Origin of the sequence: Heyndrickxia camelliae (genome assembly GCF_002844575.1) — a bacterium.
Lineage (GTDB): Bacteria > Bacillota > Bacilli > Bacillales > Bacillaceae_C > Margalitia > Margalitia camelliae.
In genome coordinates this window covers 288357-346027 of sequence record NZ_PIQO01000001.1, presented here as the reverse complement: position 1 = coordinate 346027, position 57671 = coordinate 288357, and the positions used below count along the sequence as shown (strand labels likewise).

The 57671-nt window shown below is 35.0% G+C and carries 62 protein-coding genes and 1 pseudogene (1 of these 63 only partly in view); 23 read left to right on the top strand and 40 right to left on the bottom strand.

The features are described 5' to 3' along the window. Nucleotides 1-50: pseudogene (locus tag CWO92_RS01715) on the bottom strand (NTTRR-F1 domain); its annotated part reaches 1026 nt to the left of the window's first position; the annotation flags it as partial. Nucleotides 51-310: 260 nt separating this feature from the next. Here CWO92_RS01715 and CWO92_RS01710 point away from each other — a divergent pair. Next, a complete protein-coding gene (locus CWO92_RS01710) occupies nucleotides 311-1720 on the top strand; it encodes a glycosyltransferase (RefSeq protein ID WP_101352453.1) in 1410 nt (469 codons plus the stop codon). A gap of 72 nt (nucleotides 1721-1792) precedes the next feature. On the opposite strand, the gene CWO92_RS01705 is transcribed toward CWO92_RS01710, so the two are convergent. Next, complete coding sequence (locus CWO92_RS01705) at nucleotides 1793-2485, bottom strand: N-acetyltransferase (RefSeq protein ID WP_101352452.1); 693 nt, start codon at nucleotides 2483-2485, stop codon at nucleotides 1793-1795. Between the two features lie 63 nt (nucleotides 2486-2548). Beyond that, entirely contained in the window at nucleotides 2549-3532 is a 984-nt protein-coding gene (locus CWO92_RS01700; protein WP_101352451.1) for a glycosyltransferase family 4 protein, read from the bottom strand. Between the two features lie 137 nt (nucleotides 3533-3669). Here CWO92_RS01700 and CWO92_RS01695 point away from each other — a divergent pair, with 137 nt between their 5' ends. Next, on the top strand, nucleotides 3670-4671 hold the full coding sequence (locus CWO92_RS01695; protein ID WP_101352450.1) for a DUF4855 domain-containing protein: 1002 nt from the start codon (nucleotides 3670-3672) through the stop codon (nucleotides 4669-4671). Between the two features lie 86 nt (nucleotides 4672-4757). On the opposite strand, the gene CWO92_RS01690 is transcribed toward CWO92_RS01695, so the two are convergent. Genes CWO92_RS01690 through CWO92_RS01675 form a run of 4 tightly spaced genes read right to left on the bottom strand, consistent with a single transcriptional unit; the run spans nucleotide 4758 to nucleotide 8872 of the window. After that, on the bottom strand, nucleotides 4758-5741 hold the full coding sequence (locus CWO92_RS01690) for a glycosyltransferase family 4 protein (protein ID WP_101352449.1): 984 nt from the start codon (nucleotides 5739-5741) through the stop codon (nucleotides 4758-4760). Nucleotide 5742: 1 nt separating this feature from the next. After that, on the bottom strand, nucleotides 5743-6687 hold the full coding sequence (locus CWO92_RS01685; protein ID WP_101352448.1) for an NAD-dependent epimerase/dehydratase family protein: 945 nt from the start codon (nucleotides 6685-6687) through the stop codon (nucleotides 5743-5745). A gap of 1 nt (nucleotide 6688) precedes the next feature. Continuing rightward, the gene (locus CWO92_RS01680; protein ID WP_101352447.1) at nucleotides 6689-7768 is read right to left on the bottom strand and encodes a Gfo/Idh/MocA family protein; all 1080 of its coding nucleotides are present in this window, start codon (nucleotides 7766-7768) and stop codon (nucleotides 6689-6691) included. After that, nucleotides 7769-8872, bottom strand: coding sequence for a DegT/DnrJ/EryC1/StrS family aminotransferase (locus CWO92_RS01675; RefSeq protein WP_101352446.1), 1104 nt, complete (start codon nucleotides 8870-8872; stop codon nucleotides 7769-7771). Nucleotides 8873-9229: 357 nt separating this feature from the next. On the opposite strand from CWO92_RS01675, the gene CWO92_RS01670 reads away from it, so the two are divergent. The 8 genes from CWO92_RS01670 to CWO92_RS01635 all read left to right on the top strand — a co-directional run bounded on the left by CWO92_RS01670 (nucleotide 9230) and on the right by CWO92_RS01635 (nucleotide 15842). Continuing rightward, complete coding sequence (locus CWO92_RS01670; protein WP_101352445.1) at nucleotides 9230-10516, top strand: nucleotide sugar dehydrogenase; 1287 nt, start codon at nucleotides 9230-9232, stop codon at nucleotides 10514-10516. A 607-nt stretch (nucleotides 10517-11123) separates the two neighbouring features. Further along, nucleotides 11124-12095, top strand: coding sequence for a Gfo/Idh/MocA family protein (locus CWO92_RS01665; protein WP_101352444.1), 972 nt, complete (start codon nucleotides 11124-11126; stop codon nucleotides 12093-12095). A gap of 532 nt (nucleotides 12096-12627) precedes the next feature. After that, a complete protein-coding gene (locus CWO92_RS01660; RefSeq protein WP_101352443.1) occupies nucleotides 12628-13050 on the top strand; it encodes a hypothetical protein in 423 nt (140 codons plus the stop codon). A 56-nt stretch (nucleotides 13051-13106) separates the two neighbouring features. Beyond that, on the top strand, nucleotides 13107-13523 hold the full coding sequence (locus CWO92_RS01655) for a hypothetical protein (protein WP_101352442.1): 417 nt from the start codon (nucleotides 13107-13109) through the stop codon (nucleotides 13521-13523). 36 nt (nucleotides 13524-13559) lie between these two features. Then, a complete protein-coding gene (locus CWO92_RS01650; protein WP_101352441.1) occupies nucleotides 13560-13910 on the top strand; it encodes a hypothetical protein in 351 nt (116 codons plus the stop codon). A gap of 178 nt (nucleotides 13911-14088) precedes the next feature. After that, the gene (locus tag CWO92_RS01645) at nucleotides 14089-14811 is read left to right on the top strand and encodes an alpha/beta hydrolase (protein ID WP_101352440.1); all 723 of its coding nucleotides are present in this window, start codon (nucleotides 14089-14091) and stop codon (nucleotides 14809-14811) included. Nucleotides 14812-14900: 89 nt separating this feature from the next. Further along, nucleotides 14901-15413, top strand: a complete 513-nt coding sequence (locus CWO92_RS01640) for a YjcG family protein (RefSeq protein ID WP_101352439.1) — start codon at nucleotides 14901-14903, stop codon at nucleotides 15411-15413. Between the two features lie 6 nt (nucleotides 15414-15419). Then, nucleotides 15420-15842: a GNAT family N-acetyltransferase gene (locus CWO92_RS01635; RefSeq protein WP_101352438.1), complete on the top strand. Its 423-nt coding sequence runs from the start codon at nucleotides 15420-15422 to the stop codon at nucleotides 15840-15842. Between the two features lie 32 nt (nucleotides 15843-15874). Here the strand turns inward: CWO92_RS01635 and CWO92_RS01630 are convergent, their stop codons facing one another. From CWO92_RS01630 to CWO92_RS01595, 8 genes are all read right to left on the bottom strand, one after another. After that, on the bottom strand, nucleotides 15875-16090 hold the full coding sequence (locus tag CWO92_RS01630; RefSeq protein ID WP_101352437.1) for a hypothetical protein: 216 nt from the start codon (nucleotides 16088-16090) through the stop codon (nucleotides 15875-15877). Between the two features lie 88 nt (nucleotides 16091-16178). Further along, nucleotides 16179-16442, bottom strand: coding sequence for a sporulation-specific transcription regulator SpoVIF (spoVIF, locus tag CWO92_RS01625; RefSeq protein ID WP_101352436.1), 264 nt, complete (start codon nucleotides 16440-16442; stop codon nucleotides 16179-16181). A gap of 467 nt (nucleotides 16443-16909) precedes the next feature. Next, entirely contained in the window at nucleotides 16910-17041 is a 132-nt protein-coding gene (locus tag CWO92_RS01620; protein ID WP_101352435.1) for a YjcZ family sporulation protein, read from the bottom strand. 99 nt (nucleotides 17042-17140) lie between these two features. Then, entirely contained in the window at nucleotides 17141-17497 is a 357-nt protein-coding gene (gene spoVAE, locus CWO92_RS01615) for a stage V sporulation protein AE (RefSeq protein WP_101352434.1), read from the bottom strand. Between the two features lie 25 nt (nucleotides 17498-17522). Then, nucleotides 17523-18545: a stage V sporulation protein AD gene (gene spoVAD / locus CWO92_RS01610; RefSeq protein ID WP_101352433.1), complete on the bottom strand. Its 1023-nt coding sequence runs from the start codon at nucleotides 18543-18545 to the stop codon at nucleotides 17523-17525. Continuing rightward, a complete protein-coding gene (gene spoVAC / locus CWO92_RS01605) occupies nucleotides 18545-19021 on the bottom strand; it encodes a stage V sporulation protein AC (protein ID WP_101352432.1) in 477 nt (158 codons plus the stop codon). Before spoVAC ends, spoVAD begins: the two co-directional genes overlap by 1 nt. Before the next feature lie 15 nt (nucleotides 19022-19036). After that, entirely contained in the window at nucleotides 19037-19510 is a 474-nt protein-coding gene (locus tag CWO92_RS01600) for a YhcN/YlaJ family sporulation lipoprotein (protein WP_101352431.1), read from the bottom strand. 315 nt (nucleotides 19511-19825) lie between these two features. Continuing rightward, entirely contained in the window at nucleotides 19826-20176 is a 351-nt protein-coding gene (locus tag CWO92_RS01595; RefSeq protein WP_302466777.1) for a DUF1360 domain-containing protein, read from the bottom strand. A 287-nt stretch (nucleotides 20177-20463) separates the two neighbouring features. On the opposite strand from CWO92_RS01595, the gene CWO92_RS01590 reads away from it, so the two are divergent. Both CWO92_RS01590 and CWO92_RS01585 read left to right on the top strand, forming a co-directional pair. Beyond that, complete coding sequence (locus tag CWO92_RS01590; protein WP_101352429.1) at nucleotides 20464-20892, top strand: helical membrane plugin domain-containing protein; 429 nt, start codon at nucleotides 20464-20466, stop codon at nucleotides 20890-20892. Nucleotides 20893-20928: 36 nt separating this feature from the next. After that, nucleotides 20929-22110: an NAD(P)/FAD-dependent oxidoreductase gene (locus CWO92_RS01585; protein ID WP_101352428.1), complete on the top strand. Its 1182-nt coding sequence runs from the start codon at nucleotides 20929-20931 to the stop codon at nucleotides 22108-22110. A 40-nt stretch (nucleotides 22111-22150) separates the two neighbouring features. Here CWO92_RS01585 and fabI read toward each other — a convergent pair whose 3' ends face one another. Next, nucleotides 22151-22930, bottom strand: coding sequence for an enoyl-ACP reductase FabI (fabI, locus tag CWO92_RS01580; RefSeq protein WP_101352427.1), 780 nt, complete (start codon nucleotides 22928-22930; stop codon nucleotides 22151-22153). A gap of 148 nt (nucleotides 22931-23078) precedes the next feature. Continuing rightward, nucleotides 23079-24944 carry a monovalent cation:proton antiporter family protein gene (locus tag CWO92_RS01575; protein ID WP_101352426.1) on the bottom strand — a complete coding sequence of 622 codons (1866 nt, stop codon included), beginning with the start codon at nucleotides 24942-24944 and terminating at the stop codon, nucleotides 23079-23081. A gap of 133 nt (nucleotides 24945-25077) precedes the next feature. Between CWO92_RS01575 and prpE the strand changes: the two genes are divergently transcribed. After that, the gene (gene prpE, locus CWO92_RS01570; protein ID WP_101352425.1) at nucleotides 25078-25815 is read left to right on the top strand and encodes a bis(5'-nucleosyl)-tetraphosphatase PrpE; all 738 of its coding nucleotides are present in this window, start codon (nucleotides 25078-25080) and stop codon (nucleotides 25813-25815) included. A 42-nt stretch (nucleotides 25816-25857) separates the two neighbouring features. Here prpE and CWO92_RS01565 read toward each other — a convergent pair whose 3' ends face one another. The 3 genes from CWO92_RS01565 to yjbM all read right to left on the bottom strand — a co-directional run bounded on the left by CWO92_RS01565 (nucleotide 25858) and on the right by yjbM (nucleotide 28312). Further along, entirely contained in the window at nucleotides 25858-26736 is an 879-nt protein-coding gene (locus CWO92_RS01565; RefSeq protein ID WP_101352424.1) for an RluA family pseudouridine synthase, read from the bottom strand. Nucleotides 26737-26835: 99 nt separating this feature from the next. After that, nucleotides 26836-27630 (bottom strand): NAD kinase, encoded by a 795-nt coding sequence (locus tag CWO92_RS01560; protein ID WP_101352423.1) that lies wholly within the window; start codon nucleotides 27628-27630, stop codon nucleotides 26836-26838. 34 nt (nucleotides 27631-27664) lie between these two features. Next, the gene (gene yjbM, locus CWO92_RS01555; protein ID WP_101352422.1) at nucleotides 27665-28312 is read right to left on the bottom strand and encodes a GTP diphosphokinase; all 648 of its coding nucleotides are present in this window, start codon (nucleotides 28310-28312) and stop codon (nucleotides 27665-27667) included. A 231-nt stretch (nucleotides 28313-28543) separates the two neighbouring features. Between yjbM and CWO92_RS01550 the strand changes: the two genes are divergently transcribed. The 5 genes from CWO92_RS01550 to CWO92_RS26730 all read left to right on the top strand — a co-directional run bounded on the left by CWO92_RS01550 (nucleotide 28544) and on the right by CWO92_RS26730 (nucleotide 32047). Further along, a complete protein-coding gene (locus CWO92_RS01550) occupies nucleotides 28544-29155 on the top strand; it encodes a CYTH domain-containing protein (RefSeq protein ID WP_101352421.1) in 612 nt (203 codons plus the stop codon). Nucleotides 29156-29334: 179 nt separating this feature from the next. Then, nucleotides 29335-29955 carry a lytic transglycosylase domain-containing protein gene (locus tag CWO92_RS01545; RefSeq protein WP_101352420.1) on the top strand — a complete coding sequence of 207 codons (621 nt, stop codon included), beginning with the start codon at nucleotides 29335-29337 and terminating at the stop codon, nucleotides 29953-29955. A 317-nt stretch (nucleotides 29956-30272) separates the two neighbouring features. Then, nucleotides 30273-30674, top strand: a complete 402-nt coding sequence (locus tag CWO92_RS01540; RefSeq protein WP_101352419.1) for a globin domain-containing protein — start codon at nucleotides 30273-30275, stop codon at nucleotides 30672-30674. After that, nucleotides 30671-31534 carry a ClpXP adapter SpxH family protein gene (locus CWO92_RS01535; RefSeq protein ID WP_233269905.1) on the top strand — a complete coding sequence of 288 codons (864 nt, stop codon included), beginning with the start codon at nucleotides 30671-30673 and terminating at the stop codon, nucleotides 31532-31534. The genes CWO92_RS01540 and CWO92_RS01535 overlap by 4 nt, the downstream gene beginning before the upstream one ends. Nucleotides 31535-31822: 288 nt before the next feature. Then, entirely contained in the window at nucleotides 31823-32047 is a 225-nt protein-coding gene (locus CWO92_RS26730) for a hypothetical protein (RefSeq protein ID WP_496197106.1), read from the top strand. A 68-nt stretch (nucleotides 32048-32115) separates the two neighbouring features. On the opposite strand, the gene pepF is transcribed toward CWO92_RS26730, so the two are convergent. The 9 genes from pepF to CWO92_RS01485 all read right to left on the bottom strand — a co-directional run bounded on the left by pepF (nucleotide 32116) and on the right by CWO92_RS01485 (nucleotide 43070). Then, nucleotides 32116-33933: an oligoendopeptidase F gene (gene pepF / locus CWO92_RS01525; protein ID WP_101352417.1), complete on the bottom strand. Its 1818-nt coding sequence runs from the start codon at nucleotides 33931-33933 to the stop codon at nucleotides 32116-32118. Between the two features lie 87 nt (nucleotides 33934-34020). Further along, nucleotides 34021-35208 carry a competence protein CoiA gene (locus tag CWO92_RS01520; RefSeq protein WP_158176189.1) on the bottom strand — a complete coding sequence of 396 codons (1188 nt, stop codon included), beginning with the start codon at nucleotides 35206-35208 and terminating at the stop codon, nucleotides 34021-34023. Nucleotides 35209-35302: 94 nt separating this feature from the next. Next, nucleotides 35303-35962 (bottom strand): adaptor protein MecA, encoded by a 660-nt coding sequence (gene mecA, locus CWO92_RS01515; RefSeq protein WP_101352415.1) that lies wholly within the window; start codon nucleotides 35960-35962, stop codon nucleotides 35303-35305. A gap of 437 nt (nucleotides 35963-36399) precedes the next feature. Then, a complete protein-coding gene (gene spxA / locus CWO92_RS01510) occupies nucleotides 36400-36795 on the bottom strand; it encodes a transcriptional regulator SpxA (protein ID WP_055740776.1) in 396 nt (131 codons plus the stop codon). Nucleotides 36796-37288: 493 nt separating this feature from the next. Further along, nucleotides 37289-38227, bottom strand: a complete 939-nt coding sequence (locus CWO92_RS01505) for an ABC transporter ATP-binding protein (RefSeq protein ID WP_101352414.1) — start codon at nucleotides 38225-38227, stop codon at nucleotides 37289-37291. Next, entirely contained in the window at nucleotides 38220-39290 is a 1071-nt protein-coding gene (locus CWO92_RS01500) for an ABC transporter ATP-binding protein (RefSeq protein ID WP_101352413.1), read from the bottom strand. Before CWO92_RS01500 ends, CWO92_RS01505 begins: the two co-directional genes overlap by 8 nt. A 16-nt stretch (nucleotides 39291-39306) precedes the next feature. Continuing rightward, complete coding sequence (gene opp3C / locus CWO92_RS01495) at nucleotides 39307-40323, bottom strand: oligopeptide ABC transporter permease (protein ID WP_101352412.1); 1017 nt, start codon at nucleotides 40321-40323, stop codon at nucleotides 39307-39309. Next, entirely contained in the window at nucleotides 40323-41252 is a 930-nt protein-coding gene (gene opp3b, locus CWO92_RS01490; RefSeq protein WP_101352411.1) for an oligopeptide ABC transporter permease, read from the bottom strand. The genes opp3C and opp3b overlap by 1 nt, the downstream gene beginning before the upstream one ends. Before the next feature lie 129 nt (nucleotides 41253-41381). Continuing rightward, nucleotides 41382-43070 carry a peptide ABC transporter substrate-binding protein gene (locus CWO92_RS01485; protein WP_101352410.1) on the bottom strand — a complete coding sequence of 563 codons (1689 nt, stop codon included), beginning with the start codon at nucleotides 43068-43070 and terminating at the stop codon, nucleotides 41382-41384. Between the two features lie 317 nt (nucleotides 43071-43387). Between CWO92_RS01485 and CWO92_RS01480 the strand changes: the two genes are divergently transcribed. Both CWO92_RS01480 and trpS read left to right on the top strand, forming a co-directional pair. Next, nucleotides 43388-43738, top strand: coding sequence for a DUF3899 domain-containing protein (locus tag CWO92_RS01480; RefSeq protein WP_158176188.1), 351 nt, complete (start codon nucleotides 43388-43390; stop codon nucleotides 43736-43738). Nucleotides 43739-43783: 45 nt separating this feature from the next. Further along, nucleotides 43784-44770, top strand: coding sequence for a tryptophan--tRNA ligase (gene trpS / locus CWO92_RS01475; protein WP_101352408.1), 987 nt, complete (start codon nucleotides 43784-43786; stop codon nucleotides 44768-44770). Between the two features lie 190 nt (nucleotides 44771-44960). Here trpS and CWO92_RS01470 read toward each other — a convergent pair whose 3' ends face one another. From CWO92_RS01470 to CWO92_RS01455, 4 genes are all read right to left on the bottom strand, one after another. After that, nucleotides 44961-45713 (bottom strand): YjbA family protein, encoded by a 753-nt coding sequence (locus CWO92_RS01470; protein ID WP_101352407.1) that lies wholly within the window; start codon nucleotides 45711-45713, stop codon nucleotides 44961-44963. A gap of 317 nt (nucleotides 45714-46030) precedes the next feature. Further along, nucleotides 46031-46825, bottom strand: a complete 795-nt coding sequence (locus tag CWO92_RS01465) for a DUF2268 domain-containing putative Zn-dependent protease (protein ID WP_233269903.1) — start codon at nucleotides 46823-46825, stop codon at nucleotides 46031-46033. A 116-nt stretch (nucleotides 46826-46941) separates the two neighbouring features. Continuing rightward, nucleotides 46942-48183 carry a beta-ketoacyl-ACP synthase II gene (gene fabF / locus CWO92_RS01460; protein WP_101352406.1) on the bottom strand — a complete coding sequence of 414 codons (1242 nt, stop codon included), beginning with the start codon at nucleotides 48181-48183 and terminating at the stop codon, nucleotides 46942-46944. An 82-nt stretch (nucleotides 48184-48265) separates the two neighbouring features. Further along, the gene (locus CWO92_RS01455) at nucleotides 48266-49204 is read right to left on the bottom strand and encodes a beta-ketoacyl-ACP synthase III (protein WP_101352405.1); all 939 of its coding nucleotides are present in this window, start codon (nucleotides 49202-49204) and stop codon (nucleotides 48266-48268) included. A gap of 253 nt (nucleotides 49205-49457) precedes the next feature. Between CWO92_RS01455 and CWO92_RS01450 the strand changes: the two genes are divergently transcribed. Beyond that, nucleotides 49458-49832: a hypothetical protein gene (locus tag CWO92_RS01450; RefSeq protein ID WP_101352404.1), complete on the top strand. Its 375-nt coding sequence runs from the start codon at nucleotides 49458-49460 to the stop codon at nucleotides 49830-49832. A 52-nt stretch (nucleotides 49833-49884) separates the two neighbouring features. Here the strand turns inward: CWO92_RS01450 and CWO92_RS01445 are convergent, their stop codons facing one another. From CWO92_RS01445 to CWO92_RS01435, 3 genes are all read right to left on the bottom strand, one after another. Then, nucleotides 49885-50070 carry a ComZ family protein gene (locus tag CWO92_RS01445; protein WP_101352403.1) on the bottom strand — a complete coding sequence of 62 codons (186 nt, stop codon included), beginning with the start codon at nucleotides 50068-50070 and terminating at the stop codon, nucleotides 49885-49887. Between the two features lie 112 nt (nucleotides 50071-50182). Continuing rightward, nucleotides 50183-50980: a hypothetical protein gene (locus CWO92_RS01440; RefSeq protein ID WP_101352402.1), complete on the bottom strand. Its 798-nt coding sequence runs from the start codon at nucleotides 50978-50980 to the stop codon at nucleotides 50183-50185. Nucleotides 50981-51037: 57 nt separating this feature from the next. Next, a complete protein-coding gene (locus CWO92_RS01435) occupies nucleotides 51038-51775 on the bottom strand; it encodes a hydrolase (RefSeq protein ID WP_101352401.1) in 738 nt (245 codons plus the stop codon). Between the two features lie 261 nt (nucleotides 51776-52036). Between CWO92_RS01435 and CWO92_RS01430 the strand changes: the two genes are divergently transcribed. Then, complete coding sequence (locus CWO92_RS01430; RefSeq protein WP_101352400.1) at nucleotides 52037-52219, top strand: YjzD family protein; 183 nt, start codon at nucleotides 52037-52039, stop codon at nucleotides 52217-52219. 40 nt (nucleotides 52220-52259) lie between these two features. Here the strand turns inward: CWO92_RS01430 and clpB are convergent, their stop codons facing one another. From clpB to CWO92_RS01410, 4 genes are all read right to left on the bottom strand, one after another. Beyond that, nucleotides 52260-54860, bottom strand: a complete 2601-nt coding sequence (gene clpB / locus CWO92_RS01425; RefSeq protein ID WP_101352399.1) for an ATP-dependent chaperone ClpB — start codon at nucleotides 54858-54860, stop codon at nucleotides 52260-52262. Nucleotides 54861-55173: 313 nt separating this feature from the next. Further along, the gene (locus CWO92_RS01420) at nucleotides 55174-55353 is read right to left on the bottom strand and encodes a YjzC family protein (protein WP_101352398.1); all 180 of its coding nucleotides are present in this window, start codon (nucleotides 55351-55353) and stop codon (nucleotides 55174-55176) included. A 77-nt stretch (nucleotides 55354-55430) separates the two neighbouring features. Continuing rightward, on the bottom strand, nucleotides 55431-55739 hold the full coding sequence (locus CWO92_RS01415) for a metal-sulfur cluster assembly factor (RefSeq protein WP_101352397.1): 309 nt from the start codon (nucleotides 55737-55739) through the stop codon (nucleotides 55431-55433). Nucleotides 55740-55799: 60 nt separating this feature from the next. Next, the gene (locus CWO92_RS01410) at nucleotides 55800-56567 is read right to left on the bottom strand and encodes an alpha/beta fold hydrolase (RefSeq protein ID WP_101352396.1); all 768 of its coding nucleotides are present in this window, start codon (nucleotides 56565-56567) and stop codon (nucleotides 55800-55802) included. A 252-nt stretch (nucleotides 56568-56819) separates the two neighbouring features. Between CWO92_RS01410 and CWO92_RS01405 the strand changes: the two genes are divergently transcribed. After that, nucleotides 56820-57632 (top strand): Cof-type HAD-IIB family hydrolase, encoded by an 813-nt coding sequence (locus tag CWO92_RS01405; protein WP_101352395.1) that lies wholly within the window; start codon nucleotides 56820-56822, stop codon nucleotides 57630-57632. Nucleotides 57633-57671 lie beyond the last annotated feature (39 nt).

Here is a 57671-nt window from a genome sequence, read left to right as displayed (position 1 = left end):
AGGGTTCCAGTCTCAAATCCTCGATTCACAATGAAATTCTCGATAGACATGAATTCACCTCCATTTCATTATGAATTTATTCCAAGCATCTAATGTGTAGATTGTGTTGGAATATACGATATTCTATGCATTCTCTATTAGTATAGAAACGACAAATGCTATATGTCTTTCAACCATTTTTATAGAAGTAGGAAAAATCTAATTATCATTAGATAGGGCACTTCTCAGTTTCCCATTTCTCCTTTTTTCATATGATATCTATGTAAATAAATTATTCTGTTTCGATAAACTAATAAAAGGAGAAAATAAAATGGAAGAAGTTAAAAATCAGATTATTAGGTTAATAGAATTAGATGACTTAGATAAAGCAAGACGAATGATAAATCAATTGGAGCAAGATACTTATTTAAGTACCGATGTTTATTTTTTAAACGCGTTATATTACATTAAAATAAGAAATTTCGATAATGCGTGGCTGTGGTTGTGGAGAGGACTTTATGATTATCCTGAAGATCCTATACTGAATGAATGGATGGCAGAAATTCTAAACCTTCAGGGAAGGAAACAGGAATCCTATTCTTTCTTGGAGAACATAAGCAAGATTGGTAACACATTCAAGTATCCGACCGATTTAATACCTAACAATCGTTTTAATGCGGTCTATGATCAACACCATTTACCCCCACATACCCTAAAGAATAAGCTTAGAGTATTACAAGGAACTATGGAGATAGCAAATCAAATGAATACGCTATCAAATGCTCTATCAAAAATGGGAGTTTACTCCAAGACCTTTAATTATTACCCATTTTATTTGAATTATCAATCTGACTATACATGGCCTTTGATTGGATATAGGAGTTCTCCTTTATTAAATAATAAGCAAAGAAAACTAGCGGAAGATATTCTTCCAAATTTTGATCTCTTTCATTTTCACTTCGGAACAAGCATGACATTTGATTATTCAGATCTCCCATTATATAGACAAAATAATAAAACCGTAATAATGCACCATTGGGGAAGTGATATTCGATTACTTTCTAAAGCATTAGAACTTAATCCTTATAGCTTAGTTAAAAATCAAGATGAAATTCAAATACAAAACAGATTAAATATTTTAACAGAGAATATCTCTCATTGCATAGTTCCAGATATGGAATTATATCAGTATGTGAAGAATTACTATGAAAATGTTTATGTGATACCATCTATGATTAATGTAGATTCTTATGTGCCTTCGATTCAAAAACAATCAAGCCACAGTCCACTTTTAATCGTCCATGCTCCTACTTCTCCATTCATTAAAGGTACTCCATATATTCTGAAGGCTATCGAAACACTAAAGTGTGATTATCAATTTGATTTTCAATTAATACAGGGAATGTCTCATACAGATGCGAAAAAATTATATCAAAAAGCTGATTTAATTATTGACCAACTTCATATAGGAAGTTATGGACTTTTAGCAGTTGAGGCAATGGCTATGGGAAAGCCTGTTATATGCTGGATTAGTCCTTTCATGAGAGAGCATTATCCAAGTGATTTACCTATCATTTCAGCAAACCCAGACACTATTACAAATGTTTTGGAGAATATTTTAAAAAACCAAGATCTATTGCAAGAACTTGGTTTAAAAGGGCGAAAGTATATTGAAAAACACCATGACTACAAGAAAAATAGTTTGAAAGTACTGGAACTTTATTACTCTATTCATAATTAATATGAAACCCACATGAATTGGCATACCCCTTCAGATTTTTCGTTTTTTTATATAAAGTTTACCTTATTAGAACTATTTAATTACTCTTCCCGGATTTCCAACAACTGTTTTTCCGGCAGGCACATCTTTTGTAATAACAGCCCCTGCTCCAATAATAGCATTTTCGCCAATTGTTACTGCAGGCAGCAATGTAGCATTATTTCCGATTTTGGCACTCTTTTTAATGATGGGTCCTTGATGTTCAAAATTTCCCATCCCCATATACTTGTCATTCGAGCTCGAGCAACAAGGACCAATAAATACATCATCTTCAATTACCATGTCCGCAGTAATATAGCAGCCCGTTTGGATGGTCACTTTCTTTCCAACCTGTGTATTGGTCTCAACCATTACATTCCGGCCCACAATACTATCTTCCCCTATTGTCACCTTTTCACGGATGCTAGTTAAATCTCCCACGAATACACCTTTTTTCAATTGAACATTTCTGTATATGACACTATTGCAACCAATGGTTACATCATCCTCTATAACTAATGGAGTAAGATTTCTTTCTGGCTTTCTTGCCATTTTCTTGTTAGAAGAGGGTGATTTCCCCAATTGCGTCAAATCACCTATTTGGACACCGTTTCCTATAACGGTATCCCTTTTGATTACTACGTTATGTCCAATTACTACATTATCACCTATCGATACATTATCTTCGATTACTACATTTTCACCTATCTCGACATTCTTTCCCAGTTGTACAGTATTATTAACCATGAACATTCTCCTTTTTACTACCAATACAATTTTGTTCCTTATGAACTTATGAGCGTATTTTAATTATAAAAGTTCATAAATTTTGATAAGATCATCTACTACATTTTTAACAGAATGATATTTTTCAACATATTCCCTGCTTTTCATTCCGATTTCATGACGTAAAGAAGGGTTTTGAATTAGTTTCAGCAACACTTCATCAAGATTATCTGGAGTTGCCTGAACGATAGGAAGATCTGCAGGAAAATGTTCTCTAACGTCATCTCTTATATATGCAACAACCGGTTTGCCCATTGCCATTGCCTCAACACTTAACATTCCGTATGATCCGCATAAAAGTTGATCGATAATAATGTCGGATTTCAAATAGGTTTGCATGGCTTGTTCATGAGAAACCTTTTCAAGAATCTGATACGTAAACGGACTTTTCCCTTGAAGTTTCTCAATGGCTGCTTCTACATAATCAGAACCTTTAAACTCTCGATTAGTCGGTGCATGAATGATTAAAGGATTATCATTGTTTACTGATGGATAGACAGGTTGAATCTCATCGATATTACAAGCAAGCGGTAGAATGAATACTTTTTTATAATAGTCTTTTACATATTGGTATACCTCATGATCCTGTACAATGGCTACATCAATATATTGCGAAAGAAACTTAAGTTGCTTATCAATTTCCTCATCTGTATAGTAGGATGGCGGTAACGGGTATGGATTTAGTTCCCTTACGATTCCATCCTTTCGGACATCACTGCCCCAATGATGCATTACTAACTTTTTGCCTTTTTCTTTTAGCATAGGAATATCCGCGAAATCCGTTAAAAAAGTATTCGCGTTATAAAAATGAAAAATATCCACATTGTCTATGAGAAATTGAAAATCCTTCAATATCTCAAATGCATCTGTGTTCAGGATTCCACCTTTATAATTTAGAAAAGTGTGAAATCCATTGAATCCAGCAACTTTGTGACCTTCTTTTCTTAATTGACGGGTTAAAATACCCATTTGACCTGCTATTTCAGTAGGTGCATGAACTATTTTCATCTTGATCTCTCCTTCCTCTATATTGTATTCATGGCATAAATTTTTGTTTGGTTAATTTCACTAATAGAGTAGTGACTATACGAATTCTTTATTGCTTTCATATACTATATGGAACTTTAAATTTTGGAGGGATATAAGTGCAAAACGGATATATGACGGCCAAGGAGCTTGGAATCCAAAATCACATATGTGTTTTACCCTATGGAGAAAATTCGGATACTGGAAAACCTCTATGGTCAACTGTAGATTTAAAACCATATCAATCTTATTTAGTAAATGGTCGATCAGCAGATCGGTTATTTCGCGGATTCATTTTCAATCCAATCAACGGTAGAGAGGAGCATTATATTCATCCCATTTATGCTGATTTTGGGGAATTAGCAGATATAGAAGATTGGAAAATTGCTCTAGAAAGATTATTTACAAATGATTATAATTTAGATGCTCTCGCCATTAATACAAAACCCGGTTTCAAGACAGATGTTTGGGTAACAATCCCATATCCGAATCCATCACAAACCAATTTCGGGACAGTAAATGACAGAGAACTTAATTTCAATAATGATGCAGACCGCGAGGAGGCAGTTAAATGGTGGATTTTAAATTTCCAAAATAAATGGAACCTAGCCACATCTCTTCACGAAGCTCTTTCATTTAAAGGCTTTGTATGGCAGAGATCTTCTATTACTGCCAGTGATGAAAATCTTGTAAAAAGCACTAACCAATTTATTCGCAATAATGGTTTCCTATCCTTATGGCTTCAACAATATGGATCATGTGGATGTCCTGATTGGAAAGAATTTGGTTTCGATGCTTCATGCACAAATCCCAATTTCTACGGAAACACAGATCAAGATTTTTCATGGATAGCTAATTCAACTGTATTTGCCAACTATTATCGTTTAGGTATGCAAATCTTCTTTGGAAAAGGTGATTTGTTTAAAGACCGACATTTATACGATTATTTAAATTATGGCATTTACAATAATTATATGAATGATAGTCTACTTGTATATCAGTTTCCAAATCAGACGATGCGGGAGATTTATGAAAACAATCATGATCAATACATTGCCCTATACTCCTTTACGAGAAAAACTTATCAGCCAGTCTACCCAACTGCTGCCTTTCCAGCATAATTCATACAAAAAACAGTGCACAAAAGGACTATATCCCTATGTGCACTGTTTTTTTATCTGAAATTCACTTTAGAATTTCCTGTTAATTATAATTGCGAATAAATCTCAAGCAATTTCTCCGCAACCACATCATGTGAATGAACATTCTCCACATATTTTCTCCCTTTTATTCCCAGGTCTCTACGTAATTCAGGATGCTCAAGAAGTAATTTGACATTATCATATAATGTATTCGGATTACTATTTAAGATTGGTAAATCGGAAGGAAATCTTCCTACAAGGTCAGGACGAATATAAGCAAGAACAGGTTTTCCTAACGCCATTCCTTCTACACTGAAAAGCCCATAAGATCCACATAAAAATTGATCAATAATAATATCGGCATCTCTATAAAGCTTTATTGCTTCCTTATGATTCATCTTTTCCACTATTATATAATCAAAGTCATATTCTTCTTTTAATTTTTCAATCGTTTTTTCAACATGGATGGTACCTTTAAATTCCCGATTAGTCGGAGCATGTAACAATACTGGGCGTTTCTTCTCTAATGACGGATAACTCGGCTCAAAGAATCTTAAATCTATTGCAATAGGTAACACATGAACCTTTTCATAATAGTCTTTTACATAGTCGTACACTTCATGATCCTGAACAATTGCATCTTTAATATAGGGAGTAATTTTCATCAGCTTTTCATGGATTTCCTCATTAGGAGGTGAATCTCCTGTATAAACAAAGGGATTATTCACTCGGGCACGATCATGAAACCTTACATCATTACCCCAGTGATGCATAACCATTTTCTTGTTTCTTTTCTTGAGTTCCGGCAAATCGGAAAAATCAGTGAAAATCGTGCTGCCATAATGAAAATGGAAAAGATCAAAGGTTTCCATAATTTCTTCAAACTTTTCTTCAATTCCCGGCTGATCAGTATTAACTAAACAATCTTCATAACCGAGGTAGGAATGAAAGGTATTATAGCCGATGGAATAATGTCCCTTTTTATTTAATGCGCTGCTTAGAATCCCCATCTGACCTGCAATTTCAATTATTCCATGAAATATGTTCATCTTAATCCCCACCATGTAGCCAAATATAGGTTTTTACCAAACCGTCAATTAATGAATGACGATTATGCCAATGTAGTTCTTCTTTGATTTTATCTGCATGGATGCAACGACGCTGCACCACATCTACTTTCCTTTTAGGTTCAAATTTTAATGGAACATCTTCACAGTTAGTTACTTTCTGAATGGCCTTGGCAAGGTCCAGGACACTCGTTTCTATACCCGTACCTACATTATATACTTGATTGATGGATTTTTCTGAACTGGCGGCTAATAGTACTGCATCCATTGCATCCTCAACATACGTAAAATCTCGTGTTTGTGTACCATCTCCATATATAATCATAGGCTCATGACGATCTACTGCTTCAAAAAACTTTGCTACGACTCCACAATATGGATTAGATGAAAGCTGCCCAGGTCCGTATACATTTGAAAATCGTAAAATAGTGATTGGCATTTGGTACATTTCATAATATACATGGCAATAATGCTCAACCGAGAATTTACTTGCCGCATATGGGAGTTTAATATTGTAATAGGATTCAGGAGTTGGCATAATTGGAGATTGACTATAAATCGATGTGGTGGATGCATAAATAAATTTCTTTAAATCCGGGCAACATTCTCGAGCTTTTTGGAGTAACAAATACCCCCCATACAGATTCGTTTGAAAATCATCATCCATATTCTTTACAGACAGAACAAGATTTTTACAGGAAAAATGAAAAATGTATTCTACTTTTGGTAATACTTCCTCTAACAATTTACCATTCGTAACACTATCCTCATAAAAAGTGATTTTGTCAGAAGATGGAATGGCGGCTCTGTTTCCTGTTGAAAGGTCATCAATGATGTAAATATGGTTACTTAATGGCAACAACTTCTTAACAAGTTGAGAACCTAAAAATCCAGCTCCTCCAGTTACTAAAACATTTGAAAACCTCATCTTATATTTCCTCCTTCCTTTTCATGTTTACCGTTGAAAATGTTTTTATTGGTAAGTGGACTGTATTTTTAGTTAATGATGATTGATAAATACCAAAGATAATTTCAAGGGCTTTTTTTCCTTCAACTCCATCTAGAAGTAATTGTTTATCCGGCTCATTAATGGCTTCCATAAAATTCTTATACATGTACACCTGCTCGTTTGTGTCCTCGATAATCCTTGATATATCACTTAGATTCGTTTCCTCACCTTCGATATACCAACGTGAAATTTTATTTAATGAACGGCCTTCTATAGAAATGGTCCCTTTTTCTCCAAATATAGATAATGAATATCCAAGATTATTAGGTTGAGTTACAATATTTGCTTCAATCAATCCTTTGGCTTGATTTTGAAAATGAATGATACCTAGAGCTACATCTTCTGTTTCTTTAATATCACTATTACTGCTAATTTCACCATAAACTGTCTCTACATCTCCTAAAAACCATTGAAGCAAATCGACTAAATGTATTCCTTGATTAATTAACATCCCTCCATCAGTTTCCCAATTCCCCCTCCATGCTGCTGCTTTATAATAATCTAATGAACGATTAATTCTTATAGAGGCAACGCCAAGATATGGTTTCCCTATCTTGCCTTCTGAGATCACTGATTTTATTCTTTGCATCAACGGTCGAAAGCGAAGCTGATGACATATCATTAATTTTCTATTTTGCACCTTTGCTAGCTCGATTAATTGATTTGACTCTTCAAGGGACAGAGCTATTGGCTTTTCAAGAATTACATGTTTTCCCGCTAAAAGAGCATTTTTGCACATATCAAAATGAAATCCGGATAAAGTTGCGATTACCACGGCATCTATTTGTGGATTCATTAACAAATCTGTATAATCCTCAAAATATTTCACTTCTTTTGGTTCTCCACTTTCCCTATGATATATATTCACAGCTTCTTCCATCCGTGCTCTTTGAATATCACTTACTGCTATTAACTCTGCCTGCTCACATTTCGCTATTGCAAGCAAATGATTTTTCGATATAAACCCACACCCAATTAAACCAAAGTGTATTTGAGTCATTTAGTTTCCTCCGTTCTGCAAGAGAATGGATATAATGAAATCTTGTTCACTCTCCGTTAAATACGGATGCATCGGGATAGCAAATAGTTCTTTTGATAAAGATTCTGCAACCGGAAAATCTCCCTTTTGGTAGTTTAAGTTCTTATACACTTCCTGTAAATGAAGGCAACAAGGATAATAAACACCGGTTTGAATCTCAGCAGCTCTTAATGCTTCCATTAATTTCTCGCGTTGCTTAGAACGAATACAGAACAGATGATAAATATGCTTTCGATCATTTTCTTCCTTCGGTAATTGTATATGTGAAGCTCCGGAGAGATATTTCTTATAACGATCCGCCCAGTCTCTTCTTTTGGAATTCCATTCCTCTATTTTGTTTAAATTCACGAGTAAAATAGCTGCATGTAATTCATCTAATCTACTATTATATCCAATTCTGTCATGATAATATTTTTTAGTTGTTCCGTGTGCACGCAGTTTCCTAAGATTCTCTGCAAGTTTCCCATTAGAGGTTGTAATAATTCCTCCATCCCCCAACGTTCCTAAATTTTTCGTCGGAAAGAAGGAAAAACAAGCTGCATCACCTAGACTACCTACTGGTTTCCCCTTATAGATTGATCCGAATGCCTGACAAGCATCCTCAATAACCAGAAGATCATATTTCTTAGCAAGGCTATTTATTTCATCCATGTCTGCAGGTTGCCCGAACAGATGAACAGGAATAATTGCTTTTGTCGCTGAAGTGATTCTTTTTTCTACATCAGAAGGATCAAGGTTAAAAGTATGTGGATTCACATCTGCAAAAACAGGTGTTGCACCTACGCGCGATATACTTTCAGCACTTGCAAAAAATGTAAAAGGTGTTGTGATAACCTCATCACCTTTGCCAATTCCAAGCGCTTCTAATGTAAGCACAAGGGCATCTGTACCATTAGCGACCGAAACAGCCTCGGAAACATTCAGTTTCTTCGCTATTTTTTTTTCAAGCTCTTCCACCTTCGTTCCTAAGATATAATTGCCACTGTCGATTACCTGCTCAATTTCATGTAAGATATCATCTTTAACATGTTGAAATTGTCGCCCTAAGTCTACTAGATTAATCATAATTCATCTCCCTGACTCTACATAAAATAATTTCGCTCCAAATGAACACAGCCATTAGGAACAATTTTATTAGCAAAAGTTTATATTCTCCATAATTTATGAGCGGATATTATATAAAGACACGGCAAGAAACACTATAATTTTGTTTTTCTATACATTTTCCCCACAATGATTTAAAAACCTAGTTTTTATTGGTCACTCTAGCAAACGCCCTATTTGTCTCGCGCTTATTGATCATATGACACTTATATCAATGCATTTGCCTTTTTTCACATTTGGTGTTGTTTGTCTATCCCATTCTCTTATTCTTTGAATAGTGTAAAAGGAATTTATATTTAGAATCGAGGTGGTAGATTTATGAACCATAAAATTGCCGTGATTGGCCAAGGGTATGTAGGACTCCCATTGTCTATCATGCTTGTGGAAAAGGGATATAATGTTATAGGTATTGATGTAGATGAAGCAAAAATTAACTCTTTAAATAATTCGAAAAGCTATATAGGAGATGTCACTGATAATCAACTACAAAAAGCCAATCTGAGCAATCGATATAAAGCAACCACGAACTTTGATGTCCTATCAGAGGTCAATACAATTATAATTTGTGTTCCAACACCGCTTACTCCCGAGCATAATCCGGATTTACGTTTTATCATAAATGCTGGAGAGGCTATTCAAACAAGACTGAAAAAGGGGCAATTAGTAATCTTAGAAAGTTCTACTTATCCTGGTACTACAAAAGAAGTATTATTGCCAATCCTTGAAAAAAGTGGGTTAAAGGTTGGAAGTGATTTTTATTTAGCAAATTCACCAGAACGAATCGATCCAGGAAATAAAAAATTTAAAGTGGACGAAATCCCTAAAGTAGTAGGTGGAATAACAGATGAATGTAAAAATATGGCCGTTTCTTTATATGGAAACATATATAAGAAGGTTATACCAGTTTCTACTTCCGAAGCAGCGGAACTAACAAAATTATTAGAAAACACCTATCGTTTTATAAATATTTCCTTTATAAATGAAATGGCAATTCTAAGCGATAAGTTAAACACCAATATTTGGGAAGTTATAGAAGCGGCGGCAACCAAACCATATGGATTTACACCATACTATCCAGGCCCTGGTATTGGTGGTCATTGCATACCTGTTGATCCTCTCTATCTCCAATGGAAATTACAGCAATTAGAAACCGATAGTGAATTTATCCTATTATCTGATTCAACCAATCAAAGAATTATAGACTATATTATTAAGAGGACGGAAGAACTATTGGGGGAAAATAAACCATTTGATTCCTCCACTATTTTAATTTATGGCGTAACATACAAGAAAGACATAGCAGATACGCGTGATTCTCCTTCCCTAAAGATTATAGAAAAATTAAAACAAAAAGCTGCAAATGTCCTGTACCATGACCCATATATTCCTACTATAAAAATTGGAGAAGAGCTATTCGCATCAGTGGATTTAACAGATGATCTAATATCACAATCTGATTGTGTCCTCATTTTGGCTGACCATTCTAATATCCCTTTAGAAAGAATTCTAACCCATGCTTCATTAGTTTTTGATACAAGAAATGTTACAGGGAAAGTAGAAGGAAAGGCTAAAGTCATCAAACTCGGTGATGGAAGCAAATTGTGAAACATGTATTAAAAAAGGTGCTTCGTCAGAATGCATTCATTCTTTCGAAGCACTATTTTTATTAAAATTTATCTTCTCAAATAAATAGAAAGACTATTTTTCCTATGCTAAAAAATCAACTTATGTAGCTTAAAAATTAATCATTATTAAGTAATCCATTAATTTATATTTCCCCATAATTCAATACATTTTATGATATATACAGAAATGAAAGAATATAACAAAGTTTGAATACAAGGATTATTGCACTCTATATAGTTAAGATAAAATCAAATCACCTATTTTTCTACACAATTAGACTTACAGCGTTTCCACCCTTTAAACATTCGAATAAAATAGTTAAAGAAAGATTACCTACAAAAGGTTTCTGCTCTATAAATAAAAATGAGGCTCACAAATTTTCATCGATGGCTGCATATCTAAAACAAACGTAAATTTAGCTAACTGATCCTTAAAAATCTATATAAGATTTTTAATTCACAAAACCTAAAATAAGATTGAAAACCATGGAACACTATGGAGAATATTTTATTGAAAAAAAACGCAAAAATATGGACAATACTTGGACAAATATCATAAATAACAGGAACATGAGAGGTGAGAATCTTTGAGTTTAATTAAAATTGGAATCGCAGGACTAGGAACCATGGGAAAACAACATTGCAGGGTAACTAGTCTTCTAAAAGATACCGAATTTATTGGGGTGTACGATATTGATCCGATTAAATGTAAAGAAGTAGCCCTCTCATTCAATGTTATTCCTTTTAGCTCGTACGCCGAAATGCTCTCTGCAGTTGATGCCGTTATAATAGCTGTACCCACAACATTTCACTATGAATACGTGAAAGAGGCAATTTTAAAAGAGAAACATATTTTTATCGAAAAGCCTTTTGTAAGCAATATTCAAGAAGCAGAAAAGATTTTATCTTTATATCGGCAAAAAAATAATTGCTTGATCCAAGTTGGTCATATAGAGAGATTTAATCCGGTTATTGAATTAATTAAAAAATTTGTAGCAGCTCCAAACATTATAAGTATTGAAGCAAAAAGGCTATGTGAAACAGAGCGGAATCTTGACGTTGATGTTATTCTGGATTTAATGATTCATGATATTGACATTATCTTAAATCTAGTAGGCAGTAAATTACAAAGTATTACCGCTATAGGCTCATACTTGAACCATAACAAAAAAAATCTGGATATTGTTTATGCGATATTAACGTTTCAAAACGGAGTAATCGCTAATCTTGTCGCGAACAGGGTGTCCAAAGAATCATTAAGATCCATATCGATAACAGAAAAACAGCGGGTGCTCACGGCAAATTATCTTACTAAACAGTTGCAAATTTATACAAATATTAATTCGGATATACAAACACGCGATTTCACAGAGAATTCCATCGATACTATCAAAGTTCCTCCCACTGAACCCTTACAATCCGAAATACATCACTTTGTTCAATCAATTATCACCAATACTTTTCCTATTGTTGGACCTTATGAAGCTACGAATGCTTTATCTGTAGCTATGAAAATTAAAGAATCTATCCTTACAGGAGAAACCATTTATTTGACATAACAACTAATTTTTCATATAGGACAACTGTTATTAACCATTGTGACAAACTGTTTCCACACGGGGAACATTGTTTAGCGAAACGAAATCAATCTATGAATTCGTATTATATACAACTGCATTAACAACTCGTTTCAGTATCAATAGAAAAAAATCCTGTATCTGATCACCTTACTTTTGAAACGGTTGTAACCCCATTATCCTTTTGAATCACTATAACAAGCTTAGGTGTAACACTTGCAACTAGAACTAGTACTCTAAATTAGTTAATTTTTTAAAGAGATAGCTATTCGTCTATCTCTTTCTTTATTCCAAAGAGTTTCTATTTAGTAGCATTTCACCTAAATAGTTAAAATACATTCATAGCAAGTTGATAGTAATCGGTAATCTGTTTTTCAAGCAGTTAAGTAAACGAGTTATAGTATATTAATCCCTATTAAATTACAAAAATATACTAATTTACTATTTAATTAGCTGATGCTATTTAAATAAATGATGAATATCCTATATGGAATATAGATTGGAGGTGGAATGAATGGATCAGAAAAAAAATCAATCCCTTGGAAATTTTGAAATAACAATTAATGGAGAATCAATGATTGATAATGAAGGGAATTTTCAACAAGAGAAATTAGCGGAAATAACAGACGCATTAAGTAATAATTTACAAAATGCATTAAACACATTGAACGAATCCTTAATCACCAAATTAGAAAAACTGCATGCGAATCTGGTTCGACTTCAAAATACCGATCATACAGAATGGTTGAACAATTTAACTGTTAATTCAAATGTTGATTTATCAAATTTAGTAAAAGATTTACCAGTATTTGAACTTTCCAATAACGATGGAAAACTCAATTTCAAATTAAACAATAAGAGTTTATTTGAAATTGACTTAAATCAACCCCAAAACCCTATTATTCAAAATCAACAAATAACCTCAGATAATGGCTGATACTAACAAGCTTTTTTCTCATAGGATAATTATCAAAGAGATAGGAGGTGAAAAATATGAGTAAACATCGAAATAATTATAAATTTGCACTTACAGATGATGGTTCAACAAGCAGAAGAAGATCAAGGAGAAATAATGAAAATATCAATTTCACAAACGATAAAGGAAACGGAAATGGGAATGGGAATGGAGAAACTACCCAAAAAAATAACAATGATATTTCTCAACTTTTAGTAGCTGCTGCACCCGGAGGGAATGCTACTGTATCAGTTAGAAATGTTGCATTATCCACTTTAACTCCAAGTGCAGTCGGTGGAGCTGGTGGTGTTTCAGTAAATGTTCCTATTAATATTCCTGTTCAAGCAAATGTTAGTCTTTTAAATGGAAGCCTAGACGGTAATTTGAATGGAAATTTAAACGATAATTTTAGTAAAAATGGTTCGTCAAATGATGAAGGTATCCATGTAGGGTAAAAATGCAAACTCAGCCAAATAGAAAGGAGTGAGAGAATGAATCATGCTTTTGATATAAATGTATTAAAAGAAAAATTAATGGAATCAGGTATACCTAAAGACCGCGCATACGAAATAGCAAAAAAAGTTTCGAATACACCACTGCCAACAGTAAAGGCTAAAGCAACTGGTGGTGAAGGTGGAAAAGCCATAAATTTAACTTATATGGATAACTATTCGACACTTATGCTCGTTTATACTTTCCTTCTTAACTATTTGGATGATGACAGCAAAGACACCACCTTAAATAAAACCCTACTTGATACATTCCAAAAATTAATAAGTGAGCAAAAGCAATACCGTAATGCTTTTTTAGATGCAGTAAATAAGCTAAGTAATGATAAATAAAATTCCCTTCTACCTGGAGGGAATTTTTTTGTTATTCTAATTTAACACCAAAAACTAGAAAATTTTAATATAAGACGAAGAATAAATTTTAGAAATGAATGCGATTTATTTTTATTATAAATAATCTGTGTTAAAATAAACCCATTCATTTAGACTCATTAAATGGAGGTTATCAACGATGAGACAAACTAAAAGCAACATAAAAGAAATTACATTTGAAAGCCAGGAATTGGGGGAATCCTTAACTATTCTTATTTATCTTCCGGCAACCTTTTCTCCTTTGTATAAATACCATCTGTTAATTGCGCAAGATGGAAAAGATTATTTTCAGCTTGGCCGAATTGCAAGGGTTGCAGATGAGCTATTGGAGAATAAAGAGATAGAGAATCTCATTATTGTCGGGATTCCTTATAAAAATGTCCAAGATCGTCGCAAAAAATATCATCCGGAAGGTGAACAAAACCAAGCCTACATTCGTTTTCTTGCTCATGAGCTTGTACCGTATCTGGATAAGGAATTTCCAACCTACCATATGGGTATGGGCAGGGTGCTAATGGGAGACTCCTTAGGTGCCACTGTTTCTTTAATGACAGCTGCAAAATATCCGAATTCATTTGGGAAAGTAATTTTGCAATCTCCTATGGTAGATGAAAAAGTATTACAAGCAGTTGAACATCATCCTGATCCATCCTTGCTATCTGTATATCACATCATTGGCAAAGGCGAAACAAATGTAAAGACAACCAATGGACAAGTCCAAGACTTTCTTACCCCAAATAGAAAACTGCATTCATTATTAGAGCAAAGGAATTTTTCCTCCTTTTATGAGGAATTTGACGGGGACCATACATGGAAATATTGGCAACCAGACCTTAAGAGGGCGTTAAAATACATGTTTTAACACTTTATCCGCCTATTTGGCTATATAAAATATTTAGAAAATTTGTTATAATAGTCTTATGTTTGCATAAAATAAGGAGGTTGAATGGAATGAAATATGGAATAGTTATGTTCCCATCCAAAAAACTACAAGATCTCGCAAATTCATACAGAAAGCGCTATGATCCCCATTATGCTCTTATTCCTCCACACTTAACTCTAAAAGCTGCTTTTGAATTATCTGATGGAGAAATCGAAGAATACTCTGAAAAACTTAAGCAGATTGCGAAAAATCACCAGCCTGTACGTTTGACAATTTCAAAAGTAAGTTCCTTCCAACCAGTAAACAATACGATTTACTTTAAAGTTGAACCTACATTAGAATTACAGGAGTTGCACAAAAATTTAGCGGAAACATTGCCACATTCAGAAACAGAATATGCCTTTGTACCGCATATTACAATCGGCCAAAAGCTTTCCAGCGATGAACATTCCGATGTATATGGCCAATTAAGAATGCTTGGTATTAATCATGAAGAGGTTTTAGACCGCTTTCATCTTCTATATCAGCTGGATAATGATTCTTGGACGGTTTATGAGACATATCATTTAGGAAAGGAATAATGATTAGTGAACATTGTTAAAGTTACAACAGAAGATCAACTAAAAGATGCATTTACTATACGTAAAACTGTTTTTGTAGAGGAACAACAGGTTCCTGAGGAAGAAGAAATTGATCAATTTGAAGATGCAGCAGACCATTTCGTATTGTATGACGAAAATCATCCGGTAGGTGCTGGCCGCTTTCGAGTAGTGGATGGCAAAGGAAAAGTGGAGAGAATTTGCGTCCTTTCTTCCTACCGAGGAAAAGGTGCTGGAAAAATTATTATGGAAGCAATTGAACAGCATGCTTTGGAAAAAGGATTAAAAAAACTAAAATTAAATGCACAAACACATGCCATTCCATTCTACGAAAAATTACAGTATGAAGTGGTATCAGATGAATTCCTTGATGCTGGGATTCCTCATAAGACAATGGAAAAAGCTCTTTAGAAAATGCCTTAAGTCAGGGCATTTTCTTTTTTTTATTTGAGCACATTAACATATCTTCCCTTACCAGTTAGTTCAAAATATAATTCATTAGAAATTTGATTTCTAATTGTTCGCTCTTTCTTATATGGAATTTTATATGAAGCTGGTTGAAAATGGTTTTTTACTTTTTCCGATGCATATAATTTTATTGGTGTTTTTTCTATTTTCCAATAAGGATGATTTATAGAAATTGGTAAAATATATCCCATTTTTTTCACTACTTTCATAAATAGATAATAACAGTATATGTTGAACGTAAATGAAAAAAGACTTGCATCCTGGCAAGCCTTAAAATCTTTATTTCTTTTTAGGATTGTTCATCATTTTTGCTAACGTGTTAAAATCTAAATTCTTTCCATCTTGTGTAATCGATTTTACTAATTTATCCTCTAATTCTTTTGGGACCTTCTTATTTGCTATTTCAGATACTCTATGAATAATACTGCGAACGGTTCTTTCATCCTTAAAGTTTGCATTTTGTAAAGAGTTCGCTAATTCTAAGATTTCCTTCATATTTACGCCTGTTTTCTTCTCAATATTTTTAAACAAAGGATTATCCATATCGTCTCGCCCTCCCTTTCAACTACATTATTTTATGTTATACCTTCATAAATGGTGAAAGAAAAAGGCGGACAAATAGAAAACAGAAACGCCTTACTAATCCTTCGGATTGTACGGTAGTCCTGTATTTGAGTTTGGAACCATTACAATTAACATAGAAATTTCAATTAGTCTTGGGAGAAAATTAATGATGAGTGTGGAATTTTTGAAGGTTGATGTGGAAAAAAACAAGCGTTGTGCTGAATTTTTCACGATTTACGTGGAAATTTCCTTGAGGTTTGAGGAATTCAGTGTTGAGTGTGGATTTTTTGATGTTTAATGAAGAAAAAAACAGGAGACCGGTGGGATTTTTCATGATGAACTTGGAAAAATCGATTCGTTTTGGAAGGAAAAAGTATTGAAAGGAATTTAAATGAAAAATGGAGTAAAACGCATTATGTTTTACTCCACCTTATGTTATCCAATGCTTAGCAAAAACAAGCTCCAACAATAATTAACAAGATAAATAGTACTACAATTAAAACAAATGTGTTTCCTCCGCCATATCCGTATCCATAGCCACAGCAGCCGCCATATCCACCATATCCGTATCCGAACATACAACCTCACCTCGCTTTTTATCTACTCCCTATAAAGTATGAAAAGCAAGATAAATGTGTATGGGCTATTAGATTTTGAATAGGAGGAAATTGTTTGTTTCATCCTTTTGGTTTAAATAACAAAGCACCTATAAAGCCAAAGATAATTGCAGCGGAAATACCTGAAGATGTTACCTCAAACATTCCGGTCAAGACTCCAACAAGGCCATGTTTTTGTGCTTCATTCATTGCCCCTTCTACAAGCGAGTTTCCGAAGCTGGTGATGGGAATTGTAGCACCTGCACCCGCAAAATCTATAAGTGGCTCATATAACCCAAAACCTGCTAGGATTGCACCAATGGAAACAAGTAAGCTTAAAGTATGTCCAGGTGTTAATTTTGCGACATCAAATAATAGCTGTCCAATCACACATATAATACCGCCAATGACAAATGCCCAAAAAAACATCGCTAGCATTGATTTCATCCTTTCGTTTGAAATTTTATATATATTCAATTGCTACTGCGTGTGCAATACACGGAATGGTATCCTTTTGCTGAAAGGAAAGTGGAGATAATAAAGCACCTGTTGCCACTACTAAAATTCTTTTTAATCTTCCGCTCTTCATTTGATTCAACAGATGTCCATACAGGACAGTTGCAGAACAACCAGGACCGCTTGCACCTGATTGAACAGGCTGATTCTTTTTATAAATCAGCAATCCGCAATCCTTAAATTGCTCTTCTTTAATCGGAATACCCTTTTGTTCAAAAAGTTCAAGAGCAATACTTCTTCCGATCGTTGCCAAATCACCAGTTACGATTAAATCGTAATAGGATGGATCAATTTGAAGGTCTTGAAGATGTCTCTCAATGGTATCAACAGCAGCAGGAGCCATTGCCCCACCCATATTAAAGGGATCTGATATCCCTAAATCTATTACCTTACCTATCGTTGCAGAAAGAATTCTCGGATGTGGCTGCTTTTCGGCAGCCTCATTTCCTGAACCAATTAGGGCAAAACCAGCACCAGTTACTGTCCATTGAGCTGTTGGGGGTTTCTGCCCTCCGTATTCAGTTGGATAACGAAATTGTTTTTCTGCAGATGCATTGTGACTTGATGCACCAGTAATAATTCTTTTTGCTCCCTGATAATTTATCAGAAATGCTGCTAATGCTAGTCCCTCCATGGAAGTAGCACATGCACTGAATAAACCTAAATTAGGGATTTGATTTGTACGAGCAGCAAAACTAGAAGGTGTAATCTGATTAATTAAATCTCCAGTTATAAAAAATTGAACCTTTTCCTCTTTAATGCCTTCTTTTTGTAAAATAATATCAACAGCGTCTTCAATTAAGATGCGCTGTGCCTTTTCGTAAGAATCCTGCCCCATCCATAGATCCTCATAAAATTTATCAAAATCCTCCGCAAGATTTCCGTTTTTCTCAAATGGTCCCCCTACTACCCCCGTTGATAAAATAGCAGGCTTGCTATTGAAGACCCAAGTTTGTGCACCTTTTAACATTAGAAGCCCCCCCACATGGTGAGAATCGTTTTAACAAGTGCAACAATAAATGCAGAAAAAACACCAAACAAAATAACGGAACCAGCTAATTTAAACATATTCCCTCCTACACCAAGAACATAGCCTTCTGTTCGGTGCTCTATAGCGGATGAAATTACGGCATTTCCAAATCCTGTAACCGGTACTGCACTTCCCGCACCAGCAAACTGTCCTATACGGTCATATACCCCAAAACCAGTTAGAATCATGGCTATAAAAACCATTGTTGCGACAGTTGGGTTTCCTGCAGTTTGTTCCGTAAAGTTAAAAAAATAAATATAAAAATATGTAACAGCTTGTCCTACCAAGCAAATGAGCCCTCCAATAAAAAAGGCACGGATACAATTTTTTAATATAGGTCTTTTCAATTCATGCTTTTTTTGTAATTGATCATATTGAATTTGTTCAGGTGTTTTTGTTTTATTTTTATTGGCCATATACACTCACACTTTCTAAGTTAATTCTTCTTTTAATTTCACAATATTATTAAATCTCTTTCTTGCCTGATCCTTTGATATCTTTCCAGCATCCATTGCCTCCCTTAAACGGACTGCCTCTAGAAAGATTTTATAGTCGCTTGATACAACGAATTTTTCATCGGGATACTCATTTTTTAAGCGCTTGGTTAACCTTTTCTCAATACTTTTCATTCGAAAGCGATATAAATGCTTTACCTTATATGCTACCAAGATTGTTTTGTTTCCCTCAATAACAGCAACATCATAAATTTCCTTAATATTCGCCACTTCTTTTTTTACTTTGGCAGGTAAGGAATCACTGTTCTTATTGCTTAGTTTCATTGGGGTTGGCTGTGTTGTTTTAATCAAGGCCATGCTGCTATCCTTATTATCATTTTGATTGGTGCAGCCAACTAACAACAACAGTAAGGAAAAGACTACCAAAGTATACTTCCACCTTTTTTTCATACTGCATTCCTCTCCTATAGAATTAAATGTCTAGTGAATATTTTTAGCAGTTATCAACATTTTATGAGAAACTCAGGAATGGAAATTATAGGATATAAAAAAAACAGGCAGTTAATTTGCCTGTTTATCGAACTTTCCTTTTACCACAGCCGCAGCCGTTCTTTTTCACTATTTTTCCCTTAGGAGTATTTATCAATGGTTTTGCATATGCGGGCATAGGAGGCGTTTTAATTATCGGTTTTTTCATATTCACTGTTGTCTCATCCTCTCTTGTTAAATTCATAATATGAAGATCAAAAACAGGTTGTTCTTGTCTTAATTAATCAATTTGGAAACCAATGTTTCCAATATACCAGCAAGACCAGCAATCGATAACAAAATAATAATAGGTTCTGCTATTGAAGGTACACCTAACCAAAAAAGGTATAAAAAGGAAGAACACCATACACCTGTACACCAATAACAGCTTAGTAATTCACCAATCCAAGAACGCAAACCACTTCCTTTTATTTTAATATACGTAACTGTATTTCCATCTTCATCCAATTCATCTATTTCTTCATGGAAGGGGCTTCGAATGAATGCAGTGATTTTATCAAACACTATTAATCGAGTTAAACGGAAGGAAGCTAATGAAAATAAAAATAACAATAGCCATGAATCCATCACTTTATTTCGCCTCTTTGTTTTGAATCATCTCCTCTATAAATATGCTGCTTCCTTCCATTTTAATAATCATTTTAGGTTCATGATTTATATATATAAGCATGAATGAGTGAAAAAATGGAACAATAAAAATATTTAAAGCGCATTCTTTTCTCCTTAATAATGAAATTCTGCAAAATTCATAAGTAATTTATTCGATTTACTTTTCCCTTTTGCAAATAAGAGGTATAATGCAAAGGGACATTATTTTAACCGTTGAAAAAACTCAGTGTAAAGGAGAATAGGTTATGGCAGAAGTAGTTGAAAATGCAAAAACAGAAAACGCACCGGTAAGCCAAGACAAATTAGATATTCTTGATCAATTATTAAAGCCGGAAGTTCAAGAATCATTAAACACATTAGTGGAACAACTCCCTAAATTAACAGAAATGGTGAGTTTCCTTACAACATCATTTGATTTTGTACAAAAAGTTGCAACAGATGAAATTTTAAAGAGCGATACAATTGGAGCAATTAAAGAAATTGCAGAACCTGTAAAAGAGACTGCAAAAAATGTTGCTGCTACTGTTATTGAAGCAAAAGACCGTGCAGAAGTTAGTAATGAAACGATCGGTCTATTCGGTTTGTTAAGATTGCTCAAAGATCCACAAGCACAAAAACTTTTCCGTTTTGTAGATGCGTATCTTAAAGTCTCAGCAGAAAAATCCAACAACTAATTATCATATTTCATTACGAAGGACGGAGGAGAAACTATGTCAAAAAAAATTGTCATCTTAGGCGCTGGTTATGGCGGCCTACTTACGGCATTAAATGTTCGAAAGTATCTAAATAAAGATCAAGCACAAGTTACTGTTGTTAATCAATATCCTACACATCAAATCATTACAGAACTTCATCGCCTTGCAGCAGGCAGCGCTTCACAAGAAGCAGTTGCTCTCCCTTTAGATAAAATCTTCAAAGGTAAAGATATTGATCTTAAAATTGCAAAAGTGGAGTCTTTTAATGTAGATAATAAAAAAGTTAAGCTTTCCAATGGCGAACTATTAACATATGATGCACTTGTAGTGGGTCTTGGAAGTACGACTGCATACTTTGGTATCCCTGGATTAGAAGAAAACAGCATGGTGCTGAAATCTGCAGCTGATGCGATTAAAATCAAAAGCCATATTGAAGGACGTATTCAAGAATACTCTAAAACAAAAAATGCTGCCGACGCTACTATTTTAATTGGTGGAGGCGGTTTAACAGGTGTTGAATTAGTAGGCGAAATCGCTGATCAACTTCCTACTCTTACAAGTAAATACGGAATTGATCCAAAAGAAATTAAACTCCTTCTTGTAGAAGCAGGTCCAAAAATCCTTCCAGTTTTACCAGAGAATTTAATTGAACGTGCTACTAAGAGTCTTGAAAATCGCGGTGTTCAATTCTTAACAGGTTTACCAGTAACAAATGTAGAGGGTAATACTGTTGAACTAAAAGACGGACAAAAAATTGTTACGAATACATTCGTATGGACAGGCGGCGTTCAAGGAAATCCACTTGTAGGAGAATCTGGACTAGAAGTAAATCGTGGCCGTGCTACTGTGAATGAGTATTTACAGTCTACTTCTCATAATGACGTTTTTGTTGTAGGTGACAGCGCCGTTGTCTTCCCAGCAAATGGTGATCGTCCATACCCTCCAACAGCGCAAATCGCTTGGCAAATGGGGGAACAAACAGGCTATAACTTATTTGCTTATTTAGAAAATAAAGCAATGAAGACATTTACACAAGTAAATTCTGGTACATTGGCAAGCTTAGGACGTAAAGATGCTGTTGCAACAATCGGAGCAAACGGTATTCCTTTAAAAGGTATGCCAGCATCTTTAATGAAAGAAGCAAGTAATATCCGTTACTTATCACATATTAAAGCGTTATTCAGCTTAGCTTATTAATTAAAAAAACCTCCATTTCAATCGAAATGGAGGTTTTCTATTATCCTACAATGTTATAACCTGAGTCGACATAAATTACTTCGCCTGTTACTCCTCTAGAAAGATGGCTGAGCAGTGCGAGGGTCATATCGCCAACTTCCTCTTGTGTAACATTTTTCTTTAACGGTGCTTTTTCTTCAATCATTTTCATGATGTCATTAAATCCAGGTACACCCTTTGCAGCAAGCGTACGAATTGGTCCAGCTGAAATAGCGTTCACTCGAATATTTTCTGTTCCTAAATCAAATGTTAAATATTTTACACATGCTTCTAAAGCTGCTTTCGCTACTCCCATGACATTGTATCCAGGTATAGCACGGGCAGCACCAAGATAGCTCATCGTTACGATGGAACCGCCTTCCGTCATATAAGGCTTGGCTGCTTTTGCTGCAGCTACTAATGAATAAGCGCTGGTATCTTGTGCAAATGCATATCCTTCTCTGGAAGTATCAATAAAATCACCTTTTAAATCCTCAGCATGAGCAAAAGCAACGGAATGAACAACACCGTGGATCACTCCTACTTTTTCACCAATTTCATTAAAAGCGTTTTGGACACTCTCATCATTATTTACATCACATTGAACAACCAGGCTTTTTGGATAATTATATTTTTCAAGAAGCTGAGTTAATTTTCCTAGTGATCGTTCTAACCGGTATGTAAAAATTACATTCACTCCTGCTCTATGAAGAGATTGTGCTACTCCCCAAGCAATACTTCTTTCATTTGCAACACCCATGACAACAATATTTTTATCCTTTAATTTTAATAAATCTTCCATATTATCCTCCAACAATTTATATTATTATTCATCACTTATTATACCTGGTTTTATCAGCTGTTACTATATTTCAAGCTATTCTCGTCCTATTTTTATGAAAAAAACAGGAAGACATGCGTCCGGGTTAGACCCGAACGCAAATTCAACCCTAGTTTTGTCTTACTGACTCGCAAAATTCAAGTTTCCGCTTTAATTCGTCTGCATACTCTTTTGAGCCTGTAATTATTAACCGGTCATAAAGATGCAGCTGTGTATCTCCATGGGGTACGATGGAATCTTTTCCACGGAAAATTCGCACGAAAATAATATCTCCAGTGAATGGGAACCTTCTTAATGTCATTCCTTCAAAATCGGAATTTAACATCGTAATTTCAAATAAAGATGTATCCTTATTTGTTAATAAATGAATGATATGTGGTGATTCAATAAAAGCTCGCAATAATGCCTGGGTAGATAATAATGTTGAGAAAACATCGGCACCCAACTCTTTTGTTTCTTCTTCCAGGCTAGGACTTTCAATACGAGCAATAACCCTTTCAACTCCCTTCTCCTTCGCAATCCCAGCCAATTGAAAATTAGTCTCTTCATTTCCTGTCATGATAACGACAATATCAGCATTGAATATACCTGCTTTCTCTAATGTATCAGGTTCATAATTTTCAATTTCTATGATATCAAAAAGTGAATTGGCAATTTGCTTTTCTGCCTTATCCATTGTCGTATGATATAAAGTTGGCGAGTACAAAGAAGATTTTAATTCTCTAGTAACAGACAAAGTTAATTGATTTGCACCAACTAGTGCCACTTTCAATTTACGAACTTGATTATTTTCCCTTGGAAATAGTTTTCTAAAAATAATGGGTGTAATAATACACGTAATGACTGCCACAAGAATTAAGGTTCCGCTCATACTTGTAGAAATGACTCCAATTCGCTCAGCAATTTTAGACGCCGCTATAACTAAAGAAAGGGTCGAAGTGAGCAAAAAGGCCGAAGAAACCACTGTTTTAGAGTCATACCATTTTTTCAAAAGTAATACCGGAATAATTTTCGATATGAAAAAGGCAATCATTAATAACGGAATAAACATGAGCAATTTGGGATCACTTAACATGGAGCCAATGTCTAAATCAACCCCAACCATCACAAAGAAAATTGGGATTAGAAAGCCATATCCAAAGGAATCAAGCTGTCTTACCATTTCTTGATTTGGTGATAGTAAGGACACTAATGTCCCTGCTAGAAAGGCACCAAGTATATTTTCAGCTCCAACTGATTCAGATAAAGCAACTAAAACGATAATTAACGTAAATATCGCCCTTGTTCCTATTTGAACGGTTCCTGTTGAAAGCTTTTTAAATAAGGATCTCCTTTTAAATCCCTTCGCAACAAAGTATAGCAAAATTCCAGCTGCAAATAATATTAATAATAACCACATATTTCCGCTTTCCTTACCTGATAGCGAAACGAAAACAGCCAATAAAATCATAGTAACTAAATCAGCAATGACTGCAATTAATAGGATAATTTGCCCTATTCCAGTCTTCATTAGCTGTGCATCCTTTAAGGTAGGGACTACTACTCCGAGTGATATAGTGGAAATAATTAAAGTCATTAGAAAAGCGTTATGAATTAAACCTATAAAAACAAATACAAAAGATAATATAATGGAAATAATAAATATACCGATAAAAATGACAATTGCCACCAATAAGCGGTGTGGTTCCTTTTTTCCATTAGGCAGGGTTATAGACTTTTTACTGCTTTTAAATGCCGAAAAGTCTATTTCTAGCCCACTTAAAAACATAAGAAAAATAAATCCTAAAGTAGATAATGTATTTAGCCAAGTATCTTTACTTATTAAATCAAATCCGCTTTTTCCAATAATCAACCCTACAATAATCTCACCGATAACAACTGGGATAAAGGATAATTTAAATCGATGCAATAGGATTGGCGTTATAAACGCAGCAACAATAACAATTAATAACGAAGCAACAGATGTATGTGCCATGTTCATCTCCCTTCTACTAAATCCTTTCCATTTAAAAATGGATATTTTCTATCCTAACAAGATTCTTTGATTTTGGCTAATAATAAACTTATTCATTTTCCATTTTATTTTAACCAGAGAAAGGAGGATTCATATGAAAATTGATATTATCGGTGATATTCATGGCTGTTTTAATGAGTTGTATAAATTAACCATTCAATTAGGCTATAACTGGAAAGCGGGTATTCCCCTTCACCCAAATGGTCGATGTCTTGCTTTTGTTGGAGATTTAACAGACCGTGGACCAGAATCACTGAAGGTGGTAGATATTGTATACGAGCTTTGGAAACAAAAAAAAGCATATTATGTTCCTGGAAATCATTGCAATAAATTATATCGTTACTTCTTAGGAAATAAAGTTCAAGTAACCCATGGTCTTGAAACAACAGTAGCAGAACTATCAGGATGTACAGTCCAGCAAAGAAACCATTACAAACAAGTTTTCATGGAAATGTATGAAAACTCCCCACTCTATTTGCAATTGGATAATAAAAAACTTGTAATAGCCCATGCCGGGATTAAAGAAGATTATATTGGGAAAATGAATAATAAGGTTAAAACCTTTGTGCTCTATGGAGATATTACTGGTGAGAAACATCCAGATGGCTCGCCAGTTAGAGGAGATTGGGCAAAAAAATATAAGGGTAAACCCACTATTGTCTATGGACATACCCCTGTATTAGAACCGAGGTTTATCCATAATACCGTAAATATTGATACCGGAGCTGTTTTTGGCGGAAAACTGACTGCTCTTCAATACCCTGAGATGGAAGTTGTTTCCATTTCCTCCTCTATGCCCTTTGTAAAGGAAAAGTTTAATCACCCCCATTAAAAGATATAAGAGAAGCACCACTGATATGAATGGTGCTTCTCGTTATGGTCTGATATCAGCGGGTATTTCACAATGTAACACTATTTCTTCTTTTGTGATCGGATGGATAAATTGCAAATCACTGCAATGCAATGCTTGCCTCTTAAATCTAGAGGTGCTGCCACCATATAGTTCATCTCCTAGCAAGGGATGACCCATATAGGACATATGTACACGTATTTGATGGGTCCTTCCTGTATCCAGCCACAGTTTTATATGACTAAACCCATCATACTGCTTCAACACCTCGAAATGAGTACATGCATATTGTCCATCAGGTCTGACTTCTCTTTCAATGATACTTGTTTTTTTTCGACCAATAGGAGCTTCAATAGTTCCAGACTTTTCGTTAAAATAACCAGCAATTAATGCCTGGTATGTCCGCTTTATCTCTCTTCTTTGCTGCAACAAACTGCATAAATGGTGAATATATCTATTTTTTGCTATGAGTACTAATCCTGAGGTATTTCTATCCAATCTTGTAACAATATGGGCAGAGGATTCTAAAGATTTCTTTTCGTAATAGCCCATTAAAGCATTAGCTAAACTTCCAGTTGGATGCTCCCTTGACGGAATGGTGCTCATATAGGGCGGCTTATTAATAACCAAAATGGATTGATCCTCATAAACAATATCTAAAGGTATATGTTCCTTTAATAATGACTCACTTCGCTCTTCTGGCGGAAATATCACTTCTAAAATATCCCCGTTTTTAAGCTTGTAAAGAACATTTTCTTCCTTTCCATTCACCTTAATAAATCCGCCGTTAAATTTGATATCGGTTAACGCTCTCCGAGAAATGGAGTGTTCTGCTAAAAAGTACTTTATTATTTTGTCTACATCGTGCCTTTCAATTACCCAGTTCAAACTAAATGGTGCCACAAGAACCCTCCACTACTATCATTGGTCGTTCAGACTAATTTCTCCAAAGAATACTATACATAAAAAATCAAACCTGTGCGGCCCTGATAAATTTATTTGTTAATCCGAAATAAAAGAGTCATGGACCCTTTTCCAAAATGGAAATGGACGGAATCTTGCAAATCGTATCTTTTCATCTGCAACTCGAAATTGAATCGATTTTACATCCTTATGTAATAATGTTAAATGATCAATGGTAATCATAAAATCCTGATCGCGAACAGGCTTCAATGTACATGTATGATGCGATGGTAAAACTAATGGAGAACCAATTGTTCGAAACACCTTGTTGTTGATAGATGCCATTTCCGCTAATTGAATGGCTTGTAAAGAAGGGTGGAGAATGGCACCTCCAAGCGCTTTATTATATGCAGTACTACCTGTTGGGGTGGAAATGCAAAGCCCATCCCCTCTAAACCTTTCAAAATGCTGACCATTCGTATCAATGTCCATTACTAATGTACCTTCTACGCACTTAACGGTTGATTCATTCAGAGCCAGATATCTTGTCTCTTTTCCACCATGCTGATATCGAATGATGACCTCAAGAGTCGGGTATTCTACTACTTGATAAGGAGTCTTAGCTATCGCAATAACAAGTTTCTCAATCTCATCCGGAACCCAGTCTGCATAAAACCCCAGATGCCCTGTATGCACTCCAACAAATGCAGTTTTATCTAATCTTGAACTATACCGATGAAAGGCATACAAAAGTGTTCCATCTCCACCTACAGAAATAACAATATCAGGCTGTGATTCATCATATGTTAAACCAAAATCCTGTAAATACGTGCGAATTTTATTCATTAATGCATTCGATTGTGCATTTCCTTTCGAGGTAATCGAAAATTTCAAGTATTTCACCTTCCCTCATTCTTTAGTACTTCCCTTAATTTCTATTTACCTTATCTGTTTTATTTTTTTCCTTATTCTTGGTAAAGAAAGCCTGCGCTTCTTGTATTTCTTCTCGTATTTCCGACATTTCCTCATCTAAAAGAAATGCAGCTTCTGCAGCTCTTTGCAAACGCATTTGTATTTCCTCCGGGAATTGCCCGCGATATTTATAATTCAAAGAATGTTCAATGGTTGCCCAAAAATTCATTGCCAAAGTTCGTATCTGGATTTCTGCTAAAATTTTTTTCTCTCCATGAATCGTTTGCACAGGATACTCAATTACAACATGATAGGATCTATACCCACTGGATTTTTTATTAGTAATATAGTCTCGTTCTTCTATTATTTTAAAATCATTTCTTAATCTTAGCAGAGAAACAACTTTTTTGATATCATCTACAAATTGACACATCATACGCAAACCTGCGATATCCTGCATTTCCACATCTAATTTGTCGAGTGGAATCTTTTTTTGCGTGGCCTTATCAAGAATACTGGATATTGGTTTTACTCTGCCGGTAACGAATTCAATTGGAGAATGTATATGTTCTTGCTCAAAAAATGTTCTCATCCCTTTTAATTTTACCTTCAACTCATCCACTGCCTGTTTATACGGAGCTAGAAATTGGTCCCAATGATTCATTAGGCATAACCCCCTTTTTGTTTCCATCTGTATATTCCATAGCTGAATGATTTAAAGAGCATGCGCTACTCTTTCACATTATGTATTTGATTCACATCAAAGATGATGCGTCCAATCCCGATTTTTCCACATATATTATATCTTAAAATGCTTGGGTATTGCGAATGAAATATTAGCATTGATAAAATACGATTAATGTACAGAATTTTTATAAAAGGGGTTAAAACGTTTATGAGCAGTGAATTGGAAATCGAATATAAAAATCTAGTGACAAAAGAGGAATTCATGAAATTGGTTCATGAATTTAATATCCAACAAAAAGATATGGTCATACAACAAAATTATTATTTTGATACACCTTCTTTTGATATAAAAAATCAGAAAAGTGCTCTTAGAATCAGAAGAAAGAAAGGAAAATACGAACTAACGTTAAAACAACCGGTAATAAACGGTAATTGGGAAACAAATGAGGAGCTTGAGGAAGATATTGCTCAGCAGATGATCAAAACCGGTAAACTCCCAGCTGGTGAAGTAAAAAATATACTAATAAATTTACATATCCCTGTGGACACCCTTTCTTGCTTTGGAAGTCTAACTACCAATAGAGCAGAAATAAGATATTTAGATGGTTTATTAGTTTTTGACCATAGTTCCTATTTAAATAAGGAAGATTATGAGTTAGAATATGAAGTGAAAGATAGAAATATCGGTGAACAACATTTCCGAGAATTACTTGAACGATTTTTTATTCCTCATCGTGCAACCGAAAATAAAGTTGTTCGGTTTTATAGAGAATATAAGAAAAGCAGAAGCGCCTCGTCCAATCTGCATGCAAATGATTAAAATTCGGGTGTAAATTTACCTGATTTTTATTTATCAAAAGGGGAGACCCGAAATGATTTAACTGATAGGCGCTGTAGCTAGACAAAGAATGTATTTATAATCAGTCTACTTTCATACATAATTCGTTTTTAAAACACAGACAATCCTTTTCTAATCTAATGTAGGAGAATAATGGAACAATGAATGTAAATCAACTTAAAACCTTAATAGAATTACAAGCGTTGCAAAATCTATCATCTTCAAGCAACCTGCCTTCCGCTGACAATAACAGCACTTCTTTATTTCAGGAACTTTTAGCAGATACGTTAGCAAGTCTAACGGACAATTCATCTACAAGTACGGATTCAACTACTGGATTAGGATCCCCGTCGAATTATTGGACCACTAATCCATTGTTGGGCAAAATGAATAATAATATTACTGTTCCTAAAGACTTGGATGAAATAATCAAGAATGCAGCAAGAAAGTATGACTTGCCTGAACAGCTAATAAAATCTGTCATTCAGCAAGAATCCAGTTTTAATCCCGAAGCTGTGAGTAGTACTGGTGCTTCTGGACTAATGCAATTAATGCCATCCACTGCCAAAAGCCTTGGTGTCACAAATGTATTTGACCCAGCTGAAAATATTAATGCAGGATCCAAATATTTAAGGAGCATGCTAGACAGGTTTGGGGGGGATATTAAATTGGCCCTTGCAGCGTACAACGCTGGCCCTGGAAATGTAGAGCGTTATAATGGAGTACCGCCTTTTAAAGAAACGCAAAATTACGTAAAACGTATCACTAGTCAATTAGTATAACCGCTGCCTCCCATGCCAGCGGTTTTTTTATATATTAATTTTATAGTATCTCTCCATGAATACTCGAGGAAAATTTGTAAAAAATAATACAATTATAAGCTATTTGTTTGAGTTATTAATAGGTCATTGCTAAAATAGGTATACATAATACAACTATAAAGGTTTTTTTCTTATATAATGTTGCATTTCGTCTTTTATATAATATCTATTTAAATGTAGCATTTCGAAGCATTTTTCTTATGAAGGATATTTTGATTTTTGACGAAAAGACAACAGCGTATAGGAAAGGAACCGTTATTAAAAGGGGTAATCATCATATGGTAGAGAAGCGTACAGTACCGTATGACATCATAGGGGAAGAAACGTTAAGCAAACTAGTTGATGCGTTTTATTACAGAGTAGCAAGACATCCAGATTTAATCCCCATTTTTCCTGAGGATTTAACAGAAGTGGCTAGAAAGCAGAAACAGTTTTTAACACAATTTTTAGGTGGACCAACTCTATACTCAGATGAGCACGGCCATCCCATGATGAGGGCTAGACATCTTCCTCATGAGATCACACCAAAACGTGCGAAAGCTTGGTTATCCTGTATGAGTGCTGCAATGGACGAAGTCAAGTTAGATGGTTCCATTCGAGAACAATTTTTTTCAAGATTAGTCTTAACTGCCCAACATATGGTGAACACACCTGACACAACAATAGGTGAAGAACATTGAAAGAATTGAATGCTGATACGAATATTCTGAATGGATGTAACCAAGACAAGAAGCCTCTTGAAATATATACATTTGTCGATCCATTATGTCCTGAATGCTGGGCATTGGAACCGGTTATGAAAAAATTATTTATAGAATATGGTTCCTACTTTAGATTAAAGTATGTTTTAAGTTGCAATCTGTCAACCTTAAATCTTAGTGCTAAAAATCATGAATCCATTGCTCAGCTTTGGGAGAAAACAGCCAGTAGAACGGGGATGTCCTGTGATGGAAGTCTCTGGTTTGAAAATCCGATCTCATCACCTTATATTGCTTCTATTGCTATTAAAGCTGCTGAGTTACAAGGAAGACGTGCAGGAAATCGTTTTTTGCGGAAAATACAGGAATTAATTTTTTTAAAAAAACAAAATGTTTCAAACATGGATGTCCTTGTGGAATGTGCCAAAAGTGTTAATTTAGATATTGAGGAGTTCATAAATGATATTCATTCTTCAAGTGCTGCAAAAGCATTTCAATGTGATTTGAAAATCGCATCGGAAATGGAAGTAACCGAAATACCTTCACTTGTTTTCTTTAATGAAAATATTGAAGATGAAGGGTTAAAAATTACCGGCCTTTATCCATATGAAGTATATGTACAAATTATTTATGAGTTATTAGGCGATAAACCGGAGCCTGCACCGCTTCCTCCACTAGAACGATTTCTAAAGCATTACGGGGTTGTAGCATCAAAAGAGATTGCTGTCGTCTATAATATGTCGATTGCCGAGGTTGAAAAAGAACTAAAAAAATATATCTTACAGCAGAAGGTTCTAAAGATACCTGGTAAGTACGGTGCGTTTTGGAAATATAATATGTAAAAATGGATTTGGCAAATTAGCCAAATCCATTTTTATTTTTATATAAAACTTATGGATACACATAAGAAAAAGGCCTTGCAATGCAAGGCCTTTTTCAACACGAACAAAGGGGATGGGAGAAATTTTTCACGGTCAAACAAAGGGGTATATGTTTGCTTGTGATCAACTTCACTTCTAAACTATACCACGTTAAAGCAATTATATGCAAGGGTTTGTTAATTCTTTCACATTATTGTCAAAAAGCTGTTATATTATACCGAAAATGAGAATATATCTCTAAATAGGGGCATGTTTTATATATTACAAAAATACTTCCTAATGAAAGGTGAAACAGCCGTGAGAAAGTATACCCTTTTCTTGCTTATATTATTTATATTCTTCAGTTTTTGGATTAATATCCTTGGATTGATGAAGCTGATACCGATCCTTATAACCTCTCCCATTTTGTTTTTATCTTTATTTTTATTACTCGTTTACCTTAACGGCCGTAATACATTTCGTGGTTTTCACTAATTAGCCGGGTGTATGCCCGGCCAATTTGTTTTCATTTAACTCCGAATGTACAAGGATCTTTGCTTCGCTTATGAAAGTAACTGTTCTAATTCATTTAATTTTTCCTCAAACACTTTAAGAGCAGCTTCGATAGGTTCTGTAGAGGTCATATCAACACCTGCTTTTTTCAACACTTCAATTGGATAATCGGAGCTTCCCGCCTTCAAGAATCCTAAATAGCGCTCTACTGCAGGCTCACCCTCACTTAAAATTTGCGAGCTTAATGCTGTCGCTGCACTGAAACCTGTCGCGTATTGATATACATAGTAGTTGTAGTAAAAATGAGGAATCCTTGACCATTCTAAGCCAATTTCCTCGTCAATAATAATATCTTCTTCACCAAAATACCGTTTATTTAAATCATAGTATTCTTTTGTAAATAATTCAGAAGTAAGTGCTACCCCATTTTGCGCCTTTTGATGGATTAGATGCTCAAATTCAGCAAACATCGTTTGACGGAAAACTGTTCCACGGAAGCCTTCTAAATAATGATTTAATAAATAAATTCGTTTTTTCTCATCGTCAATCGTTTTTAATAAGTAATCATTTAATAAAGCTTCATTGCAGGTTGAGGCAACCTCTGCCACAAAGATAGAATAGTCTCCATAAGGATATGGTTGAGTTTTTCTTGTATAGTAGCTATGCACGCTATGTCCAAATTCGTGAGCAAGTGTAAAGAGATTGTTAACATTATCTTGCCAATTCATTAGAATATATGGATTTGTTCCATATGTGCCAGATGAATAGGCACCACTGCGTTTTCCTTTGTTTTCTACAACGTCTACCCAGCGATTTTCAAATCCTTCACGTAAAACATTTAAATAATCTTCTCCAAGTGGTGCTAAACCTTTCAATACTATCTCTTTTGCTTCTTCATAAGGAATTTTCATTTCCACTTCTTTTACTAATGGTGTATAAAGATCATACATATGCAATTCCTCTACACCTAAAACCTTTTTGCGAAGCTTCACGTATTTATGCAAAAGATGAAGATTTTTATTTACCGTAGTCACTAAATTATCATACACACTCTCAGGAATATTATTATTGGAAAGTGCGGCATGTCTAGCTGAATCATAATGGCGAACTTTTGCAATGAAATTATCTCTTTTTACTTGGCCGCTTAATGTACTGGCAAACGTATTTCGGAATTTTCCATATGTTTCATATACCGCTTTAAAGGCATCATGTCTTACTCTTTGATCGGTACTTTCAAGGAAACGGGAATAACGGCCATGTGTCACTTCCACTTCTTCCCCATTTTCATCCTTAATGGTTGGGAATTCTAAATCGGCATTATTTAGCATTCCAAATGTATTACTTGACGCATCCATTACTTCTGACGCACTTGCAAGCAGCGCTTCTTGCTCAGCAGATAATACATGTGGACGCTGAAGATTAATTTCCTCTAAAGAATGCTCATATAACTGTAGGTCCTTATTTTCGTTAAGATAGTCCTTTAATGTATTTTCATCAATTGAGAGAATTTCTGGAACGACATATGCAAATACACTAGCTGCTTCCGCATACAAACTCTTCATACGGCTATCTAGTCCTTGATAAAAAGAATTTGTCGTATCTTGATCATAACGCATATGAGCATATGTATATAATTTACTTAATCTTTCGAAGACAGTATCTTGAAATTTAAGTCCTTCATATAAATCATTTGCACTTTCTCCGAGCTTGCCTTTAAATTTTGTAGCTTCCTCTGTTAATTTTTTCACTTCTTGATATTCTGTTTCCCAAGCGTCATCCGTTGGAAAGATATCTTCTAATCTCCATGTTAATTCTTCAGGTAAATCCTTACGACTAGGTAATGATTTAGTTGCTGTTTCATTGGTCATGTTCTTTCCTCCATTCCTTCGTGATACGAAAAAAATCCATACAGTATTAAATTCTCCTTGATTTACAAAATTCCTTCTATTTTCCCATCAGAAATCTCCGTATTTCTGAAGAAATTCTTTTTCGTATAAATTTACTTCTTCCATATTCTTTGGAATGGTTATCGTTTTATTCAGCACAAATGTACCTTTCTTCACCTCTTTTAAATAGGTTGAATGAACTAGCATTTGTAAATATAGAAAAATCATTCTGTTTTGATAGCTATGATGCACAAATGGGAGGTCTCTAAATTGTATATAGTGGTATTTCTTCCGAGTTTCAATCGCATCTATAACCTGCGTAAACGTTATTCTTTCACCAATCCTTAAGAATCGCAAACAGTCGCGCCAAATATAAAATTGCCAAACTACAGGATGTGTTTTACAAACCCCCATATAATCCACTGGCAGACCAATAGCAGGTGGTAAAAACAAGGGGTGGCAATAGCATTCATATACGGATAATAGAAAAGGATCTTGAAATGCTTTTCCATAAACTAGTTTTTGCAGTAACCATTTTCGTTTCTGTAAAAACCAGTAAGCATCGACTTTATGTTTTGGCCTAAATGGGTTGGAAAATACTATCGGAAAGGATACTTTTCCTAAGCTAGTATTAGTATACGTGCCTTTAACTTTTCTAGAAGAAATTGGTGAAATATTGCTTAGAAAGTGGAATTGTTGTGCCTGTGGTGTATAACTGAGAAGGGTTAAACCGAATGTTTCGCTAGCTTGAATGAATGACCAAAAAAAATCATTTAATTGAAAATATCCACCCTTTCTATTCTGAAATGGGTATCCACCTATAATCCAAATTGGCTTAATGTGATGGGTTTCATATCCATTCGTACGACTATTTAGTGTCTTTAGAGAAATTGGCGAGCATTGATATTCAATAGCAAACCACTGCCCATTTCTTTTGACCAAAATATCAGGACGCTGGTTTAGTTTTGGCAAAAATCTCTCTAAATGGACCTTATAGCCCTGATTTAGAAGCCAAAAATATAAATCCGCCTTCCCTAGCATATGTTGAATACTTTCCGGTTCTGAAATATAAGTGCATTTCGAAGATTTTTGATGGGAAAAATGAGGAATTTTTTGTGATCCAGCTTTTAAATTAACACGTTCCCTACAAACTGGACAATAAAATAAAACTTTCTTCTTTAGTTCATGTAAATATTGAATATCTTTCCTACCGGCTAAATTATAGACTTTTCCATCTTTTGTTTGTGCAGTTAGCATGACATCCCTCCTTCCTAGTCTATATTCCATTCGCTTTCGCAAATTCCTCTAAAAAAAGATAAAAAATAAAATCCGATTAACAAACCATCGGATTTTATTTAAAGTATTCATTTATTTTATCAAATACATCTTTTTCAATAATGGTGTTTCCATATTCCTCCAAGCGATGCACGGTATATGTCGATTCTTCTCCATATTCGAGTAAAATACTTAATATATTATCTATTTCTTCTTCCTCTAATAGTTCATCGATAAATTCTACATAAAGATAATATTTATTATTATAAGAGAATAATTTTGTCTTAATGCTATCTAGACCGTTCCTCTTAGACAATGATATAACGTCTTCAAAGTCTCTAAAGGAAACCATAAATTCTAATAAATCATCTTCGTTATCCTGCATTGGCCTGGAATGAAAATGTTCGTCTAAAAATTCCTCTATTTGCTCATTGATAGGAAAATCTTTTAATTTATCCTCTGGTATAGGAAGTTCAAACCTTTGACCATCCTTTGAAAGTTGAGCTTTTGTAACGAGTACTTCTAGGCCTTTTTCCATTGCCTGTACTTGAATCCAGAGTGGACCTTCTGGAACAAATTCCTCTTCATGATGAATTTCATCCATCATTTCCCAGAACAATTCCTCGCTTCTTTCACGATTGTACCATATTTCTTCGCGATCAAAGCCTCTTTCTTCAATATCTAAATATGATATATAAAATTTAACCGTATTTTCATTAATTCTTTCGATATCCATACATCAACTCTCCCTTCTGTTTAAAAGTGTTGAACGGACATCTTACTAAAAAGATCAGTGATATTAATATTGTTTACACCTTGTACTCTTATTCTATGATAAAAGTGCGATAAATGGAAATAAAATTACTCCCAATTTTAAAAAATCCACAAATACCTAAATAAATTATTATTCTGCTTATTTTAACGGAAATTCTGAAAATTTTCAAGATGTAATGATTAAAAAATGATCCAATTAAAACATATGATAATCAGTTTGCCCGTTTCCGTCATGTATATGCGAATACAACCACTTTTAACTAATTATTGACATAAAAACGCCTTTATTCTTTCGAATAAAAGGCGTTATATATAGTAGATAAGATTATTATTCAGCAATGTTCTTATCGATATCCAAACATTCGAATGAGAAACTCAATGTGAAAGCTAACTTAATTATCAATTAACAAGTTTTTGAGCTTCACGAAGCTGAAACGTACGTACCTTGCGAGGTAAGAATCTCCGAATTTCATCTTCATTATATCCAACCTGAAGTCTCTTTTCATCCAAGATTATTGGTCTTCTTAATAATCCGGGATTTTTTTGAATTAGGTTAAACAGATCTGGCAAAGGTAATGTTTCTAAATCTACATTAAGCTTTTGAAATGTCTTAGACCTTGTAGAAATGATTTCATCTGTGCCATCCTCTGTCATTCGAAGGATTTCTTTAATTTCTTCCAGGCTCAGTGGTTCTGAAAAAATATTGCGCTCTTTATATGAAATATTATTTTCTTCAAGCCAGCTTCTTGCTTTTCTACATGATGTACAACTTGGTGAAGTGTATAATGTTACCATATATCATTCCACACTCCTTATATTTTTTAATGATTCACCAATTTCGGTTACCATTCTTAATTTAAAATTACTTTAATAAAGAAATCTATATTATGTATTATACACTATATGGACTTCCATGAATATACTTTTTGAAAAATTGATGTGACCATCATGAAATCATGACTTTTTTGTGAATTGCTTATACTTGTATATGCCCCCTCTTCCGTTTCGTTAAACATATTATAGATCCTCAACATTAAAATAACCTTAAAATGATTCTCAATTTCAGTTAAATATTTGAAAATTCATTACTGTAATCAATAAAAAAATAAATAAATCGACCCAATTCAGGTCGATTTATTTGTCTAAATTCAGGACCTATCAACTAACAAACTTCCAATCTCCTCCCAGAATTAGGTCAACATCGGTTCCCATACCTGTTAACCGTGTTTCCCCTTATCTTGATGAAGCCCTGTAGTTTGTACATCGATGAACAGGTCCTTTCATTTATCTACTTATATAAAGCTTTATATTGTTTAAGTTCCTTCTCCGAGCAGTAAACAAAATGTCCAGGCGCAACTTCCCGCATTTTTACCTCTTCACCGTCCGCATATTGGTGGATCTTCGGATCATACGTTTTTCTAATACGTGAGCGTTCATAATCCGGATCTGGAAGCGGAATCGCAGAAAGTAGTGATTGTGTATATGGGTGCATTGGATTATTGTACAAATCATCAGCAGGTGCTAATTCTACTAACTTTCCAAAATACATTACCCCGATGCGGTCGCTAATATATTTCACCATTGACAAATCATGGGCGATAAATAAATAAGTAAGCCCTTTTTCTTTCTGAAGTTTTTTCAATAGGTTAACAACTTGAGCTTGAATGGACACATCTAGTGCGGAAATTGGCTCATCAGCAATTATAAATTCAGGTTCTACTGCTAATGCCCGCGCAATTCCAATACGTTGTCTTTGTCCCCCAGAAAATTCATGAGGATATCGGTTGGCATGCTCTCTGTTTAAACCAACTGTTTCAAGCAGACTATAAACCCTATTCATTCTATCTTCTTTGGATTTAGCTAATCCATGTATATCGATACCCTCTGCAATAATATCAGCAATCTTCATTCTCGGATTCAAAGATGCTTGCGGATCCTGGAAAATCATTTGCATTTTCTGATTAAATTTCTTTAACTCTGCTCGAGTTTTTTTGGCATGAACATTTTCCCCATTATATAATACTTCACCATCTGTAGCATTATATAAACGGATGATTGTTCTGCCTGTTGTCGATTTTCCGCATCCGGATTCACCAACAAGTCCCAGCGTTTCTCCCTTATATATATCAAAGGAAATATCGTCAATAGCTTTTACTTCATTTGCTTTTCCTTTATTAAAATACTGCTTTAAATGTTTTATCTCCAATAACTTTTCATTGCTAGACATTCTTTACAACCTCCTTACTCGGAGTAGAATCTGTCTCATTATGGAATTTTCGCATACGCTTTTTAACAGCAGTAGGCGGCTCAACCTTTGGTGCATTTGGATGCAATAACCAGGTTGCTGCATAATGAGTGTCTGATATTTTAAACATTGGCGGTTGCTTTTCCAAGTCTATTTTCATCGCGTATTCATTACGAGCTGCAAAAGCATCTCCAACTGGCGGGTTCAATAAATCGGGAGGTGTACCGGGTATCGCATATAATTCTTCATCCTCCGCATCCAAGCTTGGCATGGAGCTTATTAATCCCCATGTATATGGATGTTGCGGGTTGTAGAAAATTTCATCGACTGTTCCAACTTCCACGATTTTTCCACCATACATAACGGCTACACGGTCTGCTACATTTGCTACTACTCCTAAGTCATGTGTAATGAATATAATAGAAGTGTTAATTTTTTTCTGCAAATCCTTCATTAACTCTAATATTTGTGCTTGAATGGTTACATCCAAAGCTGTCGTAGGCTCGTCTGCTATAAGGATTTTAGGATTACAAGCCAATGCAATTGCAATTACGACACGTTGTCTCATACCGCCTGAAAATTGATGGGGGTATTGTTTAAACCGAATCTCTGCTTTTGGAATACCAACCAATTTCAATAGCTCTATAACACGTTTTTTTGCTTCATGCTTACTTAATTTTTGATGTTTTAATAACGGCTCCATAATCTGCTTGCCAACTGTCATAGTTGGATTTAAAGATGTCATTGGATCCTGAAATATCATAGATATTTCTTTTCCTCTAATCTTTTGCATTTCTTTTTCCGACATCTTTGTTATATCTTTACCTTCAAATAATATTTCGCCCGCTTTAAATTCGGAATTATGTTTAGGTAATAATCTCATGATTGACTTTGTGGTTACAGATTTACCGGAACCAGATTCTCCTACTATAGCAAGAGTCTCGCCCTCGTTTAATTCGAAGTTTACACCGCGAATTGCCTGAACCTCACCAGCAAAGGTATGGAACGAGATATGAAGATCGTTTACCTCTAATATTTTGCCCATTTATTTCACCCCACTTTTAATCACGCATCTTCGGATCTAGTGCATCACGAAGGCCATCGGCTAATAAGTTGAACGCAATCATAATAATACTTAGGATAGCGGCCGGGAAAAGCATTTGATATGGAAGGAATCTAAGCACTTTATATCCGTCTTCTATTAGAGTACCTAATGAAGCAGTCGGTGCTTGAAGACCCAAACCAATAAAGCTTAAGAAAGATTCAAAGAATATTGCACTCGGAATGATAAACATTGTATTGATAATAATAACGCTGGCCATATTAGGTATTAAATGTTTGAAAATGATCTTACCATCTTTAGCCCCTAGTGTTTTGGCAGCTAATACATATTCCTGAGATTTCAACTTTAAAATTTGTCCACGAACAACCCGTGCCATACCTACCCATCCTGTGATGGTCAAGGCAACTGTAATGGAGATAATTCCAGGCTGTAATACTAATATCATGAGGATTACAACTACTAAATCAGGAATACCTGATAAAATTTCAATAATCCTTTGCATAATATTGTCTACTTTACCTCCGTAATATCCTGAAATAGCACCATATGCAACACCAATCAACATATTAATAGCTGCTGCTAGAAATGCTATATATAAAGAGATGCGAGTTCCTTTCCATACACGGGTGAAAAGATCACGACCTAATGAATCCGTTCCAAACCAATAATAATCTTTAATGCCTTTTTGCTCATAAAGATTTACTTTTTGTCCTGCAACTGTTTGTGTTCCATCGAAAATTCCCATTTTTTCAAGACCAGGTATACGCGGAGGCAGGTTGGCTTTTGCCAGATTTTGATCATTAAATCCATAATGGTTAATATGTGGTCCAATAAATGCCATTATGATTAGGATTATAAGCAAAACCATGCTTACAATAGCACCTTTATTTTTACGAACACGAAGCCACGCATCTTGCCAAAATGTTAAGCTTGGCTTTTCGATAACTTCTCCTTTTCCTGTATCTATGTGGGCGGGTTGAAATTGTTCTGGTGAAATTTTTTCTTCTACTATCATTATTTTTTCCCTCCCGATAAACGAATCCGTGGGTCAATTACTCCATATAGTAAGTCTACGATTAAAATGATAACGACTAACATAATAGCAAATAGTAACGTAGTACCCATAATGATTCCGTAGTCATTTGTCATAATCGATTGAACGAATTGGTTACCGATTCCTGGAATAGAAAAAATATTTTCAATAACAAGGGAACCAGTCATTAAACCGACTGCAAGTGGACCCAAAACAGTGATTAACGGAATTAATGCATTTCTGAAACCATGCTTAAATGCAATTTCAAAAGAACTTGCTCCTTTTGCTCTTGCTAATACAATGTAATCAGAACTTAAAACATCTATCATCTCTGTTCGCATAAATCTTGCCGCGGTCGCTATTGGGAACATGGCCAACGCAATTGTTGGGAGAATCGTATAAGAGAAACCGTTCCAATAAGCAACCGGCAACCATTGTAACTTAGCTCCAATCCATAATTGCAATACTGCTGCAAATACGAATGAAGGAATAGATTTTCCAAGAACGGCGATAAAAGTGCTTCCATAATCCAACCACGTATTTTGCTTCAATGCTGCCAATACACCTAAGAGTATACCGACTATCGTACCAAAAACTAATGCTTCAATACCCAAAGTTACGGATGGACCGATGCGTTCGGCAATAAGTGTGGAAACATCGCGGTTATCAAATTGGAAAGAAGTACCTAAGTCTCCCTTTAATAGATTCAACATATAATGAGCATATTGTACAGGTACGGGTTCATTTAATCCGTATTTCTCATTCATTATGTGAATCTGATCAGGTGATAGTTTTGCCTGAGCGCTAAAAGGAGTTCCCGGCATTAGCTTCATGAGGAAAAACGTGATAGAAGCGATGAGAAATATTGTAATTATCATATATATAACACGTTGAAGAAAATATTTCGCCATTACTGCACCTCCTAAGGAACCTTTCAATAAATTAAAAAAATTCGTCAAAGTTCGACAACTTTAATGCAGGGAAAAAGAGAGTACAACTCTCATATACTCTCTTTCCATCCATACTTGTTAGTTCAAAAATTATTTTTGAATAGAAGCCCACTTGTAACTGTAATCAGGTCCAAATGGATGTTTTACAATACCTTTTACATATGGTTTTTGTAAAACCGCAAGTGCTCTTTGATATACAGGAGCAATTGCTGCATCTTTATCAAGTAGAATTTTTTCTGCATCTAATTGCATTTGAATATATTGTTCAGATGAGACACCTTTACCAAGTTTTGTATAAGCATCATTGACTAACTTATCATAAGCAGGGTCAGAATATCCCATTCTGTTTTGATCTCCACCTGTTATAAATAGATTAGAGAAAGTGTATAAATCTTGATAATCTGGACCCCATCCAGCAAATTCAATATCATAATCTTGTTTCGTATCACGATCTAAGCGAACTTTAAATGGAAGTTGGCTTAATTTAATTGATAATCCTGGTAAATTCTTTTCTAACTGACCTTTTAGGTATTCATCCATTTTCTTAGAATTTTCAGTATCATCACCTAATAATTCTAATGTCACGGTAGATTTCCCTATCTCTTTCAAGCCTTTTTTCCAAAGTTCTGTTGCTTTTTTAGCATCATATTTTAGAATATCACCATTCGCTTTGCGAACATCTTCACCCTCACCATTAGGTTTGGTTGTAGTGAAATTCTTCGGATATAAACCATTTGCTGCGATTGAACCGTTAGCAAGAATAGTGTCAGCCATCGCTTTTTTATCAAATGCCATTGCAATTGCTTTTCGGATATTTACGTTTGCAAGTACTGTCTTTTTGTTTGCACGTTCTTGGTTAAATTTCAAATAGAACACAGTTGGTTCCGGTAAAACTTTATAATCTGGACTGTTTTTGAGTTGAGCTGCATATTCTCCGCTCAAGATACCCCAATCAAGCTTGCTTGTATCATATAGATTCACTACTGTTCCTGGATCTTTAACCACATTTACATTGATTTGAGAAAGTTTTACAGTATCTTTATCCCAATAATTTGGGTTCTTTTCATAAGTCCAAGTATCTCCTGTTCCGTTCCATTTTGTTAAAGTAAACGGACCATTGTAAATCATGTTATCACTATTAGTAGCATATTCTTTCCCTTTAGATTCCACATATTTTTGATTCATTGGGTAGAATAACGGGAATGTCATTAATGACTCAAAATAGTTGATAGGGTGCTCTAACGTTACCTCAAGTGTTTTATCATCGATAGCTTTTACACCTAACTCTTCAGGTTTTTTCTTATTAGCTGCAATTTCGCTAGCGTTTTTAATAACGCCACCCATCATATATGCTCCATATGGTGAAGCATTTTTTGGATCGATAGCTTGTCTCCATGCATAAACGAAGTCGTTAGCTGTTACCGGATCCCCATTTGACCATTTAGCATCACGAATTTTGAATGTATATACTGTTTTATCAGCATTTACGGTTGGTTCAGCAGCTGCCATACCAAGTGTTGGTTTATTATTTTGATCAAGTCTCATTAACCCTTCAAATACTTGGTTCATTACATTATATGAGGCAGCATCTTGTGCCATATAAGTATTCATTGTTGGAATTTCTGCAGTTTCCATAATGTTCAGAACTTGTTTAGCGTTGCTGTCTGAACTTCCAGCATTGCTTGTATCCTTACTCTTAGTGCCACAGGCTCCTAGAATCATGCTAAGAACTAATGAAAGAGCAAGTAGAATTCCTAATCTACCTTTCGTCTTTCTCATGATGTTCCTCCCTTTTCCTATTTTTCTGAAAACTTTCTACATTGTCTATTATACATATTTTTTTGAATTTGTACATTAATTATTTTAAAAAAATAAAATTCAAAATATTCGTGTACATATTTTTACCAAAAGATATTAAAATTTACAGCTCTTTTCATTCTAATTAGATTCTTTTGAAATGATGAAATTGTCGAATATTGTATTTTAAAACCTAACTTAGTTGATTATTTTTTCTGTAATATTTATTCTTTTATTATGGCTCTTTTTAAATGTTGATTTTATAAAAGTTGCTCCAGCCTATTATTGAGGTGATTTTCTTGATTAAAAAACTTATCTGGTGGTTTTTTCCCTCGCAAATATTAGTGTTTTTGATATCATTTATTAAATATCGCTCGATTGGATTGGTTCAATATATAAATATTTCCTTCATTATCGGAGGGATTTTACTATTTATATCCATTGCCATCTTTCTTCTAAATACTGGTTTTTTTGATGTAACGGTAGAGGGATTTAGGAGAGTGTTTAATAAAAATAAGTTAACCAAAGAAGAATTAGATGATTTAAGACCGGTATCAGAGGTAATTACATTTAATTATCTGCCAATGCTTATAAATGGTCTGATTATGTTGTTTCTAATGGCTTTCGCTTTAATTCTCTATTATTATTGAAAAAAGAATAGAATTTTTAAAAATCTCTTGTTTGGAGGAAACTACATGAAAACTATATTTTCAGGTATTCAGCCAAGTGGAACAATAACACTTGGCAACTATATTGGTGCATTAAAACAATTCGTTGAATTACAAGAAGAATTCAATTGTTATTTCTGTATCGTAGATCAACATGCGATTACAGTCCCTCAAGATCGCTTGCAATTACGAAAAAATATAAAAAGTCTTGCAGCGCTTTATTTAGCCGTAGGAATAGATCCAAATAAGGTCACACTCTTTATACAATCAGAAGTACCTGCACATGCGCAGGCGGGCTGGATGTTACAATGTGTCTCTTACATAGGTGAGTTAGAAAGAATGACTCAATTTAAAGATAAATCCTCTGGAAAGGAGGCAGTTTCAGCCGGATTATTAACCTATCCGCCTCTAATGGCTGCAGATATTCTTCTATATGGTACTGATTTAGTTCCTGTGGGAGAAGATCAAAAGCAGCATTTGGAATTAACGAGAGATTTGGCTGAAAGATTTAACAAAAAATATAATGATATATTTACGATACCCGAAATTAGCATTCCAAAAGTTGGCGCTAGAATAATGTCCTTGCAGGATCCATCAAAGAAAATGAGTAAATCAGATCCAAATTCAAAAGCATTTATCTCTCTACTAGATGATGCAAAAACGATTGAAAAGAAGATTAAAAGCTCCGTTACTGATTCCGATGGGATTGTAAAGTACGACAAAGAAAAGAAACCTGGCATTTCCAACTTGCTCTCTATCTATTCTATACTAGGGGGTATATCTATTAGTGACATTGAAGAAAAATATGTTGGAAAGGGATATGGAGATTTTAAAGCTGATTTAGCAAATGTCGTAATTGAAGCTTTGACACCAATTCAAGAAAAATATCATGCTTTAGTTGATTCAGAGGAATTGGATAATATTTTAGACATGGGCGCTGAAAAAGCAAATGCAACAGCTACAAAAATGCTTAAGAAAATGGAAAATGCAATGGGATTAGGAAGAAAAAGATAAAAGCATTGATTACCGTTGGACGGATGAGTTTTAAATTTACCTGTAGAGTATTATGTAGGAAATAAATAGGGTAGTTTATGACATATTCATAAGGAGAGTACGCAGAAATGCCGGACAAAGACTATCCTATTTTATAAGCCAAATATTTTAGATAAAAAAGAACTGGTGCTTGTCCAGTTCTTTTTTATGTTTATAAGAGTTCGCTTTTGGAGCCATTTTCCATCTCCCAGAGTTTTTCAAAGAATGGTTGACCCTTTATGATATTTTCACATAAATTTGCATGCTTTTTTGACCAGCCGATTTTTACTTCTGTATAAAGTCTTTCCCACACTGTTTCAAATTTCATGTTTTGAATTTCTTGATAGCATTCAGGTGCCCATTCCGTATACCAATACCGAATCTCTGCAGTATTCTTGGATGAATATAACTGATCTAAAGCCATAAATAACAGTTGTTTTAATTGTCTTTCTTTTCTTGTTAAACCGTTCATTAAATATGGTTCAGGAGAGAGAATATGATATCCTTTGTCGTTTTTTTTGATTTCAAATTTGTAAGAGATTGGTTCATGATCTTGAATCATCTCATATACCAGCTGCTCTTGTCTTGGTATTAGCCTACTTTTCCGAATCGGAATTTGATAACCAATGGTATCCACTGCCAAAATTCCCTTCCCATCTGTTACGACAAAACAATAATCTACTTGAATACGTTCATGATTCTTTCGTAGATATGCCTTTTGATAAATATCATTTAACAATCCCTGCGGAAGTTCTCCTAAGTCATTTTCTATGTAATTAAATAAAACAGAATCAACTAGCAGCAGTGGAACTTGATCCAATAGTTCAATAACATCATCTCTGCGCCATTCATGAAAATGGCATACGTTATAACCATTCTCTTCCCCTTCAAACCAATTCACCCATACATCATGAAGATACAGCATTTCACTAACCCCTCGCTTCATTACTGTTTATCAAACAGTATAGGCAGCCTGTAGTTAAATTATTCCTTTATCTCCGTTGTTCATGATGAAATTATTTATTGAAGTTTAGGTTGTACAGACACTGGCTCGTTATCTATGACAAAATGGCATCATTTCATCAGATTGCGGACTTAAGATCCGTTATATGCAAAAAATGCAGTTACCTTCCCTCTTTTATCCCTATAACGGATTCTGTGTTTTTTAATCCCTGAATGGTCTGGTTATTAAAAAGAGCGGATTCTATGTCCGCTGAATGTTAAGGTTATTACCTCGAACCTTTATTGTAAAAAATTATCTATCAGCAAATCTTCAGAAGGAGCAGATATTGTTCGCTCAATGGAGAATTCATGGTATTTTTTATACTCTGAAATGATTTTATATCCAATCGCATATCCCATCATTCGTGGAACAAACTTCCTGCCAAATAGAAGATCATCATGCATCCAATTTCTTCTGTTAATCGTAAGCCGTTCTTTAAAATCACTTTTCCAAAATCTCTGTAAGTGTCTTTCCGAATAACCTCTTGTCCACTCGGCTAAGTATTCTTCTCCACAATATTCTTCCACTGCGGTTTCTGCCAATCCTTCTAGAATCAGTGAATCCAGTAATGTGTAGTCTAATGGTCTCTTGTTTAGATGGTGCATTCTGGTAGCGTGATGATATTCGTGAACAAAGAGAGCTTCTAATTCCTTTGAATCTTGAAGAGGAGAAAGAAATAAATAAAGATTTTTTTCAAATGTAACTCCCGATTTACCATTTGTTTGTCTAATTAATTGTCGATTTGCACCATTTATTGGGAAAATATAAATATTTACTTCCGGACCATTCCATAACTTTTTATATTTATCATATAGTCGATCTACCTTTTGCCAATACGATCCTTTTTTCAGTGCTTCAAAAATATTTTTATTAAAATTTGATGGCTGGTACATTCCGAAACCTTTTAAATATTGATAAAAGCCCCGATTTCTTTTTTCATTTGAACTCCCTTTTGACTTTGAGAGCATTTCTTCTGGATTGTAAAAAGATTCGTCTAACCATTTATCTGTCCTAATTACCCCATATTGATTCACCTCCACCTCCCTTTCAGTATATGTTTTCAGTATAAAAAAGCACCGGTGCCTCGCCTATTGAAACTTTGATTTAAAAAAAGAGATAGGCGTTTATCACCTATCTCTTTACGGGTTATTTATTTTTCAAACTTTTTAAATATAATGGTTGCATTATGGCCGCCAAATCCAAGTGAATTACTTAGCGCTATGGAGATATCTTGCTTTCTAGCTTCTCCAGGTACATAGTCCAAATCACACTCAGGATCTGGTGTTTCAATGTTGATAGTCGGAGGGAGAATGCCATCTTTAATAGCTAAGATGGAGAATATTGCTTCCACACCGCCTGCTGCGCCTAGCAAGTGTCCTGTCATAGATTTGGTAGAACTTACTGGTAATTTATATGCGTAGTCCCCGAAAACGGTTTTTATAGCCATTGTTTCAAATTTATCATTGTAATCCGTACTTGTTCCATGGGCATTGATATAATCAATATCCTCTGGATTTAGTTTGGCATCTTCAATAGCCATTTTCATGGCACGAACTCCACCTTCTCCGCCTGGTGCAGGTGCAGTAATATGATGAGCATCACCTGTTGCTCCATAGCCAACGATTTCCGCATAAATCTTCGCACCACGTGCTAAAGCATGCTCTAATTCTTCCAGAACAATGATTCCAGAGCCTTCGCCAATGACGAAACCATCACGATTTATATCAAATGGACGACTTGCCGTTTGCGGGTCAGGATTAGTTGATAGTGCTTTATTTGCACAGAAGCCTGCAACAGACATTCTTGTGATTGGTGCCTCCGTCCCCCCTGTAATCATTACATCCGCATCCCCACGTTGGATTACTTTAAAAGCATCACCAATGGAGTTTGTTCCGGTTGCACAAGCTGTTACGGTACAAGAGTTAATGCCTTTTGCCCCTAGAAAAATAGAAACTTGTCCAGCAGCCATATCCGGAATCATCATTGGAACAAAGAATGGACTGACACGACGATGTCCCTTTTCAAGGAAAATCTCAAATTGATTTTCAAATGTTTCCATTCCGCCTATTCCGGAACCAATCCAAACTCCAACACGTGAAGCATTATCGTCATTGATTGTTAAATCCGCATCTTTCACAGCCATCATGGATGCTGCAATTGCATAATGTGTAAAACGGTCCATTTTTCTGGCTTCTTTTTTCTCAATAAAGTTTTCAATATTAAAATCTTTTACTTCTGCTGCTACTTTTGCAGGAAAATCATCTGCATTTATTCTCGTTAATGGACCAATCCCCGATTTTCCTTCTAGAATATTCTTCCATGCAGTATCTACATCATTTCCGACAGGAGTGACTGCTCCTAGTCCAGTTACGACAACACGTCGATTATTCATTTATATCCATCTCCTTTTTGTATAAAACAAGAAGATTGCAAATCTATTTCTCTAATCCAGTTTAATCTTCTTATTAGTATTTTTATCTTCCCCATCTTAAAGCGATCGAACCCCAAGTAAGGCCACCGCCAAAACCAACAAGAACCACTACATCATCATCTTTAATTCTTCCTGCTTCAACATCCTCTACAAGGGAAATAGGTATAGAGGCTGAAGAAGTATTTCCATATTTATTTACTGTTTTAGACATTTTTTCGATTGGGAGTTCAAGGCGTTGTCTTGCAGATTCCATAATGCGGATGTTTGCTTGATGTGGGATTAGGAAATTTACATCTTCCTTTTTAAGTCCTGCTTTTTCAATTACTTTTTCACTGGACTCTCCCATTTGTCTTACTGCAAACTTAAATACTTCACGTCCATTCATTATGATATGACCATTTTTATCTTCATACAAATGTTTTGCTCCGATTCCTGCAGCACCTAAATCAAACGCAAGTATGCCTCTTCCTTCGGAAACAGGTCCCAACACAGCAGCACCAGCACCATCACCGAAAAGAACTGCAGTGTTGCGATCCTCCCAGTTAGTAATTTTGGAAAGTTTCTCAACCCCAATCACTAGCACATGTTTATACGTATTGGTTTCAATAAATTGTTTTGCTGTAACTACTCCGTACATAAAACCAGAGCAAGCAGCACTAATATCCATAGCTGCAGCTTTTGTTGCTCCCAAGCGATCCTGAAGGAGGCATGCAACAGATGGGAAAGGCATATCAGGTGTTACCGTTGCAACTAATATGAGGTCAATATCCTCTGCAGATACATTTGCATTTTCTAATGCTTTTAACGCTGCCTCATAAGCCATATCTGAAGTATCGATTTCGTCAGGTGCAATGCGTCTTTCCTCTATTCCTGTGCGTGTCCGAATCCATTCATCTGAAGTGTCCACCATTTTTTCCAAATCAAAATTTGTTAAAACCTTTTCAGGGCTATATTTCCCAATTCCAATTATTCCTGCATTCATGTGGCCTTACCCTCTTTCTGCAAAATAATCATTTACTCATCTTATTTTGACTTTTCATAATCTAAAGCTATTGCATAGCTACTGGTACTATGATGATGTACAAAAACAATTAAAACTAAGTATCAATTATTATGACCTGCTACTAATTATAACAGGGTGACCCTTTTTTGTCACTCCGATAGTTCATTATGACAACTGTCTATTCTCTTCATTCAGTTAATGCATATCGTATCATGACAGGAGGTGTCTGTGAATGAGCGAGGAAGAACTGAATCAAAGTGGTGAAGAATTGGAAGCGGAAATAGGACAGCAACCAACTCAACAACAATCTACAAAACAAGTGGAAAATTCTCGTCCACTCCATCCTTTCGATAGCATGTTTTTTGGAAATAGAAACCGAAACATTCATAACGAGAGACAAAATGGTACACAACCTGAAGCAAATAATTCTTCCCAAATGGAAGGGTGGCTAAATGGTATTCTAAATAACAAACATTTGAACAATGTCAATATAGATGAATTAATGACCCATGTCGATCAGTTAATTGTCTCTTTAAACGAATTAAAACCAATGTTTAAAAAAGTCGCACCGATGATTCAAAGCATGATACAAAAAGAAAAAGAGTGATATTTAAAGAAAAAAATCAGCATTCATCATTTGCTGATTTTTTTCTTTTTCACTATTCTTGTAATGCGTCTTTTTTTCCTAATTCATATGCTTCATTCATGACATTAGTAAACAGTTCCATAAAAGGAGACAGCATTTCAAGAGATAATTCAATTCCTGCTTCATCTAATTTCGCCTTTGCCTCTGGCAAATATTTCATTGCTATTTGCATAAATTCCATCGATTTATCTTGGTTCATATTAACCCTACTCCTCCTGAGACATCTTTTGAAATGAATATACGTTAAGCGAGAACTTATACCTAGAAATTCTATCAGAAGTAATAGTGTAATTTCCACTCTTAATAAATGTCTACAGAGAGTAATCATTCTGAAATCGTTTAAAACACTCTATTTGTATTTTCAATGATTCTTGAAATGAATGACATTCTTGAATATTTTTTATTACCATGTCTCTATCTTCAACCACATGTTTTTTGGGTGGCACTTTAAAGTCTTCCTTTAAATATAAGACACATTTCCTCCACATATCAGGTTGCATATTGCGTATGAGAATTCGTTGCCTATGTTCGGTTTGTTGTGTATTGTCTACAATTTCTTTTACAGCATCTTCAATAAATATTGCATCCATTGTATCATCCAAATAATCATCTTGACATTTTCCCTCAATTAATTGTTGAAATAAATACGTATTTGGCTGCCATGGGCCATATAGAGTAGGAACATAGTATTCCACAACTTTTTTATTCATATTAGTAATTGGAAACACAGCATTAAAATTTCTCCGGTTCGTATCAGAGAAGGAAAAATGATATTTGCTAGGAAAAATGATATGATATTCGGTAATGTTCTCCATTTGAAGTAAACTCTCTACATCATTAAATAAACCATTGAATTTATCAGGTAAACTTAAAAAATCAATATAAGGGATAAAACAAACTACTGAAGAATCTATTTCATCCCTTATTTCTTCTATTGGAAGCCGCAATAGATTTGCATTTCTCCCTATCTCCAACCATTTTTCCACATGATATTTATCTGTATTCCCTCCATGATCGATCGCAACAACACTGCATCCGCGATTTAATAACTGTTTACACAACTCAAATCCTACAAAATGCATTGCCCCACAAACGATTGCATTTTCCATTCTTTTCCCCCTTCCATCTACAAGTATCGTATGCGCCCTTATTCATTTCATGATTATTTATAACTCGTTTTCCTGTTCTCGGAGAAAGGAAATCAATTTGTTAGTCATATTAATTTGCTGCTCCGATAATACAAAATGAAATGTGGATGGGGTATGCTGTCTATTTCGCTCCTCCATTATTTCCTTTAGTCGAGGGTTTTGACTTTTATAATTGTTATTATCGATGCGTTGAAAAATACACAAGCCTTTTTTCATTTCAAGCAGATTCCTTGCATTATCTATTTTCCAATCTTCTAAACAGCCCTCGTCTTGTTCTTGGTAGGCAATTTCAATTTCTTTAAGTAATTTTTTATAAAAAAACTTTCCCCTTTGTTCTTGATTAATATGAGATTGTAATGATATACACGGGGAGATTAGCACAAGGGACCTCATGTATTCTTTTAAAAGTGGAAGTAGCTTAACAGCGACCAGTGCCCCCATTCCCTCTGCTAAAACGTGAATTTTATTATTTAATATTTCTTGACGGATAATATATTGATATAGTCGAAATGCATGCTTTACAGCTTTGTCATTTCCCCAGTTTCGTCCGAATAAATTGGAATAATATACCAAATATCCTTCATTGGTAAAAGCACTAATCATCATTTCTTTCCCTTTATTTTCTAACCAAAAACTTGTTTCTTCGTTCACATAATGCTGCGCATCGCCAATAATAAAAATAGCAAAACCATTGGGCCTTTCGGGATAGTGAACCATGCACCATTGCTGTTCGAATTGAAATGTTTCATTAAGCATAAAGATTTCTCCTTATTTTGGGTAAATACTAAATCATCGCCTCTAATCCTCTAAGGCATTTGTCATATTTCAATACAATGTATTCCAGCATTAAAAAAATGTAAGGAGAAAAGCCCAAATATTCTTGAATTGGGCGAAATGAATATGTAAGAAAACTTCCTAGAATTTTCACTTTCTAAATGGTGGAAGCTATGATAAGATGTAAGCGGATAAGTAAATAACATGCATATACATAAAAATTGCTGATTAGAGGTGTAATAGATGAGATATTTTTGGACATTATTTTGGACCTTCTTGCTTGTTCAGATGTTAGGTTATGTAGGTAGCGCGATGACAGATACTCATTATTCCATTGGCAACATTTCCATTATCGCTGTAGTAGTAACAATTTTAATTTTTATCGTTTCTGCTGTCATTCCAAATTCTCCTGCTACAGAAGAATAATATGTTGTTCAAAAGCAAAATAACCCCGCTCATCGCGAGGTTATTTTTTTATATTTATCTTAATTTGGTCATTTTCCAAACCTATTTCTATGATATTATGAGGATGAACATTGCCAGCAATAATTTCTCTAGCTAATTTTGTTTCAATTTGATGCTGAATGAATCGTTTTAATGGACGCGCACCATATACTGGATCATATGCTGATGTGGCGATCCAAGCTTTGGCATCGTCTGTCATTTCCAGAGTAATATATTGTTCGCTCAATCTCTTTTGCAGTTCCTCAATAAGCTTAGACACAATCCCTTTAATATCATCCATATTCAATGGCTTAAATAAGACAATGTCGTCGATTCTGTTTAGGAACTCAGGACGGAACGATGCCCGAAGTTGTTTTAAGACATTTTCCTTTGTTCGGTCATCAATTTCATTTTCATTATTTTCTCTTTCTAGCAGAAATGCTGATCCGATATTAGATGTCATTATTATCACTGTGTTTTTAAAATCCACTGTTCTACCTTGGGAATCTGTAATTCGTCCATCATCAAGGGCCTGTAACAAAATATTAAACACTTCTGGATGTGCCTTCTCCATTTCATCCATTAATACAACCGAATAAGGTTTCCTACGGACAGCCTCGGTTAGTTGGCCGCCTTCCTCATATCCGACATATCCCGGAGGTGCTCCAATTAATCTAGATACAGCATGTTTCTCCATATATTCCGACATGTCTATACGAATCATTTGCTCTTCACTATCAAATAAAACTTGCGCCAGCGACTTGGCTAATTCTGTTTTTCCCACTCCGGTTGGTCCTAAGAAAATAAAGGAACCTATTGGCCGATTTGGATCTTTTATACCGGCTCTTGCCCTTAGCACTGCATCACTGACAGCACGAACTGCCTCATCCTGCCCAATAACGCGGTCATGCAAGATATTTTCCAATTTTAAAAGCTTTTCCCGTTCCCCTTCTACTAATTTAGAAACTGGAATTCCTGTCCACCTAGCAACGATATCAGCAATTTCTTCCTCTGTTACTTCCTCTCTTAATAACTTATTTTCCCCTTTATGCTCCGCAAGGGTACTTTCTAATTCCTTCAATTCTCGTTCGACAGCAGGTATTTTTCCATGACGTAATTCCGCTGCTTTATTTAAATCGTATTCATTTTCTGCCTCTTCTAATTGTCTTCTGAGTTTTTCTAACTGCTCCCGTTTTTCTTGAATGGTTTGCAGTTCATTTTTCTCTGCTTCCCATCTTGCTTTCATGGCATTAGATTTTTCTTTGAAATCTGCCAGTTCTTTTTGCAATATACCCAGACGTTCCTTACTTGCCTCATCAGATTCTTTTTTTAATGCAGCCTCCTCAATTTCGAGCTGCATCACTCGCCTTGTTACTTCATCTAATTCACTGGGCATTGAATCAATTTCCACTCGTATGGTTGCACATGCCTCATCGACAAGATCAATGGCCTTATCAGGTAAAAATCTATCCGTGATATAACGATTAGAAAGTGTTGCTGCAGCTACTAGTGCGCGGTCATGAATATTAACTCCGTGGTGGATTTCAAATCTTTCCTTAAGACCACGCAAAATAGATACGGTATCTTCCACCGTAGGCTCCTGTACTAATACCTGTTGAAATCTTCTTTCTAATGCCGGGTCTTTTTCAATATACTTCCTGTACTCATCTAGGGTCGTTGCCCCAATACAATGAAGTTCTCCCCTTGCGAGCATCGGTTTTAACATATTCCCTGCGTCCATTGCGCCTTCTGTCTTCCCTGCACCAACGATGGTATGTAATTCATCAATGAATAAAAGGATACGTCCTTCACTCTTTTTTATCTCTTGAAGAACGGCTTTGAGTCTCTCCTCAAATTCACCTCTAAATTTTGCACCCGCAATCAGGGATCCCATATCTAAAGCGAAAATGGTTTTATCTTTTAAACCCTCTGGAACATCCTTTCTTACGATTCTTTGTGCCAATCCCTCCACAATCGCCGTTTTCCCTACTCCAGGCTCTCCTATTAACACAGGATTATTTTTCGTTTTCCTAGATAAAATACGTATAACGTTTCGGATTTCCGCATCCCGTCCAATAACTGGGTCTATTTTGCCTTCCTTTACAGCAGCTACTAAATCGCGTCCATATTTTTTTAACACATCATAGGAGCTTTCCGGATTTTGCGAAGTCACCTTTTGATTCCCCCTTATTTGCATGATTTCTGTCAATAGCATTTGTTTTGTTATGTTTTTATTTATTAAAAAGCTTGAAATCTCATTATGCTGTTGATTCGTTAATGCCAGAATTAAATGTTCTACTGAAAGGTACTCATCTTCCATTTGAGTTGCTTCCTTTTCAGCTTCTAAAAATAGCTTATGTAAATTTGTTGAAAGGTATTGTCCGCTAGAATTGGTGCCTGACACTTGTGGTTTTTTCTTTAAAATTTCATTAATTTTGGCATCCAATTCCTTTTTATCAATGCCTGAGCGTTCATAAATGCTTACCAATAAACTATCTGGCTTGTCCATAAGGGCTTTCCATAAATGAACAACATCTACCTCCGGATGCTGCCATTCATTTGTAATTTGTTGTGCCTCTGCTAACCCTTCCTGAACGGAAAATGTCATTTTATTTATGTCCACTTTTAGATCACCCCAAGAGTGTATAATTCTAAGATTATTTTATTCTATATATTACCAAAGAGCAAAATTCTAAGCTGACAGACGTTTCGCTATCCCTTTAAAAGAGCACTAAGGAAGGAATTAGCGAACTCAGTCTTTAACAATCAAAAATACGATCCTTTTATCCTAACCGGAACTGGTATCTGCTTTTACATAATTCAACCATAACCGACAAAAATTCAGGCACTACTAAAAAATTCAATCACTTCGGGAAATATTGAGGCAAATAATTCAGCCTAATCCCATATGAAAAAGCCATCCAAATTAGGATGGCTTAAGGTTTGCGCTTATATGTCCAATGACGCTCATCGTTTGATGTTTCGGGGAAGTGATCTCCCGCATTTAGTCTTATACTTTTCGGATTGACCACCATGCTACCATTTTCTCCAACTTCTACATACACTCCATTGTTGGGAGCTTTATCTCCGGAATGAAATCTTCGACGTTGTCCCATGGTATTCCCTCCTAAAATTAGCGTCAATACTATTTTGCATCATTTCAGTATGGAAATAAGCGTCTTATTTTTCCAATTTAACTAATGCCTAACGCTATTTTGGCATATCGTGATAAGCGGTCTTTTGACCAAGGCGGATTCCAGACAATATTTACTTCTGTATCCTTTACCTCAGGCAAATCTCGTAAGGCAGTTTGAACCTGATCAACAATAATACCAGCAAGAGGGCATCCCATTGCCGTTAATGTCATCGTAACGGTTAATTTCCCTTCCTCATCTAAATCTAAATCATATACAAGCCCAAGATTGACAATATCGATACCAAGCTCAGGGTCAATAACTTGTTCTAAAGCACCAAGAATACTTTCTCTCAGTTCTTCATCCATTCCAATTCACTCCTTCATATATTTAATCCTATCATAGCAAACTTACAGTGAAAAAAGAAATTATAACCATCTTTCAAACCAATCAACGGTTTTCAATAAGCCTTCTCTTGAAACCTTATGGCCTGATTTTGTATCTGTTATGAATTCTAATCTATCTGGAACGTTTGCGTACAATGTTTGAATCTTTTTATAATAATCATATGTGGGCTGATAGGGAACCATGTTATCTTTTGCTCCATGCCAAAATAAAATCGGCCGCTTCTCCAATATTTCTGGATGTTTACTTAAGTCAAATTCATGTAATACAGATATTTGTTTCTGCAATTCTTCATCTGTTAGTGGTATTTTAATTCCGTTATTCTTTAGTTTTTGTATTTGCTCAAGAGCAAACTCCTCGTAATTCGGGCTTCCCATTAACACCACGGCCGCTTTTATCCACGGATATTTCGTTAATGCACCACATGTAATAATTCCGCCCATAGACGTACCTACTAAACCAATTCTTTCCGGATCTGTGTAGCCATTTTGTACATAGTAATTTTTGATAACATCAATTTCATGAATGGTTTTTAAAATAATCTCCCAAAACTTGAACATTACTTCCATCTTAGACGAATCCTTCTGTCTTTCTCCATGAAACATAATTTCAGGCAATACCACTCGAAAACCTTTTTCCGCTAAAAGGTATGCATAATGAAGATTATGTTCCTTTGCTGACTCAAATCCATGAACAAAAATCACAAGAGGTGCTTTTTCTATATATATTTTCTCTTTAACCACATGTAATACTGGGATGTCTTCTATAATATCTTTTTGTATTTGAATCACTATAACGGCTCCTTCTTACACATATTCCTTCTAATTGTTAATATTATTTAGTATATTGAGATTACAACCTTATTTTACTATTGTCCAAGGCTGTTTCCTAAATTGCTCTCTCTTTTCTAACCCGAAATGAGAAAATTATAAGATTTTCTTTTTAAAAAGCAGCAAAGTTTAAGAAAAGAGCCTTGCCCAAAGACAGTGTATCAAATTTACATGTCTTTTCCCATGAATAAGATTCAGCAAAGGAGAAATCAAATGTCACTACACCCTTATTTAATTGCTCTGGATTTAGATGGAACTCTCTTAACAGACGACAAAAATATTTCCGAAAGAACTTCCCGCACTATTAATAAACTTCAACAAAAAGGTCATATTGTCATGATTTCAACAGGCAGACCATATCGATCAAGCAAGAGATATTATCAGGAATTAAACTTACAATCCCCTATTGTAAATTTTAATGGTGCGTTTGTTCATCACCCACTTAAAGCTAACTGGGGCATGTATCATCAACCGATAGATTTAAGCGTAGTGAAGGATATCGTGGATACATGCCATCAATATAATATCCATAATATTATTGCAGAAGTACTGGATCATGTATATTTGCATTATCATGATGAAAAGTTATTAGAAATATTCCATCATGAAAGTCCAAAAGTAACGACTGGAAATTTATTATCTTATCTGCAAGACAATCCAACTTCCTTATTGATTCACGCAGAAGAAAAAGATGTTCCGAAAATTCGTCAGCACCTATCAGATGTTCATGCCGAAGTGATTGATCATCGACGCTGGGGAGCCCCATGGCATATTATTGAAATTGTAAAATATGGATTAAGTAAAGCCAAAGGAATTGAAAGAGTTGCTAATTACTACAATATACCTAGGGAGAATATTGTGGCATTTGGCGACGAGGACAATGATTTTGAAATGATTGAATATGCAGGGGTAGGGGTTGCAATGGGCAATGCGATCACACCTCTTAAGGAAATAGCCAATCATGTAACTGCTACCAATATGGAAGACGGTGTTTCGATATTTTTGGAAGAATTTTTCAAGCTTTAATAGTACCTGCATTCCATTTTTTTACCTGACTCAATTGAA

Excerpts from the sequence above, each read along its gene's own strand:
- CWO92_RS01710 (WP_101352453.1), top strand. The coding sequence starts at position 311 with ATGGAAGAAGTTAAAAATCAGATTATTAGGTTAATAGAATTAGATGAC.
- CWO92_RS01705 (WP_101352452.1), bottom strand. The coding sequence starts at position 2,485 with ATGGTTAATAATACTGTACAACTGGGAAAGAATGTCGAGATAGGTGAA.
- CWO92_RS01700 (WP_101352451.1), bottom strand. The coding sequence starts at position 3,532 with ATGAAAATAGTTCATGCACCTACTGAAATAGCAGGTCAAATGGGTATT.
- CWO92_RS01690 (WP_101352449.1), bottom strand. The coding sequence starts at position 5,741 with ATGAACATATTTCATGGAATAATTGAAATTGCAGGTCAGATGGGGATT.
- CWO92_RS01685 (WP_101352448.1), bottom strand. The coding sequence starts at position 6,687 with ATGAGGTTTTCAAATGTTTTAGTAACTGGAGGAGCTGGATTTTTAGGT.
- CWO92_RS01680 (WP_101352447.1), bottom strand. The coding sequence starts at position 7,768 with ATGACTCAAATACACTTTGGTTTAATTGGGTGTGGGTTTATATCGAAA.
- CWO92_RS01675 (WP_101352446.1), bottom strand. The coding sequence starts at position 8,872 with ATGATTAATCTAGTAGACTTAGGGCGACAATTTCAACATGTTAAAGAT.
- CWO92_RS01670 (WP_101352445.1), top strand. The coding sequence starts at position 9,230 with ATGAACCATAAAATTGCCGTGATTGGCCAAGGGTATGTAGGACTCCCA.
- CWO92_RS01660 (WP_101352443.1), top strand. The coding sequence starts at position 12,628 with ATGGATCAGAAAAAAAATCAATCCCTTGGAAATTTTGAAATAACAATT.
- CWO92_RS01655 (WP_101352442.1), top strand. The coding sequence starts at position 13,107 with ATGAGTAAACATCGAAATAATTATAAATTTGCACTTACAGATGATGGT.
- CWO92_RS01650 (WP_101352441.1), top strand. The coding sequence starts at position 13,560 with ATGAATCATGCTTTTGATATAAATGTATTAAAAGAAAAATTAATGGAA.
- CWO92_RS01645 (WP_101352440.1), top strand. The coding sequence starts at position 14,089 with ATGAGACAAACTAAAAGCAACATAAAAGAAATTACATTTGAAAGCCAG.
- CWO92_RS01640 (WP_101352439.1), top strand. The coding sequence starts at position 14,901 with ATGAAATATGGAATAGTTATGTTCCCATCCAAAAAACTACAAGATCTC.
- CWO92_RS01630 (WP_101352437.1), bottom strand. The coding sequence starts at position 16,090 with ATGGGATATATTTTACCAATTTCTATAAATCATCCTTATTGGAAAATA.
- spoVIF (WP_101352436.1), bottom strand. The coding sequence starts at position 16,442 with ATGGATAATCCTTTGTTTAAAAATATTGAGAAGAAAACAGGCGTAAAT.
- CWO92_RS01620 (WP_101352435.1), bottom strand. The coding sequence starts at position 17,041 with ATGTTCGGATACGGATATGGTGGATATGGCGGCTGCTGTGGCTATGGA.
- spoVAE (WP_101352434.1), bottom strand. The coding sequence starts at position 17,497 with ATGCTAGCGATGTTTTTTTGGGCATTTGTCATTGGCGGTATTATATGT.
- spoVAD (WP_101352433.1), bottom strand. The coding sequence starts at position 18,545 with ATGTTAAAAGGTGCACAAACTTGGGTCTTCAATAGCAAGCCTGCTATT.
- spoVAC (WP_101352432.1), bottom strand. The coding sequence starts at position 19,021 with ATGGCCAATAAAAATAAAACAAAAACACCTGAACAAATTCAATATGAT.
- CWO92_RS01600 (WP_101352431.1), bottom strand. The coding sequence starts at position 19,510 with ATGAAAAAAAGGTGGAAGTATACTTTGGTAGTCTTTTCCTTACTGTTG.
- CWO92_RS01595 (WP_302466777.1), bottom strand. The coding sequence starts at position 20,176 with ATGGATTCATGGCTATTGTTATTTTTATTTTCATTAGCTTCCTTCCGT.
- CWO92_RS01590 (WP_101352429.1), top strand. The coding sequence starts at position 20,464 with ATGGCAGAAGTAGTTGAAAATGCAAAAACAGAAAACGCACCGGTAAGC.
- CWO92_RS01585 (WP_101352428.1), top strand. The coding sequence starts at position 20,929 with ATGTCAAAAAAAATTGTCATCTTAGGCGCTGGTTATGGCGGCCTACTT.
- fabI (WP_101352427.1), bottom strand. The coding sequence starts at position 22,930 with ATGGAAGATTTATTAAAATTAAAGGATAAAAATATTGTTGTCATGGGT.
- CWO92_RS01575 (WP_101352426.1), bottom strand. The coding sequence starts at position 24,944 with ATGGCACATACATCTGTTGCTTCGTTATTAATTGTTATTGTTGCTGCG.
- prpE (WP_101352425.1), top strand. The coding sequence starts at position 25,078 with ATGAAAATTGATATTATCGGTGATATTCATGGCTGTTTTAATGAGTTG.
- yjbM (WP_101352422.1), bottom strand. The coding sequence starts at position 28,312 with ATGAATCATTGGGACCAATTTCTAGCTCCGTATAAACAGGCAGTGGAT.
- CWO92_RS01550 (WP_101352421.1), top strand. The coding sequence starts at position 28,544 with ATGAGCAGTGAATTGGAAATCGAATATAAAAATCTAGTGACAAAAGAG.
- CWO92_RS01545 (WP_101352420.1), top strand. The coding sequence starts at position 29,335 with ATGAATGTAAATCAACTTAAAACCTTAATAGAATTACAAGCGTTGCAA.
- CWO92_RS01540 (WP_101352419.1), top strand. The coding sequence starts at position 30,273 with ATGGTAGAGAAGCGTACAGTACCGTATGACATCATAGGGGAAGAAACG.
- CWO92_RS26730 (WP_496197106.1), top strand. The coding sequence starts at position 31,823 with ATGTTTTATATATTACAAAAATACTTCCTAATGAAAGGTGAAACAGCC.
- pepF (WP_101352417.1), bottom strand. The coding sequence starts at position 33,933 with ATGACCAATGAAACAGCAACTAAATCATTACCTAGTCGTAAGGATTTA.
- CWO92_RS01520 (WP_158176189.1), bottom strand. The coding sequence starts at position 35,208 with ATGCTAACTGCACAAACAAAAGATGGAAAAGTCTATAATTTAGCCGGT.
- mecA (WP_101352415.1), bottom strand. The coding sequence starts at position 35,962 with ATGGATATCGAAAGAATTAATGAAAATACGGTTAAATTTTATATATCA.
- spxA (WP_055740776.1), bottom strand. The coding sequence starts at position 36,795 with ATGGTAACATTATACACTTCACCAAGTTGTACATCATGTAGAAAAGCA.
- CWO92_RS01505 (WP_101352414.1), bottom strand. The coding sequence starts at position 38,227 with ATGTCTAGCAATGAAAAGTTATTGGAGATAAAACATTTAAAGCAGTAT.
- CWO92_RS01500 (WP_101352413.1), bottom strand. The coding sequence starts at position 39,290 with ATGGGCAAAATATTAGAGGTAAACGATCTTCATATCTCGTTCCATACC.
- opp3C (WP_101352412.1), bottom strand. The coding sequence starts at position 40,323 with ATGATAGTAGAAGAAAAAATTTCACCAGAACAATTTCAACCCGCCCAC.
- opp3b (WP_101352411.1), bottom strand. The coding sequence starts at position 41,252 with ATGGCGAAATATTTTCTTCAACGTGTTATATATATGATAATTACAATA.
- CWO92_RS01485 (WP_101352410.1), bottom strand. The coding sequence starts at position 43,070 with ATGAGAAAGACGAAAGGTAGATTAGGAATTCTACTTGCTCTTTCATTA.
- trpS (WP_101352408.1), top strand. The coding sequence starts at position 43,784 with ATGAAAACTATATTTTCAGGTATTCAGCCAAGTGGAACAATAACACTT.
- CWO92_RS01470 (WP_101352407.1), bottom strand. The coding sequence starts at position 45,713 with ATGCTGTATCTTCATGATGTATGGGTGAATTGGTTTGAAGGGGAAGAG.
- fabF (WP_101352406.1), bottom strand. The coding sequence starts at position 48,183 with ATGAATAATCGACGTGTTGTCGTAACTGGACTAGGAGCAGTCACTCCT.
- CWO92_RS01455 (WP_101352405.1), bottom strand. The coding sequence starts at position 49,204 with ATGAATGCAGGAATAATTGGAATTGGGAAATATAGCCCTGAAAAGGTT.
- CWO92_RS01450 (WP_101352404.1), top strand. The coding sequence starts at position 49,458 with ATGAGCGAGGAAGAACTGAATCAAAGTGGTGAAGAATTGGAAGCGGAA.
- CWO92_RS01445 (WP_101352403.1), bottom strand. The coding sequence starts at position 50,070 with ATGAACCAAGATAAATCGATGGAATTTATGCAAATAGCAATGAAATAT.
- CWO92_RS01440 (WP_101352402.1), bottom strand. The coding sequence starts at position 50,980 with ATGGAAAATGCAATCGTTTGTGGGGCAATGCATTTTGTAGGATTTGAG.
- CWO92_RS01435 (WP_101352401.1), bottom strand. The coding sequence starts at position 51,775 with ATGCTTAATGAAACATTTCAATTCGAACAGCAATGGTGCATGGTTCAC.
- CWO92_RS01430 (WP_101352400.1), top strand. The coding sequence starts at position 52,037 with ATGAGATATTTTTGGACATTATTTTGGACCTTCTTGCTTGTTCAGATG.
- CWO92_RS01420 (WP_101352398.1), bottom strand. The coding sequence starts at position 55,353 with ATGGGACAACGTCGAAGATTTCATTCCGGAGATAAAGCTCCCAACAAT.
- CWO92_RS01415 (WP_101352397.1), bottom strand. The coding sequence starts at position 55,739 with ATGGATGAAGAACTGAGAGAAAGTATTCTTGGTGCTTTAGAACAAGTT.
- CWO92_RS01405 (WP_101352395.1), top strand. The coding sequence starts at position 56,820 with ATGTCACTACACCCTTATTTAATTGCTCTGGATTTAGATGGAACTCTC.